Here is a 56,225-nt window from a genome sequence, read left to right as displayed (position 1 = left end):
AGGGTGTGGTGGTCACCCACCGGAACCTCGTCAACCTGTTCCGCAGCCACCGTGACCAGCTCCACCGGCCCGCGCAGGCGAGCACCGGCCGCCGGCACCTGCGCGTCGGGCACGCCTGGTCTTTCGCGTTCGACGCCTCCTGGCAGCCGCAGCTCTGGCTGCTCGACGGGCACGCCCTGCACATCGTCACCGAGGAGGTGCAGCGCGACCCGGAGCAGCTCGCCACGCTGATCCGCGCCGAGGGCATCGACTTCATCGAGCTCACCCCGTCGCACTTCGCGCAGGTGGCCGACGCCGGGCTGATCCACGACGGGCACTGCCCCCTGGCCGTGGTCGGCGTCGGCGGCGAGGCGGTGCCCCCGGCCCTGTGGGAACGCCTCGGCAGCCTGCCCGGCACGGCCGCGTTCAACCTGTACGGCCCGACCGAGGCGACCGTCGACGCGCTGGCCGCGAAGCTGTCCGACTCCGCTGCCCCGGTCATCGGCCGAGCTGTCGCGGGTGCCCGGGCGTACGTGCTCGACCGTGCGCTGCGGCACCTGCCGACCGGCATCGCGGGGGAGCTGTACCTGGCCGGCGCCGGGCTGGCCCGCGGCTACCTGGGCCGTCCCGGGCCGACCGCCGAACGTTTTGTCGCCGACCCGTACGGCCCCGCGGGCGCCCGCATGTACCGCACCGGTGACCTGGTCCGGTGGACCGAGGACGGCCGGGTTGAATACCTGGGCCGGGTCGACGAGCAGGTGAAGATCCGCGGCTTCCGCATCGAGCTGGGCGAGATCGAGTCGGTGCTGGCCGCCCAGCCGGGTGTCACCGAGGCCGTGGTGGTCGCCCGCGAGGACCGGCCGGGCGTCCGGCGCCTGGCCGGTTACGTGGTGGCCGCCGGGGACGTCGACCCGGCCGCACTGCGGGCCGCGGTCGCCGCCGAGCTGCCGGACTACATGGTGCCGGACGTCGTGCGTCTCGACCGCCTGCCCACACTGGCCAACGGCAAGATCGACCGGTCCGCTCTGCCCGCCCCGGACCTCGGCCCGGCCACCGCCGGACGGGCGCCGCGCACCGAACGCGAGCGTCTGCTGAGCGAGGTCGTGGCCGGCGTGCTCGGACTGCCGGCGGTCGACGTCGAGGCCGACTTCTTCCTGCTCGGCGGGGACAGCATCGTCGCCATGCAACTCGTCGGCCGGGCCCGCGGTGCCGGGCTGCGGCTCACCCCGCGACAGGTTTTTGCCGAGCGTACGGTGGCCCGCCTGGCCGAGGTCGCCACCGTGGCGGTCGCGGAGACGGACCGCAGCACCGACGGGGTCGGGTCCTTCCCCCTGACACCGGTCATGCACTGGCTGAGCGAGGTCGACGGACCGATCGACGGCTTCAACCAGTCCGCGGTCGTGCAGGTCCCCGCCGGGCTCGGCTGGGAACACCTGCTGACCGCGCTGCAAGCCGTCGCCGACCGCCATGACCTGCTGCGTGCCCGCCTCGACCGCACCGGCGGCTGGTCGATGTCGGTACCCGCCACCGGTACGTCCCGGGCCGCCGACTGGACCGTCCGCGTGGATGTGTCCGGCCTCGACGAGCGCGGACTGTGGGACGCGGTCGCCGAGCAGGCCCGGATTGCGCAGGCCGCCCTCGATCCCGGGGCCGGCACGATGATCCGGGCGGCCTGGCTGGACGCCGGCGCCGACCGCCCCGGGCGCCTGCTGCTGCTCGTCCACCACCTCGTCGTGGACGGCGTCTCCTGGCGCGTGCTGCTCCCCGAGCTCGGCGCAGCCTGGAAGGACGCGGTCGCCGGACGCGCACCGGTGACCGCCGGTGCCGGGACCTCGTTCCGCCGCTGGGCGACCGGGCTGGCCGCGCAGGCCCTCGACCCGGCGCGCACGGCCGAGCTGCCGATGTGGACCGACATCGTCGGCCGGGGTGACCCGCTGCCGGTGCTGCGCCCGCTGGACCCGGCCGTGGACGTCGCCGCCACCCTGCTCGACGTCACCCTGGCGCTGCCGACCGACGTGACCGAGGCGCTGCTCACCCGGGTGCCCGCGGCGCTGGGCGCGACCATCAACGACGTGCTGCTCGGCACGCTCGGTCTCGCGGTCACCCGGTGGCGTGCGGGGCAGGGCGACGCGGTCCTGGTCGCCCTGGAGGGCCACGGCCGGGAGGAACATCTGGTGCCCGGTGCCGACCTGTCCGGAACGGTCGGGTGGTTCACCAACATCTTCCCGATCTGCCTCGACACCACCGGCATCGACATCGAGGACGCCTTCGCGGGCGGACCGGCGGCGGCAGCAGCGGTGGCGCGGGTCCGCGAGCACCTCGCGGCGCTGCCGGACAACGGCATGGGCTACGGGATGCTGCGGTACCTCAACCCCGACACCGCTCCGGTGCTGGCGGCGCTGCCGCACCCGCCCATCCAGTTCAATTACATGGGCCGCTTCGACTTCCCTGAGGCAGCCGACTGGGAGTTCGCCCCCGAGGCGGAGGCGGCCGAGAACGGCGCCGACGACGCCATGCCGGAAACCTACGAGCTGGTCGTCAACGCACAGACCGAGGACCGGGCGACCGGCCCCCAGATGACCGCCACCTGGGCCTGGCCGGCCGCGGTCCTCACCGAGGAATCGGTCGGCGACCTCGCTCGCACCTGGTTCGACGTACTGCAAGCCCTGGTTCAGCACACCACGAGGAGCAACTGATGAGCACCAACCCGTTCGACAACGCCGAAGGTATGTTCCTCGTGCTGGTCAACGACGAGAACCAGCACAGCCTGTGGCCGGTCTTCGCCGAGGTACCGGCCGGCTGGCGCACGACACACGGCCCGGCCGGACGCCAGGACTGCCTGGACCACATCAACACCACCTGGACGGACATGCGCCCGCAAAGCCTGATCGATGCCTCCTGAAGCCGTGGAGTGGTCCGCGACGGATACGGAGACGGGCCGGTTCTCGCCGACGGTGATGCGCTCGGACCTCGACGAGGTGGAGAACCACTTCATCTCGATGCGGGCCAGAGGTGAGGGCTTCCTCGAGGTCTCGCTGCCGACCGCCGACTCCCCGCAGGTCGCCCTGAGCTTTCGTGGTCCGCATGCAGTGGTCGAACAGCTTCGCGCCGTCGACGAGGACCCGAAGTCCTTCCTGCTGGTCGGGGATGGCAGCGTCCCGTGGGACGGCAAGGTTGAGGTGCCGGGCACGGAAGGGGACTCGGTGTTCACCGGTCACTTCGTGATGAGTGTCGACCACGCGTGGGACGCCGTTCGCCAGTTCGTGCGTACGGGCTCGCCGGCCGGCCTCGGCGAGTGGTACGAGCTGTAGTCGCCGGTACAGTGCGCGGCTATGCGGTACGGCGCGCATCTGCCTCAGATCGACCTTGACGGCACGGGGTGGCGGCCGGGGACGTTGGCGTCCTACGCCGGTGCGGCCCTGCGGCTCGGGTATGTGGCTCTGGCGGCCAACGATCATCTGGTCTTTCAGCGGCCCTGGTTGGACGCCGTTGTCGCGCTGGCGAGCGTTGCCGAGGCGAGCGGTGATCTGCAGTTGGTCACGACTGTTGCGCTGCCGGTGGTGCGGGGACCGGCGGCGTTGGCCAAGGCGGCGGCTGCGCTGGACATCGTGTCGGGTGGGCGGCTGGTGCTCGGGGTCGGGCCGGGTTCGTCGGCGCGTGACTATGCCGCGGCGGGGGTGCCTTTCGACGAGCGGTGGCCGCGCTTCGACGAGGCGGTTCAGGCGTTGCGCGCCTACCTGACACCGGGGGCGCCGCCGTTCGAAGGGCGTTTCTACGCGGCGGACGAGGCGCTGCGCCCGCATCCTGCGCGTTCGGACGGGCTGCCGATCTGGGTGGCGAGCTGGGGGTCGGCTGCCGGCCTGCGGCGGGTCGCGCGGCTCGGCGACGGGTGGTTGGCCTCGGCGTACAACACGACGCCGGAGCGGGTGGCGGCCGTCAGCTTGCCCTGCTCGCTGGCGACGATGTGGATGTATGTGACCGAGGACGAGCGCGAGCGGGAGGCGCACCTCAGCGCGCTCGGAGTGCTGCTGAAGCGGCCGATGGAGGCGCTGGCGGGGCGGCTCCTCGTCGGATCGGCCGAGCACTGTGCGGACGTCGCGCGGGCCTACGCCGCCGCGGGCGTCGGCCAGTTGTTCGTCTGGCCACTGGCGGACGCCGAACGTCAGCTCGAGCGATTCATGAGCGACGTGGTTCCGCTCGTCGGAGATGGCTGGTGACATCGACCAGGATGGCGATCATGGCGCGTACGCCGGGTGGTTGCCCCTCGTCGTCGAGGTGGGCCACGCTGATCCGCCGGACGGGGGCGCCGGCGCGCAACCGGCGGACCTCCACCCCCGCGGTCGGGCTCACGAGTCCCAGGCCGGGGATGAGCGCGACGCCCAGCCCGGCGGCCACGAACGCCTGCACCGCCCGGTAGTCGTCGGAGGACAGCTGGATGCGGGGGTCGAACCCAGCCGCGCGGCAGGCGTGCCGGACGATCCGGAACCAGGCGCTGCCGCTGTGGCCGCCCACCCAGTCCTCGTCCGCCAGATCCGCCAGAGACAGCGCCGTACGGCGCCGGGCCAGCCGGTGCCTCGCGGGAAGGATGACCCGGTAGGGGTCGTCGAACAGGTGCACCCGGCGCAGCGGACCGGTCGTCGCGGCGGGGAGGGCCTCGTGGTCGTAGACCACGGCCAGGTCGAGTCCGCCGTCGGTGAGTCGCGGCACCAGGCCCTGCATGTGGTCGTCGACAACGGTCAGCACGATGGTGGGATGTTCGGTGCGCAGGCGACCGAGCGCGGCCGGCACGAAGGTCGTCAACGCGGTCGGGAAGCTACCGAACCGCAGCCGGCCGGCGCGGTGGCCGGCGATCTCGGCGAGTTCCTGTTCGGCTGCCTCCAGGCGGGCGTTGATAGTCCGGCCGTGCCGGACCAGGACGTGCCCGGCCTCGGTCAGCGCCATCGGGCGGGTGCCGCGGTCGACGAGCCGGAGCCCGGTTTCGCGTTCCAGGGCGGCGATGTGCTGACTCACGGCCGACTGGGTCAGGCCCAGCACACCGGCGGCTGCGGAGAACGATCCCTGCTCCGCGACCTCGCCCAGCGCCCGGATGCTGCGGACCAGACCTATTAGCTTCACTGATGGGCCTCCAGTAAACGGTATTGATGCTAATGCACCCCGCGCTTACGGTCACAAACGTTCGGCCGTCCGACCCGAGGGAGCATCCGATGACCAGCACAGAAGCACCGATCGACACCGACCAGCTGATGGCGTTCGTCTTCCGAGCCGTCGACGAGGTGGGCGCCACACTCAACTGCGCCCTGGTCGTCATGGGCGACAAGCTCGGTTACTACCGGCACCTGGCGGCACACGGCCCGGCGACGGCGGCAGAGCTCGCGGCGGGCACCGGGACCGGCGAGCCCTACGCCCGGGAATGGCTGAACGCGCAGGCGGCCGGCCGGTTCGTCACCTACGACCCGGGCACCGGCCGGTACACGCTGCCACCCGAGCACGTCGTGGCGCTGACCGACGAGAGCAGCCCCGCGTTCCTGCCCGGCTTCTTCCAGATCGCGCTCGGCGCGGTGAGCGACACCTCCCTGGTGGTCGAGGCGGCACGCCGCACCGGCGGGCTGGGCTGGCACGAACACAACACCGACGTCCACCTCGGCTGCGAGCGTTTTTTCCGGCCCGGGTACGCGGCCAACCTCGTCACCGACTGGTTGCCGGCCCTCGACGGCGTGCTGGAACGGCTGCGGACGGGCGCCCGGGTCGCCGACGTGGGCTGCGGGCACGGCGCAGCGACCATCCTGATGGCGGAAGCGTTTCCCCGGTCGACGTTCGTGGGATCGGACTACCACGAGCACTCGGTGGCTGTCGCCCGTACCCGGGCCGCCGACGTCGCCGATCGTGCGAGCTTCGAGGTCGCCGCGGCCACCGGCTTCACCGGTTCGGGCTACGACCTGGTGACCATGTTCGACTCGCTGCACGACATGGGTGACCCGGTCGGCGCGGCCCGGCACGTGCGCGCGGCCATCGCCCCCACCGGCACCTGGATGATCGTCGAACCGGCGGCGGAGGACCGGGTCGAGGGGAATCTCAATCCCGTGGGCCGGGCCTACTACGGCTTCTCCACGCTGCTGTGCACCCCGGCCTCGCTGTCCCAGCCGGTCGGCGCCGCACTCGGCACCCAGGCCGGTCCCGCGCGTATCCGTGACGTCACCGAGCAGGCCGGTTTCACCCACTTCCGGCTGGCGGCGCAGACCCCGTTCAACAACGTCTACGAGGTGCGTCCTTAGTGCTGGGCGCGCTGGTCCGACCAGGCCTGCCAGAGGACCGCGTACGGCCCGTCGCGCGTGATCAGCTCGGCGTGGGAGCCGATCTCGGCGATCCGGCCGTCCTGGAGCACGACGACCCGGTCGGCGGTCATCGCCTGGGTCAGCCGGTGAGCGACGATCACGGCGGTACGCCCCCGCAACGCGGCCGAGGCGACCCGTTCGAGCAGGCGTGCACCGGCGCTGCCGGCCTCCGCGGTCGCCTCGTCGAGGATGGCCACGGGCGGGTCGGCCAGGATGAGCCGGGCGAACGCCAGCTGCTGGGCCTGCGCGGCGGTCAGCACGTGCCCGCCCGACCCGACCTCGGTCTCCACACCGTCGGGCAGCTGCTCGACCCAGTCGAGCGCGTCCACCGCGGTCAGGGCGGCGCGGACCTCGTCGTCGGTCGCGTCCGGGCGGGCCAGTCGCAGGTCGTCGGCGAGCGTACCGGCGAAGACGTGGACCTCTTGCGTGATCAGCGCGACCTCGCCGGCCGGGACGGTCACGGTGCCGGCGGTCGGCTGGTGCACCCCGGCGATCACCTTGGCCAGGGTGGTCTTGCCGGCGCCGCTGGAGCCGACCACGGCGACACGCTCGCCCCGGGCGATGGTGAGGTCGATGCCGTGCAGCACCGGGCGGCCGGCGCGGTAGGAGAAGTCGAGGCCGCTGACGACCACCGCGTGCGCCACGTCGTCGCGGCGCTCGGCCGGCGGCTCGTCGGCCGGGTCGAGGTCGGCCACTCCGACGAGGCGGTCCAGCCCGGAGGCGGCCGCCTGGGCGTCGTCGACCAGTGCCAGCGCCACGTTGATCGGGCCGAACAGACCGTGGAAGTACAGGGCGGCCGCGGTTGCGGTGCCGAGGCTGACGCTGTCGCCGCGTACCAGGAAGAAGCCGGTGGCGAGCACGGCCGCCAGCCCGAGGAACTCCGCGACGTGCAGGCGGGCGTAGAAGCGGGTCTGCAGCGCGATGCCCCGCAGCAGCAGGTCGACCGCCTGCTGTGACCGGGAAGCGACCAGCTCGCCGTGCTCGCCGGCCAGGCGGAAGGCCCGGATGGTGGGGGCACCGTCGATCGTGGACAGCAGGTGATGCTGCTGGGCGGCGACCGCGACCCGCTGCCGGGCATAGAGAGGTACGGCTCGACGCGCGTACCACCGCACGGTGTACGCCTGCACCGGCACCGCGATCAGCGCCGCGACCAGGAAGCGCCAGTCGAGCACGGCCAGGCCCGCCAGGGTGAGCCCGATGGTGAGCAGCGCCCGGGTGAACTCCGGCAGCGCCGAACGGGTCGCCTCGGCGATCACCGCGACGTCGTTGGTGACCCGGGAGGTGAGGTCGCCGGCGCCCGCCCGTTCGACCTGTTCCAGCGGCAGGCGCAGGGCGGACTCGACGAACCGTTCCCGCAGCCGGGCCAGCATGCCCTCGCCGACCTGCGCGAGCAGCGCGACACCGAGGCCGGCCAGCCCCGCCTCGATCACGGCGGCCGCCACCAGTCCGGCGCCGGTGACGACGATCGCGGTGACACTGCCGCCGGAGGTCGCCAGGTCGACGATGCGCCCGAGCAGCGGCGGGGTCACCAGTCCGGCGGCGGTCCCGGCGACCAGCAGGGCGAGCGCACCGGCCAGCCGGGCCCGGTGCGGCCGGACCAGGACACGCAGTGCGGCCCGGGTCCGCGGCGCGGTCGCGATCGGCAGCAGGTCCGTCATGACAGCACCGTCTCCCTGTACGTGGAGTCACCGGCGACGAGGTCACCGTGCGTACCGTCGGCACGGACGGCGCCGTCGTGCAGGACGATCACCCGGTCGGTCACCGCGAGCAGGGCCGGGCTCGTCGTCACCAGGATCGTGGTCCGGCCGGCGCGCATCTCCCGCAGCCGCCCGGCGATGCGGGACTCGGTGACCGCGTCGACCGCGGTGGTCGGGTCGTGCACCACGAGCACCGGCGGGTCGGCGGCGAGGGCACGGGCGAGCGCGATCCGCTGGCGCTGACCACCGGAGAGCGAGCGGGCGCCGTCGTCCAGCACGGCGTCGAGGCCGTCCGGCAGGCCGCCGGCCACCTCGTCGGCGCCGGCGGTGATCACGGCGGCCTCGACGGTCTCGGGCCGCGCGCGCCCGGAGAGCGAGACGGCCGAACGGATCGTGCCGCCGAACAGGTCGGTGTGGTGCTCGGTGGACAGCACGGCGCTGCGCAGCCCGTCCGGTGCCAGCTCGGTCAGGGCGACACCGTCGAGCTCGATCACCCCGCCGGCCGGGTCGCAGGAGCGGCCGAGCAGGCGTACCAGGGCGGCGGCCTCGGCCGGGTCGGCCGCGACGATGCCGACCAGCTCGCCCGGGGTGATCTCCAGGTCGAGCGCGCGCAGCGGTGGATCGGCGAGCCCGTGGATGCGGATCGCCCCGCGCACCGGAACGGACGGGCTCGCGTCGCCGCCGGTCACCGCGGCGGGCATGTCCAGCACGGCGGCGACACGGCGGGCCGACGCGCGGCCCTGGGCCAGGTCGGCGCCGACCCAGCCGAACGTCGACATCGGGCCGACCAGGAACTGTGCCAGACCGACCGACGAGATCAACTGCCCCACGGTGATCTCACCGCGGACGGCCAGGATGCCACCGGCCACCGCGATCACCGCCAGGAACAACCCGCTGAGCGAGAGCACCACACCCTGGTACGCGGCCTCGGCGCGGGCAGCCCGCACGGTCGCCGCCAGCGCGCCGCGGCTGCGCTCGCGATAGCGGGTCACGGCCGCCGGACCGGCCCGCAACCCCTTGACGACACGCAGCCCGGCGACCAGATCGGCGGCGGTCCCGGAGGCCTGCGCGCCGTGCTCCTGCTCGGTTTCGCTGCGTTCCTCCAGGGGCTTGCCGAGCAGCCGGGTGAGGCCCATCAGCGGTGGTGTGCCGAGCAGGACCAGCAGGCCGAGCGGCACCGAGATGGACAGCAGCAGCACCGCCGCGAAGCTCAGGCCGACCACCGCGGCGACACCGGAGGAGACGGCGACGGCCACCGCACCGACGCGGGCGGCGTCACTGGTGGCGATCGAGACGAGCGCGCCGGGCAGCCGGTCGGTCTCGGCGCCGCCGCGGTCGTCGAGGACCCGGCGGGTCACCCGCAGGCGCAGCTCGTGGGCGGCCTGCTCGGACGCGCGTTCACCGAAGCGCTCGCCGTACCGGTAGCTGTAGCTCAGGCCGAGGTAGACGGCGCCGATCACGCCCAGCCAGAGCGCCAGGTCGCCCGCATCACCGGTGACCGCCTGGTCGATGACCACACCGATGAGGAACGGCACGGCGACCTCGCCGGCCTGATGACCGGTGATCATCAGGGTGCTGAGCACGATCCAGCGTCGTTGCCCGCCGAGCGCCTGGCCGAGCAGACCCTGCCGCTGGGTCACGCGGAGGCCCGCTCGGTCACCGCTGCGCGGACGCCGCGGCGGCGGTGCCGGTCGGCCGGGACGACCATCGGGGTGCCGGTCTCGGGGTCGTCGATGACCCGGCACGGCATCGAGAACACCCGCTCGACCAGCTCGGCGGTCATCACGTCGGCGGGGGTGCCCTGCGCGAGCACCTTGCCGTCGCGCATGACGATCAGCTCGGTCGCGTACCGGCAGGCGTGGTTGAGGTCGTGCAGCACCGCGACGATCGTGCGGCCCTCCTCGTGCAGCTCCGCGCAGAGGTCGAGCACCTCGAACTGGTGGGACAGGTCGAGGAACGTCGTCGGCTCGTCGAGCAGCAGGATCGGCGTCTGCTGGGCCAGGGCCATGGCCAGCCAGACCCGCTGCCGCTGACCGCCGGAGAGCTCGTCGACGAACCGGTCGGCCAGATCGGCGACCTCGGTCAGGCGCATCGCCTCGGCGACCGCGTCCTCGTCCTCCGGCGACCACTGCCGCAACAGGCGCTGATGGGCGAACCGGCCCCGGGCGACCAGCTCCTCGACCACGATCCCGCCGGGCACGACGGGGGACTGCGGGAGCATGCCGAGCTGCTTCGCGATGTGCTTCGACGGGTACGACGCGATGGCGTTCCCGTCGAGCAGCACCGCACCGGACTGCGGCTTGAGCACCCGAACCAGCGCGCGCAGCAGCGTCGACTTGCCGCAGGCGTTGGGCCCGACGATGACGGTGAACGACCCGTCGGTGATCCGCACGTCGAGGTGCTCGGCGACCACCCTGCGGTCGTACGCGAGGGTGAGGTCCGTGGCCTGGAGCCGGGCGTCGTCGGTCATCGGTCGATCCTCATCCTCGGGTGCGTCGTTCGTGGAACAGCAACCAGGTCAGGTAGACACCGCCGAGCGCGGCGGTGATGATGCCGACCGGGATGTCGTTGCCCGGCATCGCATGCTGCGCCGCCCAGTCGCCCGCGGTGAGCAGCGCGGCGCCCATCGCGGCGGCGGGCAGGATCCCGGCGTGCGGCGAGCGGGCCAGCCGCGCGGCCAGCGGTGGTGCCGCCAGTGCCACGAAGGCGATCGGCCCGGCCGCCGCGGTCGCCCCGGCCGACAGACCCACCGCGGCCAGCGCCAGGACCGCCCGGCTCCGTTCCACCGGTACGCCGTGCAGCACCGCGATCTCGTCGCCCAGCGCCAGCATGCTCAGGTGCCGTCCGTAGTACAGGACCAGCGGCAGCAGCACCGCGAGCGCGACACCGACCAGCACGACCTCGGTCCAGCCGCGACCGTTGACGCTGCCGATCAGCCAGACCTGTGCGGCGAGCGCCTCGTCGAGCCGGCTGCGGTAGATCAGGTAGGAGTTCGCGGCCTCCAGCAGCGCGGAGACGCCGATACCCATGAGGATGAGGCGGAAGGGCTGCACACCCCGGCGGAAGGCCAGCAGGTAGATCGCCACCGAGGTGAGCAGGCAGCCGACGATCGCGCCGGTGGCGACCTGGATCCCGCCGCCACCGAGGATCAGCATGACCACGAGCGCGCCGGTCGCGGCACCCACGGTCAGGCCGACAAAATCGGGGCTGCCGAGCGGATTGCGCGTCAGCCCCTGGAAGATCGTGCCGCTCGCTCCCAGCGCCGCACCGACCAGCAGCGTGATCAGCACCCGGGGCAGCCGCAGCTCGTAGACGATGAAGTCGGTGCCGGCGTCACCCCGCCCGGCCAGGCTGCGCAGCACGTCCGCGACCGGCACCGGGAAGTCGCCACTGGTCAGGTTGACCAACGCGACACCCAGCGCGACGAGCAGCAGCACGACGCCGACGATCAGTGCGCGCAGATGCACCCGGACCGAGAGGCCCCCGCCGCGCAGCACGACGCGCGTGCCCTGACCGCTCACAGGACACTCAGCCGGCGCCGGCGGCACAGCGCGATGAACAGCGGCGCACCCAGGAAGGCTGTGACCACACCGACCGGCAGCTCGGCCGGCGCCACCAGCACCCGGCCCAGCACGTCCGAGCCGAGCAGCAGCGCCGGGCCCAGGACCAGCGCGTAGGTGAGGATCCAGCGGTGGTCGGAGCCGACGATCATGCGGGCGGCGTACGGGACAGCCAGGCCCAGGAACCAGATCGGCCCGGAAGCGGCGGTCGCGGCGCCGCACAGCAGGGTGACGGTGAGGATGCCGAGCGCGCGGATCCGGCCCGGATGCGCCCCGAGCGAGGTCGCGGAGTCGTCACCCATGCTCAGGGCGTTCAGCTGGCGGCCGAGGACGAGGGCCAGCACGATGCCGGCCAGCAGGAACGGCATCACCTGCAGGATCGTGGCGGTCTCCCGATCGGACAGCGAACCCACGTCCCAGTGCCTGTACCGGTCGAACGCCTCACGCCGGGTGACCAGGACGGCCCACACGATCGCGCCGAGCACCGAGGTCAGCGAGACACCGGCCAGCACCTGGCGTTCCGGGGTGGGCGCCTTGCCCGAGCCGCCCAGCGCGAACACCGCGGCCGAGGTGATCGCGGCGCCGGCGAAGGCGAACCAGACGTAACCGGTGGCGGAGGTGACGCCGAGGAAGGCGATCGCGAGGACCACCGCGGTGGCGGCGCCGAGGTTCACCCCGAGCAGGCCCGGCTCGGCGAGCGGGTTGCGGGTGAGGGCCTGCATGACCGTACCGGCCAGGCCGAGCGCGGCGCCGACGCCGATCCCGAGCAGGGTGCGGGGGAGGCGCAGCTGGTGCACGATCACGGATTCGGCGGAACCGTCCTCGTGCCACAGCACCCGCCAGACCGTGCCCAGACCGATGGTGCGGCTGCCGATCGCGATGCTCAGGGCCACCGCGGCGACCAGGACGACAACGCCGATCCCGAGACCGATCCAGCGGCGCCGCGTGCGGGAAGCGGACCGGCGCGCGGCACTGTCCGGTGGGACCGTCCGCTCCGCCAGGCCTGCGCCGGTGCCCTGCGTCAACGTGCGCTCCGTCCATCCCGCTCGTGGTCTTAGGTGAGGCTAACCTACACTTCCCTCGAGGTCATCCGGTGGAGGGGCCTCACCAGCAGAGAGGATCAGCCGTGCGGCTACTTTCGATCCGGCGGACCGCCACGGTGGCGGCCGCCGGACTCATCCTTTTCCTTGCCGCCTGTGGCCCCAACAACGAGGCGGACGACACCCCCGCCGGCGGCAGCTCCTCGGCCGCGGCGGCGTCCGCGTTCCCGGTGTCCATCGAGAACAAGTTCGGCACCACGACCATCCCGGCCGAGCCGAAGCGCATCGTCACCGTCGGCCTGGTCGAACAGGACGCCCTGCTCGCCCTCGGTGTGGTCCCCACCGCGACGACCGAGTGGTTCGGTGAGAAGCCCGGCGCCGTCTGGCCCTGGGCCGAGGCCGCGCTCGGCAGTCAGCCCAAGCCGCAGGTGCTGACCAACACCGACGGCATCCAGTTCGAGAAGGTCGCCGCCCTGCGCCCCGACCTGATCCTGGCCGTCTACTCCGGTCTGACCGCCGCGGACTACGCGACCCTGTCGAAGATGGCCCCGACCGTCGCCCAGCCCAAGGACTCGGTCGACTACGGCGTCTCCTGGCAGGACCTGACCCGTACGGTCGGCACTGCCGTCGGCCGCAAGGACCAGGCCGACAAGCTCGTGACCGACACCGAGGCCCGCTTCGAGACCATCAAGAAGGACAACCCGTCCTTCGTCGGCGCGACCGCCATGATGGCCACCACGTGGGAGGGCTACTACGTCTACGGCCCGCAGGACCCGCGCGGCCGGCTGCTCACCGACCTCGGCTTCAAGCTCCCCGACGGCCTCGGCGAGGTCACCGGCAAGGAGTTCGGCGCCAACCTCAGCAAGGAACGCACCGACATGCTCGACACCGGCCTGCTCATCTGGCTGGTCGACAGCTACGAGCCCGACAAGAAGAAGGTCCAGGCCGACCCGCTGTACGCCAAGCTCAAGGTCAAGACCGAGGGCCGCGACATCTACCTCGAGAACGAGGAACTCGTGGGCGCCGCGACCTCGTTCATCTCGGTCCTGAGCCTGCCGTTCCTGCTCGACAAGCTCGTGCCCCAGATGGCCGCCGCCGTCGACGGCAACCCCGCCACGGCCGTGGTCCGCGCCACCGCCTGACCCTCCCCGGTACGGGTGACGGGCGCAGACCCGTCACCCGTCCGCGATCAGTTGAGCCGCAGGGCGGCGGTCATCCGCGAGTGGAACTCCGCCAGCGTGAGCACCGCCGCGTTGTTCTCCTCGACCGGGAAGATCGCGATGTCGGCGCGGTCGTCCTCCAGCTGCGGCAGCCACTCCTTCAGGAACACGTCCGCCGCGATCCGGATGGCGTGCTCGCCCGGAACGTCACCCTCGTTCTCCAGCCGGGCCACCGTGGCGTGCGGCCAGATCGGCAGCAGCGTCCGGCGCCGGGCATCCTCGGTGAACAGGATCTCGTCCTCGTCACCCCAGACCCACAGCTCGCCCCGCCCGGCAATGACCTCGAACGTCCGGGCCACCCGCGCCGCGTCGTCGAGCCCGCGAAGCCGTTCCGCCTCACCGCGCGAGATGTCGTCCGCTGCCACTTGACCTCCGCCGTCGTCCGCCTGCGTACGGCAGCGATGCTATCGCTAGCGGTGTGCGACGCCCGCGATCTGGGTGTTGAAGGGCAGGAACGGGCCGTGGAGGCGGTACGGCTGGAGGTCGGTCCGGGTGAAACCGGCGGCGCGGATCAGTGCGGCCAGGTCGCGTTCGCACGAGCAGCCCTCGAACGTCCACGCCCACGGCCGGCGCACGGCTCGCTGGACGGCGCGGGTCGGCGTACCGGAGGGGGCGGCGACGTGTTCGACGAAGCGGAAGGTGCCGCCGGGCCGGAGGATGCGGCGGATCTCGGTCAGGACCCCGGCGGGGTCGGCCACGGTGCACAGGACGAGGGACGAGATCACACAGTCGGCGCTGTCGCCGGGGAGGCCGGTGCTCTCGGCGAGACGCTCACGCAGGTCGAGGCGGACGTCGTGGCGTTCAGCGGCGGCCCGCAGCCGCCGGTGCATGGCGGCGTTGGGTTCGACGGCGATGAGCGTCGATCCGGGTCGCAGGTAGCGCAGGTTGGCGCCCACGCCCGAGCCGAGCTCGACCACCGCCGGGGGCAGGTCCGCGAACACCCGCCGCTTGTGCTGCCGCAGGCTCCGTTCGAGGTAGGGGCCCAGCAGACTGAAGAACGCGGCGTTGAAGGGTCCACGGACCCGGTGCGGCTCGAAGCCGGTCCTGATGTCGGTCACCCGCAGAACTCTGCCCCGATCCGGTCGCCGGGTCAGGCGGGGAACTACCCCACTTGGGCGGTCCACCACGCGGCGAGCTGGGTGCGGGAGCGGAGTCCGAGGCGTAGGCGGATACGTTCGACGTGGCCCTCGGCCGAGCGCTCGGTGATGCCCAGGCGCGCCGCGATCTCGCGGTTGGTGCAGCCCTGGCTGACCAGCTCGGCCACCTCCCGCTGGCGGGCCGTCAGCCCGCCGGTGCGGTGCCGGGGCGCACCCAGGCCGAGGAAGCGGCGGACCACGCGGACCAGCTCGTCGCGGTCACCGGCGTAGGGCAGGTGCGACCGGCCGGGCAACCGGACCAGTTCAGCGCGCGGGATGCCGGCGGCGAGGACCTCGGCCTGCGAGAGGGGAGCCGCGCGGTCCCCGGTGCGGTGCACCACCAGCGTCGGCGCCCGCACGTGGTCGAGGCGATCACGCACGTCCAGCTCGTAACTGAGCGTCAGCAGCTCCCGGGCGGTCGCGGCACTCGACGACTCCCGCTGGTAGCGGGCCAGCTCGGCCCGGGTGGAACGGTCGGCGTCGGGCGCGAAGATGTCGGTGAGCACCTCCGACCCCAGCCCCCAGTGCGAGGCGATCAGCCCCAGGACATGCTCGCGTACGCCCGGAGGCGAGAGATCGGCGCCGTGGGCCCAGCCGCCGTAGAGCACGAGGCGCCGGACGGTCGCCGGACGAGCCGCGGCCCAGGCCACGGCCACCGGTGCGCCCATCGACGTGCCCATCAGGTCGAACGGCTCGTCCAGCACCGCCGCGATCGCCGCCAGCTGCTCGAGCTCGAACTCCAGGGAGGCCGGCCGGTCCACGACCGCTGACAGGCCGCACCCTGCGCGGTCGTAGCGCACGAGCCGGCAGCCCCGCGCCAGCGCCTCGTAGAGCGCACGCTCGGCCGGCAGCTCCCAGCCGCGTTCGAGGTGGGTGAGCCAGCCCATCACGTAGACCAGCGGCCGGCCCGCACCGGCCGAGGCGTACGCCACGGTGGTGCCGTCGGCCAGCTCCACCCGGTCGAGCCGCTGCTGCACCCTGCGATTGTCCGTCAGAGGGCGACGAAGTGGAGGCCCCGCGCCTTGAGGGCGGGGATGATCGTGCGGAGGGCCTGGTAGGTCTGCGACCGGTCGCCGCCGCCGTCGTGGCAGAGCAGGATCTGTCCCGGACGGGCGGCCAGCATCCGTCGTTTGATCGCCGCGGTGCCGGGGCGTGACCAGTCCCGGGGGTCGGTGCTCCAGTCGAGGGGGAGCAGACCGGCGTGGGCGGATTCCTGCAGGACGGCCGGTGACCAGTCGCCGCCGGGAGAGCGGAAGATCTTGGGCGTGTAACCCGTGGTGTCGTGGATCTTCTCCTGTGCCCGGTGGATCTCCTTGCGGATGCGGGCCCGGGACTTGCCGGCCAGGGCCGACGGGTGGCTCCAGGTGTGGTTGGCGAGCTGGTGCCCGGCGCGGATGACCGACTTGGCCACCGGCTCGTGCCCGAGGACCTGGTTGCCGATCATGCAGAACAGCGCCGGTACGTGGTGCTTGTCCAGCAGCCGCAGGATCTTCGGTGTCCAGACCGGGTGCGGCCCGTCGTCGATGGTCAACGCGATCGCGTCACCCGGGAACGGGGGGACCGTGGTGGCCCGCCGGAAGTCCGCGAGGGTGTGGACCGGGTGGTGCTGCGCCCGCATCGGCGCGGTGGCGCTCTCGGTCGGAGGCGTCCGTGGCTGCGTGGTCATTCGGTGGCCCGCCAGCGAGCCTGCACCGATCGTCGCGGTCGACGCGGCGCCGGCCAGCAGCGTCAGGCCGGCCGCACCGGGCAGAGCCGTCAGGAGCCGCCGCCGGGTGAGGATCGGCCGGTCGGTGGGCCTGCCGGGCATCAGGAAACCTCCGCTGTTCTCGGCGGAGCCGCCCCGGCGGTCCGCCGTGACGTCAAGATCGATCGGGCTGACAACGGGCGAAGCTATCAGGAGCCGTCAAACCTCCACGCACCGTGAGAATCCGAGCGCGATCAGAGACCGAGCCCGTCCAGCAATTTGATGATCGCATTGGTCTTGGGAGCGCTTCCCTCGCCGGCGACCCGGTCGCCGGCGAGCAGAGCGATCACCTCGTCGACCTTGGCGACGACGTCGGACCGGCCGGCGTCCGCCGCGGCCTTCCTCAGCTCCGCCGCCAGACGCAACAACGTGGTGTCCATGGGTCTCAACCTAGTAGTGCTTTGTCATCTTTTGGGTGGGTGACGGTGACATATCAATGCTGATCTTGGTGTCCTGGAGGGATGGACACTGCTGAGGTTCAGCAACTGGCCGATGATCTGGACGCGTTCGTGGCGGATGTGTTCGCTTCATTGACCAGGTCGCGGTGGCAGGAGCGCGCCGAGCATTACCTGCGCGGTCTGATGTTGGACGGTCGTCGCAAGTCGATCCAGCCGATGGCGGCCCGGCTTGCCGGGCCGCACGAACAGGCGTTGAACCATTTCGTCACCAACAGTCCGTGGGATGCCGCGTTGGTGCGCCGACGGCTGGCGGTGCGGATGGACGAGGCGATCGTCCCGGCTGCGTGGGCGTTGGACGACACCGGCTGGCTCAAATACGGTACCGCGTCGGTGGGTGTGACCCGGCAATACACCGGCACGGCCGGGAAAGTGACCAACTGCCAGATCGGAGTCAGCCTGAACCTGGTCACCGACACCGCGTCGTGCCCGGTCGACTGGCGGCTGTTCGTTCCCGAGTCCTGGGACCCGGCCAGCGACAAGGCCACCTCCGAGACCCCCGAGCGCCGCCGCAAAACCGGAATGCCGGACGACGTCGTGCATCGCGAGAAGTGGCGTCTGGGCATGGACATGATCGATGAAGCCCGCGGGTGGGGGCTGACGCCGCCGTTGATCGTCGCTGATGCCGGTTACGGCGACGCCGCTGAGTTCCGCCAAGGTCTCGAGGACCGGAACCTGAGCTACGTCGTCGGCGTGAACTGCGCGCATACCGCTTTCACCATCGACGCCCAGCGCACCTCACCCCCGTATAAGGGTGCTGGCCGGCGGCCGCCGCTGATCTACCGGCAAGCCGCACCCGGCCTCAAAACCCACGTCTTGGCCGCCGGCCGCGACGCGACTCGCAGGGTCACCTGGCGCGAGGGTTCACGCCGCCGGGCCGGCAAAGCCCGGAAGATGGGCGGCAGTTTCGTGTTCCTGCGGCTGCGTCCCGCCAGCCTGGTGCATCGCCGGGCCGTCGGCTTCGACGAAGACCTGCCCGTGCGGTGGCTGATCGCCGAATGGCCACCCGGCGAGCCGGAACCGACCCGCTACTGGCTGTCGAACCTGCCCGCCACGACCCCATATCGGCACCTCGTCAGGCAGGCCAAGCTGCGCTGGCGCATCGAACACGACTACCGCGAGGTCAAAACCGGGCTCGGCCTGGACCACTACGAAGGCCGCACCTGGCAAGGCTGGCACCACCACACCACCCTGGTCTCCGCCGCTCACGCGTTTCTCACCCTGCAACGCCTGGACCCAAAAACCCGTGCGCCGGAATGACTCTCTACGCCGTACTCCGACGCCTGCAACACCTGCTGGCCCGCCTCATCGGCACCTGCCCGACCTGCCAAACCCGCTTCCCGCAACGAAAAGCCCGCGCGGGAAGAGGACCATGACAAAGCACTACTAGGTGTGATGTCCAGCGAGGTTGTTCAACCGGGTGATCGGTGGGACTTTGCCGATGGCGGTGTGGGGCCGGTGGTGGTTGGGCGGTCTCTGCGGAACATCGCAACAGGCCTGGTCAGTGGACGGCCGGGAAGAGCTTAGCGAGTTGCTGGGCCGGGGTTGTCCAGCCGAGGCATCGACGTGGTCGGTCATTGAGTTGCTTCGCGATCTGCGCCAGGTGCTCAGCGTCGTAGGCGCCGAGATCCGTGCCTTTGGGAAAGTACTGGCGTAGCAAGCCGTTGAAGTTTTCGTTGCTGCCTCGCTGCCATGGGCGGCCCGGCAAGCAGAAGTAGACGGGTACTCCCGTCGCGGTGCTGAACTCGTGATGGCGGCCCATTTCGCCGCCTTGATCCCAGGTCAATGTGCGAGCCAATCCGGCGGGTAGCTTGCGGAAGAGCTTGATGAGCGCGTCACGGACCTGACCGGCGTTATGTCCCTCGGGCAGGTAGATCAGCACGGCGTAACGGGTGCTGCGCTCGATCAAGGTCCCGATAGCGGATTTGTTGTTCTTGCCCAGGACCAGGTCGCCTTCCCAATGCCCCGCGACGCTGCGGTCGTTGGCCTCAGCGGGTCGCAAACTGATCGCGTGGCCGGCCTCGACGAAGTGAGTGGTCCGCTGATCAGCGCGCCGCCGACGGCGTCGCTTGAGCCGTCCGCTACGCAGCGGACGACGTGGCGCCGCTCGAGTCAAAGGATGATCTGGCCGGTAGAGGGCCTGGTAGATCGTCTCGTGACAGATCCTCATCGCCGGCTGGTCCGGGAAAAGGCCGGGAAGCACGTTGCTGATCTGCTCCGGGCTCCAGCGATCGGCGAGGCGCTGCTGAACGAACAGTCGCAGAGAGGAGTCGGCCGCGAGTTTCCCGGCCTTGGGCCGGGCGCGGCGGGCGCGGGCGCGTTTCTGGGCCCGGAATGGATGGTATTTGCCGGTCTCCGGGTCGCTGTTGCGCTTGATCTCACGGCTGATGGTGGAGGGTTGCCGGCCGAGCGCGGTCGCGATGCCGCGGATGCTAGCCCCGGCCCGGTACTGGTCGGCGATAGCGACGCGCTCGTCTTCGGACAAGAACCGTTCAGAGATCTGCACGGACGCCATGATCGGCGAGTAGGTGCGAGTGGATCCGTCAGGGTTCTTGACCGTACGCCCGTAACGCCAGTAGATGCCGGTGCCTCGGCCAACTCCGACGATCCGGCACGCCTCGGAATTGTTCATACCCTGGGCCATCAACCGTAGGTATTGCTCACGCTTCTCGATCTGGGGTAGTCCACCCGGAGTGCCGGGCGGACGAGGCTGCATAACCACAGCAACTCCTGGAGGTAGCAGGCGTTGCAACCACCGCTAGAGACCGCCGTTGTAGTCGTGCAGGAAGGCCGGTAGGGCAGCGCGGCGGGTCTTTTCGCTGGTGTAGAGCTTGGCGAAGGCCCAGCCCTCGGCGAGAGTTCGGTGGAATCGTTCGATTTTGCCGTTCGTCTGTGGCCGGTAGGGGCGGGTTTTCTTCATGGTGATGCCGAGCTCGGTGCAGGTGTCGCGCCAGAGATGTGATTTGTAGGCCGAGCCGTTGTCGGACAGGACCCTGCGGACGGTGACCCCGCGGACGCTGAACCAGGTGACGGCGCGGCGTAATACGCCGGTCGCGGTAGTGGCGGTTTCGTCGTTGTGGATTTCGGCGTAGGCGACGCGGGAGTGGTCGTCGATGACGGTGTGGACGTAGGCGGTCCCGACGTGCGGAACATAGTTCTTGCCGCGGGTGCCGGTGCGGCGGGCGGTGTTCTGCCGGTTGCGGTCGCCTCGGGCCTTGCCGAGGTAGCGCCAGCCGCCGCCGTCCGGGATGTTGCCGAGCTTTTTTTGACGTCGACGTGCAGCATGTCGCCGGGCGCGCAGTGTTCGTAGCGGCGGATCGTCTCGCCGGTGGTCCGGTCGAGATGGCTCAGACGGTTCGCCTGGTGGCGGGTCAGGACGGCGTGCACGGTCGAGGCGGCCAAGCCGAGTTGGTCAGCGATCGGGACCGGGCCGAGCCGGCGTTTACGGCGCAGATGCAAAATTTTTGCGGACCATCGGTGCCGGGGTCCGGTTCGGCTGGCGGTGCGGCCGTGACGTGCGGTCGGTCATGCCGGCTTCGCCTTCGACGCGGTAGCGGGTAGCCCACTTGGTCGCGGTGCGCCAGGACACGTCATAGCGTTCAGCTGCTCGTGCGGGTGACCATCCGTGGTCCACGATCAGACGCGCCAGCCGCAATCGCGCCCGTGGGGTCAGCGCGGCGTTAGCGTGGGACATGAAGGCCTCCAGCCTGGTCAGTGGGTCCTAGACAGCTCCACTGCACCGTTAGAGGCCTTCATCTGTTCACACATCCGGTCACGATCGTCAGATCGAGTGGTCACAACCCCTCGACCAACGTCCCCGAACATCACACCTAGGGGTGGACCGCCGGTTCGAGCAGCGAAAGAGTCCGCTGCCCGGCGTCGAGGGCGACACGGACGCCGACCGGCATCGGCAGATTGGCGCCGGCGTGCCCGACCTCGACGTTGCCGAGGACCGGGATGTCGCGGTCGCCGAGCACGTCGAGGACGATCTCGGCCAGGGTGGGTGACGAGCCGTCCGTGCCGAGCCCGTCGACCGCCTCGGGGATGCCCACGACCATGCCCGCGATCCGGTCGAGGATCCCGGCGTGCCGCAACACGTGCAGATAACTCCACACGTACGCGGCCTGGCCGCCGAACTCCTCCCAGAACAGCACCGCACCGTCGAAGCGTTCGAGCGGCAGGGCGTACGGCGTTGCCTGGACCAGTGCGATGCGGTTGATGACTCCACCGATCAGCGGGCCCTCGGCACGACCGGGCCGCCAGCACTCCCAGGACGGGGTGGTGGGCAGCGGGCCGATCGGCTCCGGGCTGGTCAGCAGCGCCGAGTAGAGCCGTTCGAGTTCGGCCCGGCGTGTTGCGGGCAGGTGCCGCCAGGACCCGCCGAACCCGGGTGTGGCCATGTCCGCGTGGAACCCGACCAGGCCCGTCCGGGCGTGGATCACCAGGTGCAGCAGCGAGACGTCGCTGTACCCGAGGATCGGCTTGGGGTCGGCGGTGATCGCGTCGAAGTCGATGAGGTCGAGATAACCGAGCGCCGTCTGGCCGCCGTCGTGCGCGACGATGGCGCGGACCTCGGGATCGCGCAGCAGAGCGTTGAACTCCGCGGCGATCTCCGCCGGTGTGGCGGCACTCCACCAGCGGTGCCGCCCCGTTTCGAGCAGCGGCCCCCGGCGTACGCGAAAGCCCATCCCCTCGAGGACGGCCACCGCTCGGTCGAGGTTGGACTCCCAGACGGCGTGGACCGGCCCGGAGAGCGACGCGATGACAACCAGATCTCCGGGCTTCAGGGCGCGGGGTTGCAGCAGCATTGACGCAGCGTGCCAACTCGCGCACCGGCCTGCGACCCATTTAGCTCAGTAACGGGTGTACCGGACGGAGTCGTAGCGGGCTGTCAGCGGCGTACCGGGGTAGGAGAAGGGTCCGAGCCAGCTGTCCACACCAGTGCCCGGCCAGAGGTTCATCATGATGCGCTGCGGGCGCGTCGGGAGCGGCCCGCGGGACCCGTTCTCCTGGTGCACGAGCCGCCCGTCGACGAACCAGTTGATGGTGCCCTGGTTCCACCACTCGATGGCGTAGTCGTGATAGCCGGCCGCGGCATCGAAGCCGAGGTTGATGATGGTCTCGTGCCCGCCGACGCCGTTGGTGAAGTAGTTGGTCTGCATCTGCGTGGTGTTCTTGCCGAGGATCTCGACGTCGATCTCGTCCCACGGCTGCCCGTCGCTGGGCCCGGTGTAGGTGAAGAACGAGGTCACGGTGCCGGACCGCTTGACCGCCTGCATCCGCGTCTCGAACCGCCCGTACGAGAACAGGTCGTTGGTGCGGTACTCGCCGGAGGCGTAGGGCTTGCCCGAACAGCCGCCGGGGCAGGATGCGGTGTCGAGGTTGGTGCCCATGACACCACCGTTGAACCAGACGTGGTCGGCGCGCCAGCCGACGTTGAACATGCCGCCGTTGCTCCAGCCGTCCGCCTTGTGCCACCGGCCGGTGGCGAAGCCGTCGAGATTGTCGACGAAGCTGCCACCGATGGCGGCCTGTGCGGGTGCGCTGCTGACCGGTGCCGCCACGGCGGTGACCACACCCAGGGTGGTCAGTGCCAGCGCCACGACGATGCGAGATCGGGACCAGAGCATCGAACACCTCGAATCGGTAACGTCGTCGTCATTCCCCGGCAACCTTGACCGGTTAATCGACGGATGTCAATGGAGGGCCGCATGGGAGAATCCTGGTGTGGCTGACGAACCGACACGGCGGACGATCGCCGGGCTGACCTGCGCCGAATGGAATCCCGGCGGGGAGACGACCGTCCTGGCCCTGCACGGTCTGACCAGCACGTCCGAGGTGTGGTCCCGTCTGGCCGCGGCCCTTCCGGGCGCACGTGTGGTCGCACCCGACCTGCCCGGGCGGGGCGGTTCGGCACACGTGATCGCCGGTCCGGGCCTGGCCGGTCACGCCGCGGCCGTGATCGCCCTCGCCGACGATCTGGGCCTGCGGGACGTGACGGTGGTCGGCCACTCGATGGGCGCGTTCCTGGCCCCGCTGGTCGCCCGGTCTCTGGGTGACCGGGTCCGCCGGATCGTCCTGGCCGACGGCGGCATCAGCCCCGACCCGAGCCCGCTGCTGCGAAAGCCGGTGGTCCGCACGATCTTCCGCGTGCAAGCAGCGGTCCTCGGCCGGCGCTGGCGCAGCGCCGACGCCCTGGTCGACGCGATCGAGGGCAAGGCGGTACGCGGACGACCCGAGTTGCGGCCCATGGTCGTCGAATGGGCCGCCTACCTGCTCGACGAGCACGGAAAGGCGCGACTGGACCGTCGCCGCCTGGTGGCCGACGGGGCCGACACGCTCGCGGGTGAGCCCACGCTCGGCGCCGTCCGCGACCTCTCCGCCCCGGTGCACCTGCTGGCCGCGAGCCACGGTGCCCACGACGGGTCCGCGGCCTTCCTCAGCGACGCCGCCCTGTCCCGCGCCGCGGCCCTGGTGCCCCGCCTGACCAGCGAACGCGTCGACGCCAACCACGTGACCCTGCTGGCCAACCCGAAACTGGCCGCCGCCGTGCGGTGACGCCTTTGTAGGACCGGTCAGCCGGTGACGTCCGGCTTCTGAGGCAGGCCGAGCATCGCGTAGGGGGCGCCTGCACCGAAGAGCAGCTCGTGGCCCGCATCGCCCTCGACGGCGGCCGCGGCGCTGCGGGGAAACAGATCCCTCTCGTACGCCGTGAGTGCCGCCTCGGTGTCGCCGGAATGGGCCACCAGGGCCTTGGCCAGCTCGGCGCCGTCGAGCATGGCCAGGTTGGCGCCCTCGCCGTTCGGGGCCGTGAGGTGGGCAGCGTCGCCTAGCAGCGTGACCCCGGGCACCCGCTCCCACCGGTGGTCGGACGGCAGGGTGTGGAGCGGGCGCACCACCGGCGGGGTGTCGCTGCCGGTGAGCAGGGCGGTCAGCTCGGGCGCCCAGCCGGCGAACTTCTCCGCGATCCGTGTGGTGTCCGCGGCGGCGAACCAGGACTGGGGCTCGGTGACGAACACGTAGTTGTGCAGGGTGCCGCCCCGCTCGCGGTGCGCCAGGAGGCCCTGGCCCGGTGCGAGGGCGTACATCGCGCCCGGGCCGACGGCTTTCGCGGTGGCCGGGTGGCGCGTCTCGCTGTCGAACAGCTGGGTCTCGACGGCTGACATGCCGGTGTATTCGGGGGTGGCATCGGACAGCAGCGGCCGGACCCGGGACCAGGCGCCGTCCGCACCGACCAGCAGGCTCGTGACAACCGTGGTGCCGTTGCCGAAGGTCACCTCGTGGCGGCCCGAGCCGAGCGCCGCCACGCCGGTGACCCGGTGTCCCCACCTGACGGTGGTGGGCGGCAGGGATTCGAGCAGGATCCGGCGCAGGTCGCCGCGGAGGACCTCGGGCCGTCCACCCGTGCCGTCGTCGGGCAGGTCGGCCAGGACGGTGCCGTCCCGGTCGAGGAACCGGCTCGCCTGACGCCCGGGAAGGACCAGGCTCCGGAACTCCTCGAGCAGGCCGGCGTCCCGCAGGGCCGGCTGACCGTTGTAGTCGTGGATGTCGAGCAGACCACCCTGGGCGCGGACGGCGGGGGAGGCCTCGCCCTCGTAGACCGTCGCCGGGATGCCGTGGAGGTGCAGGACGCGGGCCAGCACGAGGCCGCCCAGGCCGGCGCCGATGATCGTGACGGGAGTGGACACGGTGCTCCTTCGAGCCTCTAGGCTCTGGATCAGGACCTGACCAGGTCTGTTTACCGGGTATGCTTACCGAGTAAAGCTAACACGGCGAGGGAGCAGCTGTACATGCCCAACCGAGGAGACCGTGGGGGCTCGAAGACCCGCGCGCACATCGCCGACGTCGCAACCGGGTTGTTTCTGGACCGGGGCTTCGACAACGTCACGGTCGTCGAGGTCGCCGCCGCGGCGGGCGTGTCGAAGGTGACGGTGTTCTCGCACTTCGACCGCAAGGAAGACCTCCTGCTCGACCGCCTCCCCGACGTGGTCGAGATCGTCCGCACCGCTGTCCGCGACCGGGCGGACAACATCGGCGCCGTCGAGGCGATCCGCCGGACCCTGCTCGCTCTCGGCGAGGAACGGCACGGGCTCTCGGCCCTGGACGAGGGGATCGAGCCCTTCCTGCGACTGGTCGCGGAGTCCCCGGCGCTGATCGCACGTCTCCGGGTGTTCGAGCACGAGATCGAGGCGGCGCTGGCCGCGGAACTCGAGTCCGACAAGCGCTTCAGCGGGGACAGCGCTCTGCTCGCGGCTCTGGTGGTCGCGGCGTACCGCGTGGTTGCCGTCGCGACTGTCCGGCGCCGGCTGGCCGGAGACGACCTCGCAATGCTGGCCACCGACCACCAGCAGCGCGTGAATCAGGCGTTCGAGGGCATAGCCCTGGTATGAGCGCAGCACACATCGAGCCGTTCCGGGTACGGGCCGGCGTCGGCGAGATCGAGGATCTGCGAGCCAGATTGCGGGCGACGCGCTGGCCGGACGCGCCGGAGGACGCGGGGTGGTCGCTGGGCGTGGACCTCGGCTACCTGCGGGAGCTCGTCACCTACTGGGCCGAGGAGTTCGACTGGCCGGCGCAGGAGGCGGCACTCGCGCGTCTGCCGCGTTTCCGGTCGCGCGGTCTGGCTTTCCTGCACCAGCGGGCGGCCGGGCCGGTGCTGCCGCTGGTCCTCTGCCACGGCTGGCCGGACTCGTCGTGGCGGTACGAGAAGGTGCTGCCGCTGCTCACCGATCCCGGGGCGCACGGCGCGGATCCGGCTGACGTGTTCGACGTGGTCGTACCGGACATGCCGGGGTTCGGTCACTCGGACCGTCCGCGGGGAGCGCCGCTCGACTCCATCGCGGTCGCCGGGCTGTTCGCCGAGCTCATGACCGTGCTCGGCTACGACCGGTTCGGCGTGGCCGGAGGTGACATCGGGAGCTCGGTGAGCCGATTCCTGGCCCTGGACCATCCGGACCGGGTGGTGGCCGTGCATCGGATGGAGGCGAGCATGCCGGTCGACCTCGGTGCCGCCGACCTCACCGCGGAGGAGCGGGCCTGGCTCGACACGGCGGCCGCCTGGAAGTCCGGCGAGGGCGCCTACGCCGACCTGCACCGCACCAAGCCGCAGACCGCCGCCGTCGGTCTGACCGACTCGCCGGCCGGGCTGGCCGCCTGGGTCGTCGAGAAGCTGAGGTCGTGGAGCGACTGCGACGGTGACGTCGAGAAGAGCTTCACGCGGGACGAGATCCTCACCCTGCTCACGCGGTACTGGCTGACCGGCACGATCGGCTCGTCGATGCGCATGTACGCCGCCAACGCCGCGATCCCGGCCGACCAGCACGCGCGGAAGGTGGAGGTGCCGTCCGGGTTCGCGCGCTTCCCCGGCGACACCCTCCACCCGCCGCGCGCCTGGCTCGAACGCACGGCGAACGTCGTCCGGCTCACCGACCTCGAGCGGGGCGGGCACTTCGCACCCTACGAGGAGCCCGAGCTGTACGCGCGAGAGCTCCGCGAGTTCTTCCGCCCCTACCGCGGCACCGGCGATCAGAGGATCGGCTTGCCACCGGTCACCGGGACGACGGCGCCCGAGATGTAGCTCGCCTCGTCGGAGGCCAGCAGCACGTACACCGGGGCGACCTCCTTCGGTTCGCCGGGACGGCCGAGCGGGGTGTTCTTGCCGAACTCCGACACCTGCTCGGGCGGCATGGTCGACGGGATCAGCGGTGTCCAGATCGGACCCGGGGCGACCGCGTTGACCCGGATGCCCTGACCGCCCAGCATCTGCGCCAGCCCCGCGGTGAAGTTGGCGATCGCGCCCTTCGTCGTCGCGTACGGGAGGAGGGTGGGTTTGGGCTGGTCGTAGTTGACCGAGCTGGTGTTGATGATCGAAGCGCCGTCGCCCAGGTGCGGGAGGGCGGCTTTGACCAGCCGGAACATCGCCGTGATGTTGGTGTCGAAGGTGTGCTGCCACTCCTCGTCGGTGATCTCCTCGACGGTCTCGTGGGTCATCTGGTAGGCCGCGTTGTTGACCAGCACGTCGAGGCCGCCGAACTCGCGGACGGTCTGGTCGACGACGGCCCGGCAGTGCTCCGCACCGGTGAGGTCGCCGGGGATGAGCACGGCACGCCGGCCGGCCTTCTCGACGAGCGCGGCGGTCTCGCGGGCGTCCTCGTCCTCGCTGAGATAGGAGATCGCGACGTCGGCGCCTTCGCGGGCGAACGCCAGGGCGACGGCCCGGCCGATGCCGCTGTCGCCGCCGGTGATCAGCGCGCGTTTGCCGGTGAGGCGTCCGGACCCGCGGTAACTGTCCTCGCCGTGGTCCGGTTGCCGGCTCATCTGCGTGGTGCTGCCGGGCGGCTGCTGCTGGGGTTCCTTGTCGGTCATCACGATCCTCGTCGTCGGTGCGGTCGGTGTCTGCTCGCCGCCTTCCCTGCCGCTCCCCGGTGAAACGTGGGCGGAATATCGACCTTCGCTGTGGGTATCCGGCCGGGTACACCGAGAGAAAGGATCGACGCGATGACGACCGCCCGCGACATCATGACCCCCGACGTGACGTGTGTCGGCGAGAAGGAGACGCTGTCCGCCGCCGCGCACAGGATGGCCGACCTCGGCGTCGGCTCGTTGCCGATCTGCGGCGACGACGACCGGCTCAAGGGGATGATCACCGACCGCGACATCGTGGTGAAGGCGCTGGCCCAGGACCGCGATCCCGGTCAGATCACCGCCGGTGAGCTCGGTCAGGGCAAGCCCGTCACGATCGGCGCCGACGACGACGTGGCCGAGATCCTCCGCACCATGTCCGACCACAAGGTCCGCCGGCTCCCGGTCATCGACGGGCACCGCCTCGTCGGCATCGTCGCAGTCGCCGACGTGGCCCGCGCTCTGCCGGACCGCCCGGTCGGTGACCTGATCGACGCCATTTCCGAGGCCTAGACCCGGCGCAGGCACACCTCACAGCCGCCTTCCGGTCCGACGCGCAACCAATGGTTGCACATGGGCCGGAGGGCGGCTATGTTCATGTGCAACCAAAGGTTGCAGGAGGATGTCATGGAGTTCGGGACCATCGAACGCGAGATCTACGTCGAGGCGTCACCCGAGGTCGTCTTCGAGGTGGTGAGCAGCCCGGAGCACCTGAAGATGTGGTGGCCGGACGACGCGCACTACGACACGACGCCCGGGGCCACGGGGGAGATCGTCTTCGGGGAGCGGGACGCCGGCGGGACGGTGGTGTCCTTCACCGTCATCGACGCGCAACCGCCGCGGATGTTCTCGTTCCGGTGGACGCACCCGACGGGTGAGCAGCCGGCCGAGGGCAACTCGCTCCTGGTCACGTTCGATCTGGCCCCGTCGGGCGGCGGGACCCTGCTCAAGATGACCGAGACGGGTTTCCGGGAGATGGGCTGGGAGGCCGCGCTCCTGGAGCAGCAGTACAACGAGCACGTCACCGGCTGGGAGTTCTACCTGCCGCGGCTGCTCCCGTACGCCGCGAAGCTGACCGAGCGGTCATGAGCACCGCTCTGGTCGACGACGAGCTCTGGTCGGCCATCGGTGACCCGACACGGCGCCGGATGCTCGACCTGCTGCTCAGTGACGGCGGCGGCACCGCGACCACGCTCAGTCAGCAGGTCTCGGTGACCCGGCAGGCCGTGGCCAAGCACCTGGTGGTCCTCGATCGGGCCGGCCTGGTCCGGGCCACCCCCGCGGGCCGGGAGAAGCGGTACCACGTGGACGACGCCCAGCTCGCCCGGGCGGTGGCCCAGCTGGCCGCCGTCGGGCAGGCGTGGGACGCCCGCCTGCAGCGGATCAAGAAGATCGCCGAGGCGATCCAGCGGGATCGACAGGACTGAACGAAGGAGATCGAGATGGCGGACATTCTGCACCGGGTCGGGGTCAGGACGACGAGCCCGGAGAAGGTGTACGAAGCACTGACAACTGTCGACGGCCTGGCCGGCTGGTGGACCGACGACACGAAGGGCAGCGGCGAGGTCGGGGGAGTCCTCGAGTTCCGCTTCCCGCCCGGCGGCTTCGACATGGAGGTCGTGGAGCTGAAGCCGGCCGAGCGGGTCGTCTGGAAGGTCGTCGAGGGCCCCGAGGAGTGGATCGGCACCACGATCGACTGGAAGCTGCGTCAGGACGGCGACTACACGATCGTGCTGTTCGAGCACCAGGGCTGGAAGGAGCCCGTGGAGTTCATGAACCACTGCAGCACGAAGTGGGGCAGCTACCTGATGAGCATGAAGTCCCTCGTGGAGACCGGTGAGGGCGCACCCTCACCCCGCGACGTCCAGATCAGCGACTGGCACTGAGCCGGCACTGCCGGCCGGTGTTGAGGCAGGTCGTGATCTTCTTCATCTGCCGGTCGGAGTTGACGTTGATGAAGTCGTCGTGGTCGGAGAACGGGTTGTGGTTCTCCTCCGGGAACGAGTCGAGCGCGTACTGACCCTTCTCCTGGACACCACGGGGGATGTCGTAGGAGATGCTGATCCGCAGCTGCGGGATGGCCTTGAAACCGGCGGGGCAGGTGTCCCGGGCGTCGGCGAAGGCCAGGTGCGCACGGTGGTTGGCGCTGTCGATGTCCTTGCCGTTCCAGCAGCCGGGGAAGTCGTGGACGCGCATGACCTGGCTACCGGCGGGGCAGATCGGGTACTTGTCGGTGAGCCGGTCGGTGACGCCCGAGCAGGTCCAGGAGGCTCGGGCGTTCGCCGGGCCCCGGCTGGTCGGCTTGGCGTCACCGGTCAGCGCGCGCAGGAAACGCGGCATCGCGGTGACCTGCCCGGCAGGGTTGCCGCGGTACTCGATCAGGACGGACTTCGGGCGGACGATCGCGCCGGTGTTGCCGGGCAGTTCGAGCCGGGGGCCGCTGGGGTCCGGCAACGCCTTGGTGCAGGCGGCCAGGGCGTCCAGACCGGCCGGCCGCGGGGTGATGGCGTCGGCCAGCCGTTGCAGGGTGGCGGCCCGTTCGGTCTGCAGGGTGCTGAGGACCGTGGTGTCGCTGGGCGCCTGGACCAGCCGCTCGTTCGCCTTGGCGATCTGCTTGTCGAGGGCGGCGAGTTCGCGGTTCACGCGGCCGACCGTGCGGTCGTCCACGGCCGGGAGCTTGTCGCGCACGGAAGGACAGCTCACGGTCTGGTTGGCAACACTGCGCGTCGCCCCGTGCCCGGCGTGCATGCCGTCGTAGCTGACCTCGCAGTCGACGAGCGACACCAGGCCACGCCGGCCCAGCATCCCGCTGATCTTCCGGATGGCGTCGGCCCGCTGCGCCCGCAGCGACCCGATCACGGCCTTGTTGAGGCGCACGTCGATCCGTCCGCGACTCGCGGCGATCCGCTGGTTGGCGGCGGCCAGCGAACGGTCCAGCACGGCGAGCTGACGGTTGACGCCGGCGCGCAGCCGGGCCGGCACCGCGGGAAGCCTGTCCCGCACACTCGGGCAGGAGATGGTCGGTACGGTCGCACCGAGGTCGCCGGTGGACCGTACGCCCTTGTCGATCCGCACGACGGGCCAGAAGTACGAGGACCGGTCACCGTTGCGGCACGTAGTCCCGGAGGCGGCGAGGGCCTCGTCCGAGGTGTCAGCGGTGATCGCCTGGTTGCCGACGAAGTCGTGCACGTGCTCGGCGCCGTTCTTGATGCCGGGCTGGGCGACGGGGTTGTCGGGGCTGAACTTCCCGTTGCCGTTGGTGCCACAGTCCACCGTGAACGTCCGGCGGGGCTTGGGCGGTGCGACGTTCGGGGCGACCGAGGCGATCGGCACGTAGCCGGTGAGGCTGGTCTGGGCCGAGGCCGTCACGTTGCCGCCGCCGGAGACAAAATAGACGGTTGCCGCACCGGTTGCGGCCAGGGTCACCGCCACCGCGATCATCCTTGCCGCACCGGGTCGTCTGCTGACCTTCATCGGGGTTCTCCTTCTGCGGGGGTCCGGGCTTGCAGTCCGCAGTACGCGGGCCCCACCCCGCCCCGATCACCTTCCGGGCCTCCCGTAACACCTCGGTAAGAAGTCCCGTCACCAGGTGGTGCGCAGCAAATGGTTGATCAGCAGGGCGATGACCGCCTGCGTGATGAGCCAGCCGCGCCGGCTCGCGGGCGGGAGGAGCCCGGCGCCCGCCATCAGCCAGACGGCGAACGGCAGCCAGATGCGTTCCACCTCGGCCTTGCTGAGCCCCGACAGGTCGGCGCCGAGGATCGCGACCAGCCCGGCGGCCGGCAGCAGCACGACCGGTGCGAGCCGTGGCCGCACGCGGCGCACGATGGGAGCCGCCGCCGGGCCCGCGCAGGCCACGACCAGCGCGAGGTTCGCCCAGACCCAGTACCCGTACGGGCGGTCGGTCGCGATGCCTTGGTAGTAGCGCTCGACCACGAGGTGGTAACCGTCCAGCCACCAGAAGCCGGACACGGTGAACGCCGCCACGACCGCTACGCCGCCTGCCACCGTGAGCCCGAGTGTCAGCCACGGCAGCGGCCGGATCCGGCGGGCGAGCAGCACCACGGCCAGGGCGGGCACCACGATCAGTGTGAGGCCGTAGGAGAGGTAGAGGCCCGACACCAGGAGCACACCCGCCGCGACACCGGCCCAGATCCGATTGCGCGTCAGGGCGATCGCCAGCAGGGCCAGCGCGGTCGTGGTGACGCCCGCGAACAGTCCGTCGGCCGAGACACCGATCCAGACCGCGCCGGGGAACAGCACCAGGAACGGTACGGCCGCACGGGCCGCGTCCTCGTCGCCGAGCGTACGGATCGTCACCGGCACCGCGACCGCGATCAGCGCGCCGACAACAATGCAGAGGATCGCCGCCCACGCGCCACCACCGAGGCCGATCCGGTCGAGGCCCACAAAAACGAGGACGGCGCCGGGCGGGTGACCGGCGACGTGCGTCGTCCACGAGTCCGGCTGGAAGTCGAGGATCCGCCCGGCAAACCCGCGCAGCATCGCCGGCACGTCGGTGATCCCGCCGACCTCACTGAGGTACTCGTGGTCGGTGGTCAGCCGCGTGGTGATGCCGCGGTGCCACCCGTCGACCAGTGCGAGGGAGAAGATCCAGGCCACCGCACCGCCGTACGCGGCCAGCAGCAGCCGTCGCCAGCTCAGGGTCGCGGCGAGGCGGAAACCCTGCCACACCACCAATCCCGCGACCGCGAGGGCCATCGGCGTACCGATGCCGAAGTGGGGTCTCCAGACGCCCGTGAACGGCGCGGAGGTGGCGTGCACCGGCCGCCCGGCGAGGTACAGCAGCGCGCCGGCGACCATCGCCAGCGCGAGAAGGCCGAGTGCACAACCGGCCGCGACGAGGTCGGCGCGACGCCTCATCCGCGCAGCGCGGCGTGGGCGAACTCCGTGACCCCGGTGAGCAGGTCCACCTGGGCGCGGAAACCGAGCTCGGCCTCGGCACGCGCGGGGGAGGCGACCACGTGCCGCACGTCGCCGAGCCGGAACTCGCCGGTCACCTCGGGCTCCGGGCCGCCGACCACACCGGCCAGGGCGCGGGCCATCTCGCCGACGGTCGCGGGCCGGCCGGAGGCGACGTTGTAGGCGCGCAGGCCGGGCTCGCCGGACGCCAGCGCGGCGACGTTCGCGCGGGCGACGTCACCGACGTGGACGAAGTCGCGCCGCTGGGCACCGTCCTCGAACACCCGCGGTGCGCGGCCGGCCTCCAGCGCCGACCGGAAGATGGCGGCCACCCCGCTGTACGGCGTGTCGCGCGGCATGCCCGGTCCGTAGACGTTGTGGTAGCGCAGGGCCACGACCGAACCACCGGACTGCCGGGCCCAGGCCGCGCTGAGGTGCTCCTGGGCGAGTTTGGTGGCCGCGTACACGCTGCGCGGGTCGAGCGGGGCGTCCTCGTCGACGAGCTCGCTGGTCAGCGGCAGCCCGCAGGACGGGCAGCGGGGCTCGAACCGGCCCGCGACCAGATCCGCCACCGAGCGCGGGGCCGGACGGACCGGCCCGTCGGCGGGGCAGGAGTAGGCGCCCTCGCCGTAGACGACCATCGAGCTGGCCAGCACCAGGCGGCCGATGCCCGCACGGGCCATCTCGGCGAGCAGCACGGCGGTGCCGAGGTCGTTGCACCCGACGTACTCGGGGAGGTCGTCAAGATCGACGCCCATGCCCACCATTGCACCCTGGTGCACCACGGCGTCGACACCGCGCAGCGCCGTCGCGACCGCCTCGCGGTCACGCAGATCCGCCTGGGTCACGGGTGCACCGTGGACAGTGCTGGGCAGCGGCTCGCGGTGGGCGGCCGGGTGGCCGACGTCGAGAACGCTCACCTCATGTCCGGCGTCGAGCAGGGCGGAGGTCACATGGGAGCCGATGAAGCCGGCGCCGCCGGTCACGAGTACATGGGTCACCCGGCGACCCTAGGCACGTTCACGACCGTCCGGAGTCAAAAGGCCCGGGACGTCAGCACTCCGTAAGAACTCTGCCTGCCGTAAGGACTACGTAAGCAGCAGAACGGCTTTGCGGCCGCCGAAGGCGGTTACGTTCCCGGTCATGACCGATGTCGTCCTTCCCTGCCTCAACGAGGCTCCCGCGCTGGCCCGGCTGCTGCCGCGGATGCCCGCCGGATATCGGCCGATCGTCGCCGACAACGGCTCCACCGACGGCTCGGCCGAGGTTGCCCGGCGCCTCGGCGTCCAGGTCGTGACCGTCCCGGAGCCCGGTTACGGCGCGGCCGTGCACGCGGGGATCCTGGCGAGCGACCCGGACGACGGTGTCGTGTGCGTCATGGACGCCGACGGATCCTTCGACCCCGGCGAGCTGCCGCTGGTCGCCGATCCCGTCCGCACCGGCTCGGCCCGGCTCGTGGTCGGCCGGCGCCGGCCGTCCGGTCGTGGTGTGTGGCCGCCGCACGCCCGCCTCGGCAACGCCGTGCTGGCCCGGCGCCTGCGCCGCACGACGGGCCTGCGGGTCCACGACATCGGTCCGATGCGCGCCGCCCGCAAGGACGACCTGCTCGCCCTCGAACTCCGCGACCGCCGTTTCGGCTACCCCCTGGAGCTGCTGATCGCCGCGGCCCGCGCAGGCTGGGAGGTCACCGAGGTCGACGTGACCTACGGCCCGCGCACCGCCGGCACGAAGTCCAAGGTCACCGGCACGGTCCGGGGGACCGCCCGGGCGATCCGGGACATGAGCGTGGTGCTCGCCCGATGACCGTCCAGGTGCTCGTGATGGCCAAGACCCCCGTGCCCGGCAAGGTCAAGACCAGACTCTGCCCCCCGTGTACGCCCGAACAGGCCGCCCAGGTGGCCGCCGCCGCCCTCGAGGACACGATGAACGCCGTGGACGCCGCGTACCGGTGTCTGGTCGTGGAGGGTGACCACCCGACACCCGCCGGCTGGAACCGCATGCCGCAGCGGGGTGGGACGCTCGGTGAGCGTCTCGCCCACGCCTATGCCGACACCCGGATCGACGGGATGGCGAGCCTGCTGATCGGCATGGACACGCCCCAGGTCACCGCCGGGCTGCTCGATGCCGCCGCCGACGAACTCGGCCGGGCCGACGCCGTGCTGGGCCTCGCCGAGGACGGTGGCTGGTGGGCGCTGGGTCTGCGCGACCCGTCCCACGGGGAGGTGCTCCGCGACGTCCCGATGTCCACTCCCGACACCGGGCGGCTGACCCTGAAAGCGTTGCAGGGCCGGGGACTGCGGGTGTCGTCGCTGCCCGTGCTGCGTGACGTGGACACCTACGCCGACGCCCTCGAGGTGGCGGCGCTCTGCCCGGCCGGCAGCCGTTTTGTGGCCGTGATGGCATGACCGTCATCACGACCGCACCGGTCTTCGACTCCGCACTGCGCGACGCCGGTGCGGGGCAGTCCGCGATCGTCACCCTGCTGGACGATCGTGGTGTCGCCCACCGGATCGACGCCGCGGCCTGGTGCCGCAACCACCTTCCCGGCGACCGCGGCCTGCTCGCCCGCTGTGCGGGGCCGACCCTGGACGTCGGCTGCGGCCCCGGCCGGCTGACCTCGGCCCTGAACCGCCTCGGGCATCCCGCTCTCGGCATCGACGTGAGCCCGGCGGCCGTACGCCTGGCCCGCGCCCGGGGCGCCACCGTCCTGCTCCGCGACGTCTTCGGACCGTTGCCCGGGCACGGCCGCTGGCGTCACGTGCTCCTGGCCGACGGCAACATCGGCATCGGTGGTGACCCCGGGGCACTGCTGAGCCGCTGCCGCGACCTGCTCGCCGCCGACGGCCGGGTGCACGTCGAGTTGTCCCCACCCGGCACCCGCAGCTGGTCCGGCGAGGCGCGGATCGCCGGTGAGCCGTTCCGGTGGGCGCAACTGGCCGCCGGTGACCTGGCCGGGCCGGCCGCTGCGAGCGCCCTGCACATCGCGGCCACATGGACGGAGGCGAACCGATGGTTCGCAACACTGACCCGGGCCTGAAACGGTCGATCGTGGCCCGGGTGGTCGACTGGGTCGAGGCGCCTTTGCCGCAGCCGCCCGCGGCCCTGCGGCGGGGGCCTCTCCAGGACGGCGCCTTCGACTCGAAGCTGCGGTCACCCCGCCTGACCAGCATCCTGGGTATCGCGCTGGCCGTGGCGTTCTCGATCTGCCTGGTCACCGGGTTGATCAGTCACTTCATCCAGCACCCGCCCGCCTGGTTCTGGTGGCCGTCCCGGCCGGCCGGGCTCTACCGCGTCACCCAGGGGCTGCACGTCGCGACCGGGCTGGCGTCGGTGCCGCTGCTCGGCGCGAAGCTCTGGTCGGTCTACCCGCGGCTGTTCGGGTGGCCGCCCGCGCGCAACCTGGCCCACGCGGCCGAACGCGCGAGCATCGCCGTGCTGGTCGCCGCCTCCCTGTTCCAGGTGCTCAGCGGCATCCTCAACATCTCCCGCTGGTACGCCCCCATGCCGTTCTTCTTCACCGCGGGCCACTACTGGGCGGCGTGGCTGGCCACGGGTGCCCTGGTCACGCACATCGGCGTGAAACTTCCGATCATCAGGCAGGCGCTCGTCCGGGCCACCCCCGACCGGACCGCCCCGGGCGCACTCAGCCGTCGTGGCCTGCTCGGCACCGTCGGGGCGGCCGCCGGGGTCATCACCCTGGCCACCGTGGGGCAGACCGTCGCCCCGCTCGCCCCGGTCTCCGTCCTGGCGCCGCGCCGGCCGCGGACCGGGCCGCAGCACCTGCCGGTGAACAAGACCGCCGCCGGTGCCGGTGTCCGCGACGCCGCCTTCGACCCGGCGTACCGCCTGACGATCGCCGGACCGGGGAAACAGGTCAGCCTGAGCCTGGCCGAGCTGGGAGCTCTGCCGCAGCACACGGTGATCCTGCCGATCAGCTGCGTCGAGGGGTGGAGCTCCACTGCCACCTGGACCGGCGTGCGGCTGCGCGACCTGGTGGTGCTCGTCGGTGGCGACCCGCAGGACGCCGAGGCCTACGTCGAGTCCCTCGAGGCTCGCGGACGCTACCGCGCGGCCACGGTGCCACCGACCCACACGCGGGACCCGTTCACGCTGATCGCCCTGCGGCTCGGTGGTGAGGCGCTGCATCCCGACCACGGTTACCCGGCCCGGCTCATCGCCCCCAACCGTCCCGGCGTCCTGCAGACCAAGTGGGTCACCCGGATCACCGTCAGGAGCACGTCGTGAAAACCGCGCGGATCACCCTGATCGCCTCCGGCACCCTGGTCATGGCGTACGCCGTGAGCGGCGCCCTCACCGACAAGGACGTCAAGTTCGGTGCCCTGCTCTTCCTCGTCGGCGTGCTGGTGTTCCACGACGCGCTGTTCCTGCCGCTGACGATCGGCGCGGGTGAGCTGCTCGGTCTGCTCGTCCCGGCCGGCCTCCGCACGCCCGTCCGCGTGGCCGGCGTGATCAGTCTCGCGCTGACGGTGGTGGCGCTGCCGCTGGTCCTGGGCCGCGGCCGGGTCGCCGACAACCCGTCGATCCTGCCGCTGAACTACGGCCGCGGCCTGCTGGTGATCTTCGCGGTCATCTGGGTGGCGGCCGCCGTGGCCGTCGTGGTGCGGCGCCGCCGCGTCAGGCCGTGACCGCCGGGATGCGCATGATGAAACGGCAGCCGCGGTCGATGTTGTGCGCCTCCACCCGTCCGCCGTGCGCCTCGACCAGCCCGCGGACGATGGCCAGGCCGAGTCCGCCGCCGGCCGCCGACGACAGGTCGGTGCCGTGGGCGGGGGTCCGCGCCCGTTCGCCGCGGAACGCCACGTCGAACAGGCGCGGCAGGTCCGCCTCGGGGATGCCGCCGCAGGTGTCGGAGACCGAGAGCCACACGTCCTGGTGGTCGTGCCCGGCCGCGACGTGCACGGTGCCGTCCGGCGGTGTGTAGCGCACGGAGTTCACGAGCAGGTTGGTCACCGCCCGGGCCAGCTCGGGTTCGCTGGCCGTGACGACGGGCCAGCCGGTGCCGGCGGCGACCAGCCGGATGCGGCGGCTCGCCGCCAGCGGTGCGACGGTGGTGAGCGCGTCGGACACCAGGTCGGCGAGCGGGACCATCGTGGGCACCAGCCGCAGCGCCCCGGCGTTGATCCGCGAAAGCTCGAAGAGGTCGTCGACCAGCCGCGTCATGCGGTCGGTCTCCACGCGGATCCGCCGGTGGTACTCCGCCACGGACTCCCGGTCGTGCACCACGCCGTCCTCGAGGGCCTCGGCCATGGCGCGCAGCCCGGCGAGCGGCGTCCGGAGGTCGTGCGAGACCCACGCGACGAGTTCGCGGCGACCGGCCTCGGCCTTGCGCTCCTGCGCCTCGGCCTGCGCCGCCCACACCGCCGAGGTCGCCAGGCGACGCCCGAAGACGAGTCCCACGGCCAGGCTGACCACGGCCGAGGCGGCCACGGTGATCAGGACGACCTGCAGGTCGTGGGCCGACAGGAACATCGCCTGCGCGACCGTGACGACACCCGAGACGACCGCGATCACGGTGGCGGCGAGCAGCACCCCGATGTGCACGAGGATCGACCGGCCCCGCAGCAGGCGCAGGGCGATCGCGCCGCCGGTGGCGATGACGGCACCGGACACCAGCGCGTAGAGGCCGATCAGCAGCATGTCCTTCACGCCGGCACCCCGGCGGGCTCGTAGCTGTAGCCGACGCCCCAGACGGTGAGGATGCGCCGTGGTGCGGCGGGGTCCTGCTCGATCTTCTCGCGGAGCCGGCGCACGTGCACGGTCACGGTCGACTGGTCGCCGAACTGCCATCCCCACACCTTCTCGAGCAGCTCGGCCCGGGACCACGCCCGCGCCGGGTGCTGCAGCAGGAACGCGAGCAGATCGAACTCCCGGACGGTCAGCGCGAGCTGGTTGCCGTGCAGATGGGCGATCCGGCGCCGGACGTCCGCGCTGAGCCCGGCGTCGTGCAGCACCGCCGGGCCCGCGTCCGCCGTGGCCGGGGCGGTGCGGCGCAGCACCGAGCGGATCCGCAGCACGAGCTCCCGCGGCGAGAACGGCTTGGTGACGTAGTCGTCGGCCCCGACCTCCAGGCCCAGCACCCGGTCGGCCTCCTCACCCAGCGCGGTGAGCATCACCACGGGCAGGTGCGGCCACCGGGTGCGCAGTCGCCGGCACACCTCGATGCCGTCGATGCCGGGCATCATCAGGTCGAGGACGGCCAGGTCGGGCGGGTAGGCGGCCGCCGCGGCGAGGGCTTCGGCACCGTCGGCGGCGAGGCGTACCGAATGACCGTCCTGTTCCAGGTAGCGGCGGACGACATCGCTGACGGTCGGGTCGTCGTCGACGACCAGCAGGTATGACACAGACCGACGCTACCCACCCGGTACGAACCGGTCGCGGACCCGGGCCCTTTCGATTTTCTTACGGCTGTCACAGACCGCGGGGCTGTCCGGTCTGACTGGTGACAGAACCCGACGAAGAAAGGCCGGAAACAATGAAGATCGCGGTTATGGGCGGGACCGGGCTCATCGGCTCCCAGGTCGTGAAGATCCTGAACGCGGACGGGCACGAGGCGGTGCCGCACTCACCGTCCTCCGGCGTCGACCTGATCAGCGGCGCGGGACTCCCCGAGGCGCTGAAGGGTGCCGACGTGGTCGTCAACCTGACGAACTCGCCGACCTTCGACGACGCCTCGCCGGTGTTCTTCCGGGAAAGCATGGAGAACCTCCTGGGGGCGGCCGCGGACGCGGGTGTCGGCCACGCGGTCGTCCTGTCGATCGTGGGCGTCGACGAGGTCCCCGACCTGGTCTACTACCGCGCCAAGGTGCTGCAGGAGGAACTGCTCGCGGCCGGTCCGGTGCCGTACTCGATCGTCCGGGTGACGCAGTTCTTCGAGTTCATGAAGTCCGTGCTGACCTGGACCGCGGACGAGAAAACGGTGCGGCTGCCGGCCACGAGGGTCCAGCCGATGGCCTCCGCCGAGGTGGCGGAGGCGGTGGCCGAGGTGAGCACGGGCAGCCCGCTGCAGGGCATCCGCAGCTACGCCGGACCCGAGGTCTTCACCCTGGACGAACTGGGCAAACTTGCCCTGGCGGCGCAGGGCGACACCCGCACGGTCGTGACCGACAACACCGCCGGCATGTTCGCCGCCGCCCGGGGTGACGCCCTGATCGCCAAGGCGGACACGATCATCACCAAGCTGACGTACCGGGAGTGGCTGGCGCGCTGAGCTTCTCCGGTGCCGGGTCCCCGCCGGTGACGAACGCACGGCGGGGATCCTGCACCGAGGCGAGCGAGACGATGTCGCGCCCGGACACCGCGGCGACCAGCCAGACCGCCAGCACCCGCAGCTTCCGCTCCCAGGTCGGCACGGCCAGCACGTGGTAGCCGCGGTGCATCAGCCAGGCCGGCAGCCCCTTGATGACCACACGGCGCCACTGGAAGATGCCCCGCCCCAGGCCCAGCGTGGCGACCGTGCCCAGGCTGTGGTGCACGTATGGCTTCGTCTCGCCGCCGCGCAGGGTGGCCACGATGTTGCGGGCCAGCAGTTTGCCCTGGCGGACGGCGTGCTGGGCGTTCGGCACCGTCGCGCTGCCGGGCCGGTCCGCCGCCAGGTCCGGGACCGCCGCGTCGTCACCCGCACCCCAGGCGTCCCGTACGGGCTCGTCGTCCGTGCCGACGCGCAGGTCGGCCCGCACGACCAGCATCCCGCGGGCGTCGACCGGCAGATCGGTGTGGCTGCGCACCATCGGGTTGGCGCCGTTGCCGACGGTCCACACGATCAGCTCGGAGTCGAACTCCGCCCCGGTCGACAGGACCACGTGACCGTCACTCGCGGACAGCAGTTGCGCGTTGAGATGCACGCGCGCCCCGCGCTTCTCCAGCGTCCGCACCACCCACCGGCCGGGCCCGTCCGAGACCTCCGGCAGGATCCGGTCCCTGGCCTCCACCAGGTGGAACTCCAGCTCCTCAGGACCGATCTCCGGGTACGCCCGCAGCAGCGCGGTCGCCAGCGACAGCAGCTCACCGAAGCCCTCGACCCCGGAGAATCCACCGCCCACGAACGTCACGGTGAGCAGCCGCCGCCGCTGCGGGCCGGGCCCGAGTGTCGACGCCCGGTCGAACGCGGTCAGCAACCGGTCCCGGATCGCCACCGCCTCCTCGACGTGTTTGAGGCCGATGGCCTGCTCGGCAACACCGGGAACGGCCAGTTTGCGGGTGACCGCACCCGCCGTCACCACGATGATGTCGTAGGCGAGCGGATACTCCGGGCCCTCGACCGGCTGGACGCGTACCGTGCGGTGGGTGTGGTCGACCTCGACCACCGACCCGGCTATCAGCGTGGTCCGGTGCAGGTGGCGGCGCAGCGACACCGCGGCGTGCCGCGCCTCGACCGAGCCGGCCAGCACCTCCGGCAGGAACGGCTGATAGGTCATGTACGGCCGCGGATCGATAACCACGACCCTCGCCTCGCCCCGGCGAAGTCGTTTCTCCAGCTTCCACGCCGTGTAGAAACCGGCATAACCGCCGCCCACCACCAGAATCGTCCGCACCGGGGTCCCCTGTTCTCTCGTTGTCACAGAGAGGACCGGACAGCCCGCCGGTTTGTGACAGCGGGTCAGGTGGCGGCCACCACCGCGGCGATCTTCTCCGGGTTGACCATCCAGAGGACCTGGTCGATGCCGTCGGCCGAGGCGCTCACCGTGAGCACGCCGTAGACGGAGCCGTCGCGGCGCAGAACGGCGGAGGTCCCCCCGTTGGTGGACACCCAGGTGATCTCGAGGCCCGACCAGAAGTGACCGGAGATCGCGTGGAGGAACGCCGCCACCCGCGACGGGCCCACCACGATCTTCCGGGCGACCTGCCGGGCGCCGTTGCCGTCGGACAGGTTCTGCACCGTCGGCGTGAAGAGACGCTCCAGCTCGGCCAGGTTGCCGGACCGTGCGGCCTCGATGAACGTGACCAGCAGTTCCTTCTGCTCCGCCGCGGTCACCGGCGTGCGCCGCCCGTCCGCCATGTGCTTGCGGGCGCGGCTCACCAGCTGGCGTGCGGCCGGCTCGGTCGAGGACAGGATGTCGGCGATCTGGGCGTACGGGTAGTCGAAGGCCTCGCGGAGCACATAGGCCGCGCGTTCGCCGGGGGTGAGCTTCTCCATGAGCAGCAGCGCCGCGAACTCGAGCGCCTCACCACGCTCCGCCCCGAGGTAGGGATCCGCGCTCGTGTCGACCGGCTCGGGCAGCCACGGCCCGATGTACGTCTCGCGCCGCACCCGCGCGGACTGCAACGCGTTGATCGCCAGCCGGGTCGTGGTCGTCGCGAGGAACGCACCCGGGTTGACCACCGTGCTGCGGTCGTAGGTCTGCCACCGCAGCCAGACGTCCTGCACCAGGTCCTCGGCCTCGCTCGCGCTGCTCAGCATGCGGTAGGCGATGCCGAACAGCCGCGGTCGCAGGCTCGTGAAGACGGCCGCGGCCTCCTCGAGATCAACCCCGGATCCCGTCATCATTCGCCCCCTACCGGCCCTGGTGTGGCTTTCCCGTGCCCATCGTGGTCCGGATCCGCCTCCGAAGGCCAGCGTCGAGCCGTTCGTCACAATGACATGATCGAGCCTCGACGTCGGGGATGGAGTGCACATGAGCATCCACGTGATCGGCCGTGACCACTGCCTCAGCCCGGGCCGGGCGGTGGACCGCCCCACGGGTGCGGCCCGGTACGGCCAGATGTTCCCGGGTGCGGACCCGCTCGTCGCCGACGCCCAGCTGCTGATGCGCGCCGGTGACACCGGCGGGATCTGCGACGCGGCCGCGGGGGAGGGGGACGACGCCACCGAGGCCGCGGGCTGGCCGTTCTTCGGGCAGCTGGTCGCCCACGACATCACCGCCGACCGCTCACCCATCGGCGGCGGCGTGGAGACCGGGGCCCTGCGCAACGCCCGCGCCCCGAGACTGAACCTGGAGCTGCTGTACTCGGACGGCCCGGTCGGGTCACCGTTCCTGTTCGACGTCACCGACCCGGCGAAGTTCCTGCTCGGCCCCGACGGCGGCGACGTGCCCCGCAACCAGCAGGGTGTGGCGCTGATCGGCGACCCCCGCAACGACGTGCACCTCTTCTCGCTCAGCCTGCACGTCGCGCTGCTGCACGCCCACAACCGCTTTGTCGACCGGCTGCGGGCCGACGGGTCGAAAGACGTCTTCGAGACCGCTCGGGAGCTGCTGACCTGGCACTACCAGTGGATCGTGGTCCATGACTTCCTGCCCCGCCTCGTCGGGCCGGACCTGGTCGGCCAGGTGCTCGCCGAGGGCGGCCGGTGGTTCGCCCCGGAGCAGTCCGAGGGCTACATCCCGCTGGAGTTCGCCGACGCCGCCTTCCGGTACGGCCACGGCCAGATCCGGCACAGCTACCGGCTCGTCGCCGGCGGGCCCGAACTGCCGCTCTTCCCCGACCTGGTCGGTTTCGGCCCGCTGCCGGCCGGCCGCCGCCTGGACCTCACCCAGGTCTTCGACGTACCCGGCCACCCGCGCGCACAACGTGCCAAGCGCCTCGACGGCCGGCTCGCGGCCAGCCTGATCGGCCTCCCCGAGCAGGTCACCGGGGCTGTCGACACCGCCGCCCACCGGTCGCTGGCCGTCCGCGACCTCCTGCGCGGCGAGACCACCGGCCTGCCCAGCGGTGAAACCCTGGCCCGGCTCGTCGGCGTCGAGCCGCTGACCGCCGACGAGCTCGACCACACCTGGCCGCAGGGCACCCCGCTGTGGTTCTACATCCTCAAGGAGGCCGAGCACCGCGGCGCCGGTGACCGCCTCGGCCCGGTCGGTGGCCGCATCGTGACGGAGGTCCTGATCGGACTGCTCCGGGCCGACCCGGCGAGCTACCTGAGCCGCGATCCCGGCTGGGAGCCCCACCTGGCCTCGAACTTGGTGGAGCTGCTCATCTCACCAGCGGCCGATCTGCACCACTAGCGCGGCGACCGACGTCACGAGAAAGACCGCCGGCCCCGCCAGCTGTCGGGAGCCTACCCGCAGGTGCGCGACGAACGCCCCCACGAAGTAGAGGACAAGTCCGGCGGCAGCCAGAATCCCTGCCGGCGGAACGACGAACCCCACGAGCAACCCCAGCGAACCGGCGGCCAGCGCCAGCCCCAGCCGCGGAACCCACTCCGGCGGCAGCCGCTTCATCCGCGCCTGTTCCTTCGGATAGTCGTGCCCGATCAGATAGACGACGGCGGTGAACCCGGTGAGAACCGCGGCGACCACGGTGACAACAGCAGACATGTCAATCAGGACGAGACGGCCCGTCCGTTTGTGACAGCACCTCGCCGAGAACCCGCATCGCGTCCGCCGGCGGCTGGTCGGAGGCACAGATCGTGAGGGTCTTCCACAGGGCCCAGCCGCGTCCCCGGGCCCAGGTCGCGTCGTCGACGGACAACCGCTCCCGGAACGCCTCCCGGCCGTCACGGGTCAGTAGGGTCCAGGCGATCGCCAGGTCACAGGCCGGATCGCCGACACCACAGGTCCCGAAATCGATGACCGCCGTCAGCGCGCCGTCGGCCAGCAGCAGATTCCCCGGCGCGATGTCACCGTGGAACCACCTCTCGACACCGTCCCAGCGAGCGTCCAGCGCGGCCTTCCACACCTGCCGGGCCAGCTCGGTGTCGACCCGGCCGCCGAGCGCTGCCAGCGCCTGCTCGGCCAGACCTTCATAGGTACGCAGGGTGCCGCCCCGGAACCAGTTGTGCAGCCCGGGCCGCGGACCGCCGGCCGGATCGACACGCTGCAACGCCACCAGGAAGTCGGCCAGCTCGAGCGCGAAACCTCCGGGGTCAAGCACACGCTCGAAGGTCGCCGGCTCACCGTCCAGCCACGGGTAGACCGACCACGAGAAGGGATAGCCCTCACCCGGCTCACCCTTGGCCAGGGGCACAGGAACAGGCAGCGGCAGCTGAGGCGCCAGCTCCGGAAGCCACCGATGCTCCTTGTCGACCGCCAGCGCGTACTCGGAGGCGCTGGGCAGGCGCACCGACATGTCCGAGCCGAGGTGGAAGGTGAAATTGTCCCAGCCACCGTTGTCCACGGGCCGGACCGCCAGCCCGGCCCATTGCGGAAACTGCCCGGCCACCAGCCGCCGCACCTGCTCCACTCCAACACTCAACCGCTGCGGCGCCGGCCCCAAAGACGGAATATCACTCACCCGCGCATCCTCCCGGCCCACCGACCCGCCCGCCACGCAATTACCCGCAGCTGATGCGCTTCGACGGCCGGCCTGTCACGGGCTGGTGAGGATGACGAGTTGGCGGGTGGCGCGGGTCATGGCGACGTAGCGGTCGACCGCGCCCTCGGTGCCGGTGCCGAAGGAGTGGGGGTCGACGAGGATGACCAGGTCGAATTCGAGGCCCTTGGCCAGTTCCGGGGTCAGTGATCGGACGCGGGGTGTTTCCCGGACGGTGGGGTCACCGATGACGCAGGCGACACCCTCGGCGTGTTCGGTGAGCCAGGTGTCCAGGATCGGGCCGAGCTCCGGAAGCCCGCCGTGGACGACCGGGACGCCACTCGTACGGATGGAGGTCGGCACGTTCGCGTCGGGCAGGACGGCGCGGATGACCGGCTCGGCCTCGGCCATGATTTCGGACGGCGTGCGGTAGTTGATGCTCAGCGAGGCCAGGCTGATGCGGTCCAGGCCGACGCGGGAGAGGCGTTCTTCCCACGACTCCGTGAAGCCGTGGCGGGCCTGGGCGCGGTCGCCGACGATGGTGAAGCTGCGGGACGGGCAGCGGAGCAGGAGCATCTGCCACTCGGCGTCGGTCAGTTCCTGGGCCTCGTCGACGACGATGTGGGCGTACGGGCCGTCGTAGCCGTCAGGATCGGTGGTGGGTGGCGGGCTGTCGTCGATGAGGTCGTCCCGGATATCGACGATCTTGCCGGTGTCCTGGTCGATGCGTTTGCCCATCAGCATCGTCATCGCGCCCTCGCGGTCGTGTTCGGCGGCGAGCATGTCGTCGACGACGCGGGACATCTCCGCGCGTTCGGCGGCGACCGTGGCCTTGTGCTGGTGCTGTTTGCGGGACGTCTCGGGGTCGCCGACGCGCAGGCGGGCCGCGGCCAGCAGCGGCAGGTCCGAGACTGTCCAGGCCTGGGCGTCGGCGCGTTGCAGCGTGCGGATCTCGTCGCGGCTGAGCCAGGGTGCGCACTTGCGCAGGTACGCCGGCACCGACCACAGGTCCCCGACCATGTCGGCCGCGTCGAGCAGCGGCCACGCCCGGTTGAACGTCGTGCGCAGTTCCTTGTCCTGCGCCAGCGTCGCCCGGAGCAGGTCCTCCGGTTCGTCGCCGTCGTGCTTGTCGACGAGGATCGTGAGCAGTTCTTCCCAGATCTCGTCGCGGGCCTCGTTGTGGGGCGTACCCGGGGTGGGGGTCTCGAAGGCCGCGGCCCAGTCTTCGGCGCCGAGCCGGATCTCCGACCAGTCGACGGTCACGGTCAGCGGGGTGGTCGGTGGCTCCTCGTAGAACCGGACGGCCGCCTCGATCGCCGCCACCAGGTCCGCGGACGACTTGAGCCGCGCCACCTCCGGATCGGTCTCGGCCACCGCCGTCGCGCCCTGCGGAACGAGGTCCCGCAGGGTGCAGGTCTGCACGTCGTCCTCGCCGAGGCTGGGCAGCACGTCGGCCACGTAGGCCAGGTACGGCTCGTGCGGGCCGATGAACAGCACACCACCGCGGCGGTGCCCGAGCCGGGGATCGGAGTAGAGCAGGTACGCGGTGCGGTGCAGCGCGACGACGGTCTTGCCCGTGCCCGGACCGCCGTCGACGACGAGTGCCCCGCGGGATCCGGCGCGGATGATGGCGTCCTGGTCGGCCTGGATCGTGCCGAGGACGTCCCGCATCCGCGCCGACCGGTTGGTGCCGAGGCTGGCGATGAAGGCGGACTGGTCGTCGAGCGCGGCGTGGCTCGCGAGGCCGTCGGGGGTGAACACCTCGTCCCAGTAGTCGGTGATCCGGCCGCGGGTCCACCTGTACCGGCGGCGGCTCGTCAGGCCCATCGGGTTGGCGTGGGTGGCGCCGAAGAACGGCTCGGCGGCGGGGGAGCGCCAGTCGACCAGCAGCCGGCGGCCCGCGTCGTCGGTGAGCCCGAGCCGTCCGATGTAGACGGGCTCGGCGCCGTCCGCGTTGTCCATGCGTCCCAGGCACAGGTCGAGGCTGAAGCGGCGCAGCGTCCGCAGGCGGGCGGTCAGCCGGTGGATCTCCTGGTCGCGGGTGAGCGCCTGCTGTCCCCGGCCGCCCGGTGCCTTGCGTTCGGCGTCGAGGCGGTCGGACAGGTCGGCGTAGAGCTGCTCGAGGCTCTCGGTCATGGCGGCGAAGTGCTGCTCGTCGCCGGCGATCTGACCCGGATCGGCCTTGGCGGCCAGCCGCTCGGGGAGGGCGAAGACCTGCCTCATGCGGACATCACCTGCTCTGCGGCCACTGCCGCGCCGTCGGTTCGGATCGTCCCGGCCACGGCACCGGCCCGTACGCGGGTCGCGGTTTGCAGGGCTTGACCGAGCGCGGCCGAGAGGGACTCGAAGGTCGGTGCAGGTCGGTTGAGCGCGTCGGCGAACAATGAGTCGATGCTCGCGGCGTCGAGGTCCCACAGCACCCGGTTGTCGGTCACGTCCGGCGGGAACGGCCGTCCGGGGTAGGCCAGCGGTTTGCGGTCCGGCGACGGCAGGGTCACCTGCTGGAAGGTCACGGACACCGCGCGGATGCCCAGCTTCTCGGCGACCGACAACGCCCCGGCCGCGGCCGGCATCATCCCCGTCACGACCATCGCGTCGCAGCCTTTCGCAGCCGCGGTGATCGTCTCGAACTGGCTGGCAATGACCGCGGCCGCTCGCTCGGGCAGCGTCGACGGCGGCGGCGCCGCCGTGGTCAGCGCGCTCGCCGACTGATAGACCGGCACCATCGGTACGCCCGCCGCGCCCAGCCTCTCCGCGAAGTCGGGCGGCGCGCACACCGTCACCTGCGCACCGCGGAGCTGCAATTCCACCGCCAGCGCCACGATCGGTTCGACGTCCCCCCGTGATCCGTACGTCGACAACAACACTCGCACCCGGCCACTCCCAAATCCGACAATTCTGGCTTCGACGAGCGAGTATGCGGGACGACCCGGGTCTTGCCACAAGCCCCGGGGTGCGCTATACCTTAAAAGGGCGAGGAATGTGTCGCCGCTGGTCCGCCGTCGAGCGGGCCATTTTTTTGTGCTTTTCCGGCCGGTCGTACCGAAGATCGTCGATCCTTTGAGCGCCCTGATCCGTATCACCGCAGGGGCCGGGGCAGGATCCGGCGAGCGGAGGTGCCACGGTGGTCGGTCAGAAGTCGCCGCGTGATCGACCACGCCCCGGACGGGACTGGTTCGAGCCCTCGCCGCGCGCGGCCGTGGCCGAGCCGACGCAGATGCTGCCGCTGGTCGCCCCGCCGCCCACCGCGGTCGCCCGAGCGGTGATCGTCTATCAGGAACGCCCGCGCCGCCCGTGGCTGCTGTGGGTCTTCACCATGGCACTCGTCGCCCTCACCGTCGGCGTGGTGCTCGGGCAGACCGCCGCCTTCGAGCCCGTCTACCGCTCGGCGGCCGGCGCCCAGGCCGCCCCCGTACCCGCGGAGGTGCTGCCGTCGCCGAGCCAGGCCGCCGAGCCGTGGCCGGACGCCGCGCACCGGGTGACCGCACCGCTCGGCGCCGTGCGCGAACGACAGCTCGAGGTGGTCGGCGCGTCGACGGTCCTGCGCATCCGCAGCGTGGATCTCGGCGACGTCCTCTTCGACATCGCGACGATCGACCGCGGTGCGGTGCCCAGCGTGACCGAGTCGGACAAGGGCTCCCGGCTCGAGCTGATCCGGACCGACGAGCCGGGCACGGTCGGTGCGGAGATCCAGCTCAACGCCAAGGTGGCGTGGGTGCTCAAGCTGCCCGCGGGCTCCTCGGAGCAGTTCGTCGACCTGCGGGAGGGCCGGGTGGCGGGCGTCGGGATCACCGGCGGGACGGCCCAGCTCGTCCTGCAGCTCCCCGAGCCGAAGGGCACGGTGCCGGTCAGGATCACCGGTCCGGTCGGGGACCTGGCCGTGCGGACCCGATCGGGAACGCCCGTGCGGGTCCGCCTGCGCGGTGGCGCGACGACCGCCGTGCTCGAGGGCAAGGCTCCCCGCAAGATCAAGGCCGGCGGCGCGCTCACCACCGCCGGCTGGTCCACCGCCGAGAACCGTTACGACGTGGTGGTCACCGGGGCCGTCGTGTCCGTCAGCTCGGCGGTCTTCTGAGCCGGGTGCACCACGACCTTCATCCCGGTACGCGCGGCCGCCGTCGCCAGCGCCGTGGTCACCTCGCCCAAGCCGAACACGTCGGAGACCAGCGGCGTCAGGTCGACGAGCCCGCGTGCCACCAGGTCGATCGCGCGGGGGTAGACCTCACCCATCCGCCGGACCATGACCAGGGTCAGACCCTTGCGCCGGCCCAGCGCGGCGCTGAACGTGGTGCGGTCGCCGTCGGGGATGCCGACCAGGACGACCCGGGCCCCGGGCTTGGCCAGCCGCAACGCCGTCTCCACCGCCGCGTCCGAGCCGGAGACCTCGAAGACCACGTCCGCGACGTTCTCGGCGCCGGCTGCCTCCGCGCCGAACTTCTCGGCGAGCGCCATCCGGTGCGGCAACGGCTCGGCGGCGACCACCCGCGTGGCGCCGTGCCGCCGGGCCAGCTGCACCAGCAGCAGACCGATCGGACCGCAGCCGACCACCGCCACCGTCGAGGCCATCCGCAGGTGGGAGAGATCCAGCGCGTGCAGGGCGACACCGAGCGGTTCGAGCAGGGCGCCGTCGTCGTCGGAAATGCTGTCCGGCAGCGGGTGCAGGCGCTCGGCGGGCCAGGTCAGGAACTGCCTCAGCCCACCGTCGCAGGCCCCGTGACCGGCGAAGACCACGTCCGGGCAAAGGTTGCCGTAGCCGTCGCGGCAGGGTTCGCAGACCCCGCACGGGATGGCCGGGTCGATCGCGACGCGTACGCCGTCGTCGGGCCCGCCCCGGATGACACCCGCCATCTCGTGGCCGAGCACGAGCGGCCGGTCCACCACGGCGTCGCCGATCCCGCCCTCGGTGAACCAGTGCAGGTCGGACCCGCAGATGCCGACCGACCTCACCTCGACGAGCCGGTCCGTACCGCTCGCCGGCACCGGCACGTCCTCGTCCTGCAATCGCACGTCCCCCGCGCCGTGGAGACGGGCCACCCGCATGCTCACCTCGGTCATCATCGGACGCTAACACCGTTCCGCCGGATCGCGAGTTGCCGATGGACCAGTCATGATCAGCACCATGACTGCCGCTGATCTGCGGGCGCTGCTCGCTGCCGACCACGTCACCCATGCGCCGGGTGTCCACGACCCCGCCAGTGCCGCGCTCGCCGTCCGGGCCGGACACCGCGCGGTGCACCTGTCCGGGCAGGCGATCGCGGCGACCATGCTCGGGCGGCCGGGCCTCGGCCTCACCCCGTCGACGCAGATCGCCGACCGGGCGGCCCTGCTCGGCGCCGCCCTGGAGGGTGTGCCCCTGCTGGCCGACCTGGACGTCGCCTTCGACGCGCCCGGTGACGTCGTGTGGACCGCTCTCGCCTATCAGCGCGCCGGCATCTCCGGCCTGTTCCTCGGCGACGGCGAGGACATCGGCCTGTCGGCCTCCCGCGTCACCAGTCTGGTGAGACAGGCTCCCGGCGTCGCCGTGATCGCGCAGGCTCGCGGCAATCGGACCATCGAGCGGTGCCGGGCGTACGCGGCTGCCGGCGCCGACGCGGTCCTGCCCACGGGGATCGCCGAACGGGACCTCGGCCGGCTGCGGGACGCGCTTCCGGGCGTACCCCTGGTGGTGAACCGATCGGAGGCCGGGGCGGGCGACGGGCGCCTGACCGACGCCGAGCTGGCCGGCCTGGGGGTGCGTCTCGTGCTGCATCCGCTGGCGGCGCTGCTGGCTGCGCTGCGGGCGGCGTCGCTCGCCTATCGCGCGATCTTGGAGGAGGGCAGCGCCGAACGGGTCGACCGCCTGCCGCTCGCGACCTTCGCCACGCTCACCGAGACTTTGCCGGTCGCCGTCACCGACCGGATCGACACCTGAGCCCCGCGTCCGTCAAAGACCTGGAAATGTTCTTTACGAAGCGTTAACCTCAGTCAACGCATTGGCGTTCATCTATCTCCGAGGTATCCCCGACCTGAAGGAGTTGATCAATGTGCTGACAACGTTGTCACGACGGGCTGCGGCCTCACTGGTGCTCGCCCTCCTGACCACCGCCGCCGCCGCATCCGGCGGTCCGGCGCACGCCGCCGCGGACAGCAGCCCCCAGCTGACCGTGGCCGGTTTGTCCACTCTCGACCAGTCCCGCATCGCCCAGCAGCGACCGCTGGTGGCCGCGGCCACGAAGATCCGCTGGGAGCTCGAACGGAACGCCTATCCCGGGTACGCGGGCATCGTGCTCGAGGACACCCGGGTGGCGCTCTGGTGGAAGGGCGCCGTACCGCCCGCGATGAAACGGGTGGTCGCCGACGCTTCGCAGGACGCCCCGGTGCAGGTCCGGGCGGCGGCGTACTCGATGGCCGAACTGCGGGCCGCCGCCGTGCGACTCCGGGCCGGGCAGCCGGTCGACAGCATCAAGTTCAAGGCGGACGGCAGCGGCCTGGTCGCCGGTGCCAGCCGGGCCCTGCCGAAGGCGGCGACGGACGTCGGCGTCCCGGTCACGATCGTTCAGGAGAAGGCACTGCAGCCGGTCAGCCGCGACGACGACTGGGCGCCGTGGAAGGGTGGCGCCACGATTGTGAACGCCTCCATCGGCGCGGCGTGCACCGCTGGTTTCGGCGTCCGCAACGGCAGTGCGAGCTACATCCTGACCGCCGCGCACTGCGGGCAGACGGGTAACCGGATCCAGGACGCGCGTGGTGAGTTCATCGGCAACGTCGGCCCCCGTCACCAGGACCACGACATCGCACTCATCCCGACCGGCAGCGTCGACGGCTACGTCTACGTCGGCACCCCGACCGACAGCGTCGCCGCCTCGGTCGAGGGCTGGGGCTGGACGTTCGTCGGCGAGTACCTGTGCCAGTCGGGCGTGAGCAGCTCGCGGGAGCTCGGCCGTCCGGTCTGCAACCTGAAGGTGCTCTTCTACTACGCCGACCGCGAGGACCTCGTCGAGGCGGAGCAGACCGAGGGCCAGACCGCGGCCCGTCCGGGCGACAGCGGGGGACCGATCTACTCGGTGGCCGCGAGCGGCAAGCTGGTCGCCAAGGGCACCACGACCCGGGTCGCCGGCGCGCGGATCGGTTTCCAGGACTACGGCACGGCCTGGCGCGACTTCGGCATCACGCCCGCCACACGGTGACACGCGAGGCCGCCCGGACGTCAGGCCCGGGCGGCCCCGCGCGGGTCGTCACGCCGGTGCGGTCCACTTCTGGTTCGCCGCGCCGGTGCAGGCCCAGGACTGCAACTGGGCGCCGTCGGCGGTGCTGTTGTTCCTGACGTCCAGGCACTTGCCGCTCGCGACGTTGATCAGGTCACGGCCGCTGGTGTAGGTCCACCGCTGATTGGGCCCGCCGAAACAGTCCCAGAGCTGGACCGTGGCGCCGTCCGCGGTGCTGCTGTCCTTGAGGTCCAGGCACTTGCCCAGCGCGCGCACGGTTCCGTCGGTGCCGAGGGTCCAGGTCTGGTTCGGCCCCGAGGAGCACGACCACATCTGCGGCAGGTTGCCGTTGGTGGTGGACCCGTTCGTCACGTCGAGGCACTTGCCACCCAGGCCCGAGATCGCCCCGGTACGCCCGGCCGGCGGGTTCCCGCTCGTACCCCCGGGCCAGGTGAACGTGGCCATGGACCCGGCCGGCAGCGTGTACCCGAAGGACGAGCCGTTCGCGGCCACGCGGAAGCTCTGCGTACCGCCGGTGTTGATGGCAACGAGGGCGACGGAACCGTCCGGGTTGCGGAAGGCGACGTTCTCGATGCCGCCCTGCCCGAAGCCGGTGGAGTCGACACGGACGGCGCCGGGCTGCACGAACTTGCTCAGGTGCCCGAGCACGTAGTACTCCGCGTTGTACGTGACCGAGCCACCGTCGACCGTGACCACGCCGGTGCAGTTGGTGCAGGAGCCGATGACCGGGCCCTGCTGGGCGTTCAGGGCCATGTTCCAGGTCGTGACGGTCCGCGCCCAGTTGCGGGTGGTGCCGATGGCCAGGTTGCGGCCCTGCCACCACAGGGTGTCGGCGAAGGTGTTGGCGGACTCGGTCCCCGAGCACTCCGTGAAGAAGATGTCCTTCGACGGCTGGGCATTACGCACCACGGACTGCCCGCCCGGGTTGCCGCCGTAGCAGTGCCACGCCGAGCCGGCCACATTGCTCCCGGCGCCGTTGTTGACGGTCTGCGGATACGAGGTGTCGTCCCAGTTGTGGTCGTACCCGAGGATCTTGGTGGTGAGACCGGCCGCGCGCAGCTTGGGTGCGAGGGTGTTGATGATGGAGACCTGCTGCCCGGCGGACATCAGCATGCCCGGATAACCGGGCGGTGAGAAGTTCGGCTCGTTCTGCACGCTCAGATAGGGGATCGGGACGCCGGCCGCCTGGTACGCCTGCACGAACTTCACCAGGTAATCGCTGTAGACGCCGATGTTGCTGTCGCTGAGCGAACCACCGATCAGCTGATTGTTCGTCTTCATCCAGGCCGGTGCACTCCACGGTGTGGCCATGACCGACAACTTCGGATTGAGCGACCGGGCCTGTGTCACCAGCGGCAGAATGTAGGCGTTGTCGTGCGCGATCGAGAATCGCGACAGGGTGGGGTCGGCACTGCCGTCGTCGTAGGTGTAGAAGTTGCGCGAATAGTCGCTGGCGCCGATCGGCTGGCGCAGCCAGCTCAGCCCGATGCCGCCCGAGCCGAAAAGCGAGTTCATGATGCTCGACCGCTGCGGCGAATTGAAGATGTTCCACGCGGCGGAGTCGGTCAGGGACGCACCGAAGCCGACCATCGACTGGTAGGTGGTGGCGGGGTTCACCGTGATGGTCGATCCGCTGCCGCCGCCGTCGAACACGACGTTTGCCTGCTGGCGCAACAGATTGTTCCGGTCCGGCGTGGTCAGCCAGACACTCGCGGTCGTGGCCGCCACCGAGGTGGAGGCGGTCGCGACGACCGCTGCGCCGATGCCGACCAGGGTGGTCGCGGTGGCGAGGACAGCTAGTGCCGATCGTTTGGGGACGGCGTATTTCACGGGTTCTCCTCGGGGAAGAAGAAGGGGGAGCGGGGACGGGGGACCGCTGAAACAAATGAAACAAGTAACACCGTTGATACAGTTATGAAAACGCATGGATAACTGCGCGGTCAAGGTGTGGTGCGCATTCCGAATTGAAACAAGCGATGTAACAAATGGCGGCCGGTCCGGATGCTCAGGTTTGACCGCTTCGGGGCCGGGTACGCGGTCGAGGTTCCCGAAACAACAGAAAGGTGACGCATGGACCCGCGTAAGCCCGTCGAAGTGGTCAAGGATGTCGTCGAGGCCGCAGCGGCCAAGGTGACCGATGCTCTGAGCCCGGACGTGCCCGGCGCGCCCGGCAGCGGCACGCCCTCGCTCGCCGAACCGACCACGCCGCACGACCCGCTCCCGCCCAAGAAGGAACAGGGGACACCCGAGACGCGGACCCCCACGGGCGCCGAGACCGGTGTGCCACCCACGGCGAAGGGGCAGCAGGGCGCGTACCTCACCACCGCCCAAGGGGCCAGGCTGCGCGACACCGACCACTCGCTCAAGGCTGGTGCCCGCGGCCCGGTGCTGCTGCAGGACCACCACTTCCGCGAGAAGATCATGCACTTCGATCACGAGCGGATCCCGGAGCGTGTCGTGCACGCCCGCGGCGCCGGCGCGCACGGGGTCTTCACCTCGTACGGCACGGCGGAAGGACTCACCCGGGCGGGCTTCCTGAAGAAGAACGTGGAGACGCCGGTCTTCGTCCGCTTCTCCACGGTGCTCGGTTCGCGCGGCTCGGCCGACACCGTCCGTGACACCCGCGGCTTCGCGACGAAGTTCTACACCGAAGAGGGCACCTTCGACCTGGTCGGCAACAACATCCCCGTGTTCTTCATCCAGGATGCGATCAAGTTCCCGGACGTCATCCACGCGGGCAAGCCGCACCCGGACCGGGAGATCCCGCAGGCGCAGAGCGCACACGACACGTTCTGGGACTTCGTCTCGCTGCACACCGAGGCGCAGCACCACACCATCTGGAACATGTCGGACCGCGGCATCCCGCGCTCGTACCGGACCATGGAAGGCTTCGGGGTCCACACCTTCCGGCTGGTCAACGACGCCGGCGAGACGGTCCTGGTCAAGTTCCACTGGAAGCCGAAGCTCGGTGTCCACTCCCTGACCTGGGAAGAGGCGCAGCTGCTCTCCGGTCTCGACCCGGACTTCCACCGGCGTGACCTGTACGACGCGATCGAGTCCGGCGCCTTCCCGGAGTGGGAGCTGGGCCTGCAGGTCTTCCCCGACACCCCGGAGGAGACCTTCGCCGGGGTCGACCTGCTCGACCCCACCAAGATCGTTCCGGAGGAGCTGGCCGAGGTGCAGCCGGTCGGGCGCCTCGTGCTCAACCGGACGCCGACCAACTTCTTCGCCGAGGTCGAGCAGGTCGCCTTCCACCTCGGGCACCTGCCGCCGGGCATCGACGTGACCAACGACCCGCTGCTGCAGGGCCGGCTCTTCTCCTACCTCGACACCCAGCTCACCCGTCTGGCCGGGCCGAACTTCCACCAGATCCCGGTGAACCGGCCGCACGCCCCGGTCAACGACATGCTGCGTGACGGTTTCCACCAGCAGGCCGTGCACGCGGGTGTGGCGCCGTACCGGCCGAACTCCCTCGACGGAGGCAACCCGTTCCCCGCCGGTGACGCCGAGAACGCCTTTGTCGACGTTCCGGTCCGGGTGGCCGAGGCCCCCAAGATCAGGCAGAACCCGGCCTCCTTCGACGATCACTACAGCCAGGTACGCCTGTTCTGGCAGAGCATGACGCCGGTCGAGAAGGACCACATCATCCGGGCGTACACGTTCGAGCTCGGCAAGGTCTACGAGCAGGCGATCAAGGAACGGCAGCTGCAGTGCCTGGCGAACGTCGACCCGATCCTGTGCGCACAGGTCGCGACCGGTCTCGGCCTGCCCGTCCCGGAGCCGACGCAGCCGCTCGCCGAGGTCGCCGCCAGCCCGGCCCTGTCCCAGGTCGGCCACGTGTGGCCGCCCGACGGCCGGATGATCGGCATCGTGGTCGGTGACGACGACGCGGACGGCGTGACCGCGCTGAGGGAAGCGGTGTTCGCCGCCGGCATGGTGCCCCTGATCATCGCGCCGCACGGCGGGACGATCGGCACGGTCACCGTGCAGCGCACCTTCGCCACCGCCCGATCCGTCGAGTTCGACGCGCTGCTGGTGGCCGCCGCGCCGCCGCCCGCGCCGGACGCTCTGCCGTCGCGCGACGACAAGGCCGGAGCGGGAACCGACCGCAGCGTCGACCCGCGGGTGCTCATGATGATCGACGAGGCGTGGCGCCACGCCAAGGCGATCGGCGCCTGGGGAGACGGCGCCGCCGTGCTCCAGCGGGCGGGCGTCGCCGGCACCCCCGGCGTGGTCGCGGGCGAGTCCGGAGCGGACACGTTCGCCGCCGTCCAGGAGCTCCTCGGCTCCCACCGGGTCTGGCAGCGGTTCCCGGCCTCGGTGGCGTGA

General features: G+C 71.3%; 54 protein-coding genes and 1 pseudogene (1 of these 55 cut by a window edge). 25 read left to right on the top strand and 30 right to left on the bottom strand.

Annotated features, from left to right (window positions below; translation table 11 throughout):
* The 4 genes in view from AFR_RS23820 to AFR_RS23805 are tightly spaced (at most 21 nt apart) and all read left to right on the top strand, a layout consistent with a single transcriptional unit that may run on beyond the window.
* A protein-coding gene (locus AFR_RS23820) for a non-ribosomal peptide synthetase (RefSeq protein ID WP_023363592.1) crosses the window boundary here: on the top strand, positions 1-2,675 show its 3' end. It extends 8,071 nt beyond the left edge of the window; the window shows 2,675 of its 10,746 coding nt (coding positions 8,072-10,746); its start codon lies beyond the left edge, outside the window; the stop codon is at positions 2,673-2,675.
* A complete protein-coding gene (locus tag AFR_RS23815) occupies positions 2,675-2,881 on the top strand; it encodes an MbtH family protein (protein ID WP_023363591.1) in 207 nt (68 codons plus the stop codon). The genes AFR_RS23820 and AFR_RS23815 overlap by 1 nt, the downstream gene beginning before the upstream one ends.
* Positions 2,871-3,290: a hypothetical protein gene (locus AFR_RS23810; protein ID WP_041841078.1), complete on the top strand. Its 420-nt coding sequence runs from the start codon at positions 2,871-2,873 to the stop codon at positions 3,288-3,290. Before AFR_RS23815 ends, AFR_RS23810 begins: the two co-directional genes overlap by 11 nt.
* Before the next feature lie 21 nt (positions 3,291-3,311).
* On the top strand, positions 3,312-4,196 hold the full coding sequence (locus AFR_RS23805; protein WP_023363589.1) for an LLM class flavin-dependent oxidoreductase: 885 nt from the start codon (positions 3,312-3,314) through the stop codon (positions 4,194-4,196).
* Here AFR_RS23805 and AFR_RS23800 read toward each other — a convergent pair.
* On the bottom strand, positions 4,156-5,094 hold the full coding sequence (locus AFR_RS23800; protein WP_023363588.1) for a LysR family transcriptional regulator: 939 nt from the start codon (positions 5,092-5,094) through the stop codon (positions 4,156-4,158). The two genes, AFR_RS23805 and AFR_RS23800, sit on opposite strands and share 41 nt — an antisense overlap.
* Before the next feature lie 89 nt (positions 5,095-5,183).
* Between AFR_RS23800 and AFR_RS23795 the strand changes: the two genes are divergently transcribed.
* Positions 5,184-6,251 carry a DNA glycosylase AlkZ-like family protein gene (locus AFR_RS23795; protein ID WP_023363587.1) on the top strand — a complete coding sequence of 356 codons (1,068 nt, stop codon included), beginning with the start codon at positions 5,184-5,186 and terminating at the stop codon, positions 6,249-6,251.
* Here the strand turns inward: AFR_RS23795 and AFR_RS23790 are convergent.
* The 5 genes from AFR_RS23790 to AFR_RS23770 are packed head-to-tail and all read right to left on the bottom strand — an operon-like array spanning position 6,248 to position 12,593.
* Positions 6,248-7,969, bottom strand: coding sequence for an ABC transporter ATP-binding protein (locus tag AFR_RS23790; protein WP_023363586.1), 1,722 nt, complete (start codon positions 7,967-7,969; stop codon positions 6,248-6,250). The two genes, AFR_RS23795 and AFR_RS23790, sit on opposite strands and share 4 nt — an antisense overlap.
* Positions 7,966-9,648, bottom strand: coding sequence for an ABC transporter ATP-binding protein (locus tag AFR_RS23785; RefSeq protein ID WP_023363585.1), 1,683 nt, complete (start codon positions 9,646-9,648; stop codon positions 7,966-7,968). The genes AFR_RS23790 and AFR_RS23785 overlap by 4 nt, the downstream gene beginning before the upstream one ends.
* A complete protein-coding gene (locus AFR_RS23780; protein ID WP_023363584.1) occupies positions 9,645-10,478 on the bottom strand; it encodes an ABC transporter ATP-binding protein in 834 nt (277 codons plus the stop codon). The genes AFR_RS23785 and AFR_RS23780 overlap by 4 nt, the downstream gene beginning before the upstream one ends.
* 10 nt (positions 10,479-10,488) lie before the next feature.
* Positions 10,489-11,529, bottom strand: a complete 1,041-nt coding sequence (locus tag AFR_RS23775; protein ID WP_023363583.1) for a FecCD family ABC transporter permease — start codon at positions 11,527-11,529, stop codon at positions 10,489-10,491.
* Positions 11,526-12,593, bottom strand: coding sequence for a FecCD family ABC transporter permease (locus tag AFR_RS23770; protein ID WP_023363582.1), 1,068 nt, complete (start codon positions 12,591-12,593; stop codon positions 11,526-11,528). Before AFR_RS23770 ends, AFR_RS23775 begins: the two co-directional genes overlap by 4 nt.
* 101 nt (positions 12,594-12,694) lie before the next feature.
* Between AFR_RS23770 and AFR_RS23765 the strand changes: the two genes are divergently transcribed.
* Positions 12,695-13,750, top strand: a complete 1,056-nt coding sequence (locus AFR_RS23765; protein WP_023363581.1) for an iron-siderophore ABC transporter substrate-binding protein — start codon at positions 12,695-12,697, stop codon at positions 13,748-13,750.
* A 47-nt stretch (positions 13,751-13,797) separates the two neighbouring features.
* Here the strand turns inward: AFR_RS23765 and AFR_RS43850 are convergent, their stop codons facing one another.
* The 5 genes from AFR_RS43850 to AFR_RS23740 all read right to left on the bottom strand — a co-directional run bounded on the left by AFR_RS43850 (position 13,798) and on the right by AFR_RS23740 (position 17,088).
* Positions 13,798-14,193, bottom strand: a complete 396-nt coding sequence (locus AFR_RS43850; protein WP_023363580.1) for a DUF2750 domain-containing protein — start codon at positions 14,191-14,193, stop codon at positions 13,798-13,800.
* Between the two features lie 45 nt (positions 14,194-14,238).
* Positions 14,239-14,886: a class I SAM-dependent methyltransferase gene (locus AFR_RS23755; protein ID WP_023363579.1), complete on the bottom strand. Its 648-nt coding sequence runs from the start codon at positions 14,884-14,886 to the stop codon at positions 14,239-14,241.
* Between the two features lie 44 nt (positions 14,887-14,930).
* Positions 14,931-15,941, bottom strand: a complete 1,011-nt coding sequence (locus tag AFR_RS23750) for an alpha/beta fold hydrolase (protein ID WP_023363578.1) — start codon at positions 15,939-15,941, stop codon at positions 14,931-14,933.
* 14 nt (positions 15,942-15,955) lie between these two features.
* The gene (locus tag AFR_RS23745; protein WP_023363577.1) at positions 15,956-16,771 is read right to left on the bottom strand and encodes a polysaccharide deacetylase family protein; all 816 of its coding nucleotides are present in this window, start codon (positions 16,769-16,771) and stop codon (positions 15,956-15,958) included.
* Between the two features lie 131 nt (positions 16,772-16,902).
* A complete protein-coding gene (locus AFR_RS23740; RefSeq protein ID WP_023363576.1) occupies positions 16,903-17,088 on the bottom strand; it encodes a hypothetical protein in 186 nt (61 codons plus the stop codon).
* Between the two features lie 81 nt (positions 17,089-17,169).
* On the opposite strand from AFR_RS23740, the gene AFR_RS23735 reads away from it, so the two are divergent.
* A complete protein-coding gene (locus tag AFR_RS23735) occupies positions 17,170-18,423 on the top strand; it encodes an IS701 family transposase (RefSeq protein ID WP_023358104.1) in 1,254 nt (417 codons plus the stop codon).
* 241 nt (positions 18,424-18,664) lie between these two features.
* Here the strand turns inward: AFR_RS23735 and AFR_RS23730 are convergent, their stop codons facing one another.
* The 4 genes and pseudogenes from AFR_RS23730 to bglS form a co-directional block, all read right to left on the bottom strand.
* Positions 18,665-19,795, bottom strand: coding sequence for an IS30 family transposase (locus AFR_RS23730; protein WP_238547125.1), 1,131 nt, complete (start codon positions 19,793-19,795; stop codon positions 18,665-18,667).
* A gap of 138 nt (positions 19,796-19,933) precedes the next feature.
* A pseudogene (locus AFR_RS47970) lies at positions 19,934-20,857 on the bottom strand (IS481 family transposase); the annotation flags it as partial.
* A gap of 136 nt (positions 20,858-20,993) precedes the next feature.
* Complete coding sequence (locus AFR_RS23720) at positions 20,994-21,971, bottom strand: S66 peptidase family protein (RefSeq protein WP_023363574.1); 978 nt, start codon at positions 21,969-21,971, stop codon at positions 20,994-20,996.
* A 45-nt stretch (positions 21,972-22,016) separates the two neighbouring features.
* Positions 22,017-22,793 (bottom strand): beta-glucanase, encoded by a 777-nt coding sequence (gene bglS / locus AFR_RS23715; protein WP_023363573.1) that lies wholly within the window; start codon positions 22,791-22,793, stop codon positions 22,017-22,019.
* 97 nt (positions 22,794-22,890) lie between these two features.
* Between bglS and AFR_RS43845 the strand changes: the two genes are divergently transcribed.
* Complete coding sequence (locus tag AFR_RS43845; RefSeq protein ID WP_023363572.1) at positions 22,891-23,721, top strand: alpha/beta fold hydrolase; 831 nt, start codon at positions 22,891-22,893, stop codon at positions 23,719-23,721.
* A gap of 17 nt (positions 23,722-23,738) precedes the next feature.
* Here the strand turns inward: AFR_RS43845 and AFR_RS23705 are convergent, their stop codons facing one another.
* On the bottom strand, positions 23,739-24,851 hold the full coding sequence (locus tag AFR_RS23705; RefSeq protein WP_023363571.1) for an FAD-dependent oxidoreductase: 1,113 nt from the start codon (positions 24,849-24,851) through the stop codon (positions 23,739-23,741).
* Between the two features lie 102 nt (positions 24,852-24,953).
* On the opposite strand from AFR_RS23705, the gene AFR_RS23700 reads away from it, so the two are divergent.
* Both AFR_RS23700 and AFR_RS23695 read left to right on the top strand, forming a co-directional pair.
* Positions 24,954-25,553: a TetR/AcrR family transcriptional regulator gene (locus AFR_RS23700; protein WP_023363570.1), complete on the top strand. Its 600-nt coding sequence runs from the start codon at positions 24,954-24,956 to the stop codon at positions 25,551-25,553.
* Positions 25,550-26,740 (top strand): epoxide hydrolase family protein, encoded by a 1,191-nt coding sequence (locus tag AFR_RS23695; RefSeq protein WP_023363569.1) that lies wholly within the window; start codon positions 25,550-25,552, stop codon positions 26,738-26,740. Before AFR_RS23700 ends, AFR_RS23695 begins: the two co-directional genes overlap by 4 nt.
* On the opposite strand, the gene AFR_RS23690 is transcribed toward AFR_RS23695, so the two are convergent.
* Complete coding sequence (locus AFR_RS23690; RefSeq protein WP_023363568.1) at positions 26,689-27,528, bottom strand: SDR family oxidoreductase; 840 nt, start codon at positions 27,526-27,528, stop codon at positions 26,689-26,691. The two genes, AFR_RS23695 and AFR_RS23690, sit on opposite strands and share 52 nt — an antisense overlap.
* A gap of 132 nt (positions 27,529-27,660) precedes the next feature.
* Between AFR_RS23690 and AFR_RS23685 the strand changes: the two genes are divergently transcribed.
* From AFR_RS23685 to AFR_RS23670, 4 genes are all read left to right on the top strand, one after another.
* Complete coding sequence (locus AFR_RS23685) at positions 27,661-28,077, top strand: CBS domain-containing protein (RefSeq protein WP_023363567.1); 417 nt, start codon at positions 27,661-27,663, stop codon at positions 28,075-28,077.
* 114 nt (positions 28,078-28,191) lie between these two features.
* Positions 28,192-28,653: an SRPBCC family protein gene (locus AFR_RS23680; RefSeq protein ID WP_023363566.1), complete on the top strand. Its 462-nt coding sequence runs from the start codon at positions 28,192-28,194 to the stop codon at positions 28,651-28,653.
* Positions 28,650-28,991, top strand: coding sequence for an ArsR/SmtB family transcription factor (locus AFR_RS23675; RefSeq protein ID WP_023363565.1), 342 nt, complete (start codon positions 28,650-28,652; stop codon positions 28,989-28,991). Before AFR_RS23680 ends, AFR_RS23675 begins: the two co-directional genes overlap by 4 nt.
* Positions 28,992-29,006: 15 nt before the next feature.
* Entirely contained in the window at positions 29,007-29,450 is a 444-nt protein-coding gene (locus AFR_RS23670) for an SRPBCC family protein (protein WP_023363564.1), read from the top strand.
* On the opposite strand, the gene AFR_RS23665 is transcribed toward AFR_RS23670, so the two are convergent.
* The 3 genes from AFR_RS23665 to AFR_RS23655 all read right to left on the bottom strand — a co-directional run bounded on the left by AFR_RS23665 (position 29,434) and on the right by AFR_RS23655 (position 33,488).
* A complete protein-coding gene (locus AFR_RS23665; protein WP_023363563.1) occupies positions 29,434-31,038 on the bottom strand; it encodes a DUF1996 domain-containing protein in 1,605 nt (534 codons plus the stop codon). The genes AFR_RS23670 and AFR_RS23665 overlap by 17 nt on opposite strands.
* 108 nt (positions 31,039-31,146) lie before the next feature.
* Positions 31,147-32,448 (bottom strand): hypothetical protein, encoded by a 1,302-nt coding sequence (locus tag AFR_RS23660; RefSeq protein ID WP_023363562.1) that lies wholly within the window; start codon positions 32,446-32,448, stop codon positions 31,147-31,149.
* Entirely contained in the window at positions 32,445-33,488 is a 1,044-nt protein-coding gene (locus AFR_RS23655) for an NAD-dependent epimerase/dehydratase family protein (RefSeq protein WP_041841076.1), read from the bottom strand. The genes AFR_RS23660 and AFR_RS23655 overlap by 4 nt, the downstream gene beginning before the upstream one ends.
* Positions 33,489-33,630: 142 nt before the next feature.
* Here AFR_RS23655 and AFR_RS23650 point away from each other — a divergent pair, with 142 nt between their 5' ends.
* The 5 genes from AFR_RS23650 to AFR_RS23630 are packed head-to-tail and all read left to right on the top strand — an operon-like array spanning position 33,631 to position 37,133.
* Positions 33,631-34,290 (top strand): glycosyltransferase family 2 protein, encoded by a 660-nt coding sequence (locus tag AFR_RS23650; RefSeq protein ID WP_041841075.1) that lies wholly within the window; start codon positions 33,631-33,633, stop codon positions 34,288-34,290.
* Positions 34,287-34,892 carry a TIGR04282 family arsenosugar biosynthesis glycosyltransferase gene (locus AFR_RS23645; RefSeq protein ID WP_023363559.1) on the top strand — a complete coding sequence of 202 codons (606 nt, stop codon included), beginning with the start codon at positions 34,287-34,289 and terminating at the stop codon, positions 34,890-34,892. The genes AFR_RS23650 and AFR_RS23645 overlap by 4 nt, the downstream gene beginning before the upstream one ends.
* Entirely contained in the window at positions 34,889-35,524 is a 636-nt protein-coding gene (locus AFR_RS23640) for a class I SAM-dependent methyltransferase (RefSeq protein ID WP_023363558.1), read from the top strand. The genes AFR_RS23645 and AFR_RS23640 overlap by 4 nt, the downstream gene beginning before the upstream one ends.
* Positions 35,497-36,732 (top strand): molybdopterin-dependent oxidoreductase, encoded by a 1,236-nt coding sequence (locus tag AFR_RS23635; protein WP_023363557.1) that lies wholly within the window; start codon positions 35,497-35,499, stop codon positions 36,730-36,732. Before AFR_RS23640 ends, AFR_RS23635 begins: the two co-directional genes overlap by 28 nt.
* Entirely contained in the window at positions 36,729-37,133 is a 405-nt protein-coding gene (locus AFR_RS23630; RefSeq protein WP_023363556.1) for a hypothetical protein, read from the top strand. Before AFR_RS23635 ends, AFR_RS23630 begins: the two co-directional genes overlap by 4 nt.
* Here AFR_RS23630 and AFR_RS23625 read toward each other — a convergent pair.
* Both AFR_RS23625 and AFR_RS23620 read right to left on the bottom strand, forming a co-directional pair.
* Complete coding sequence (locus AFR_RS23625; protein ID WP_023363554.1) at positions 37,123-38,154, bottom strand: sensor histidine kinase; 1,032 nt, start codon at positions 38,152-38,154, stop codon at positions 37,123-37,125. The two genes, AFR_RS23630 and AFR_RS23625, sit on opposite strands and share 11 nt — an antisense overlap.
* Positions 38,151-38,849, bottom strand: coding sequence for a response regulator transcription factor (locus AFR_RS23620; protein WP_023363552.1), 699 nt, complete (start codon positions 38,847-38,849; stop codon positions 38,151-38,153). The genes AFR_RS23625 and AFR_RS23620 overlap by 4 nt, the downstream gene beginning before the upstream one ends.
* A 131-nt stretch (positions 38,850-38,980) precedes the next feature.
* Between AFR_RS23620 and AFR_RS23615 the strand changes: the two genes are divergently transcribed.
* On the top strand, positions 38,981-39,715 hold the full coding sequence (locus AFR_RS23615; protein WP_023363550.1) for an SDR family oxidoreductase: 735 nt from the start codon (positions 38,981-38,983) through the stop codon (positions 39,713-39,715).
* Here the strand turns inward: AFR_RS23615 and AFR_RS23610 are convergent.
* Positions 39,678-41,039 carry an NAD(P)/FAD-dependent oxidoreductase gene (locus AFR_RS23610; protein WP_023363546.1) on the bottom strand — a complete coding sequence of 454 codons (1,362 nt, stop codon included), beginning with the start codon at positions 41,037-41,039 and terminating at the stop codon, positions 39,678-39,680. The two genes, AFR_RS23615 and AFR_RS23610, sit on opposite strands and share 38 nt — an antisense overlap.
* A gap of 65 nt (positions 41,040-41,104) precedes the next feature.
* A complete protein-coding gene (locus tag AFR_RS23605; protein ID WP_041842609.1) occupies positions 41,105-41,989 on the bottom strand; it encodes a sigma-70 family RNA polymerase sigma factor in 885 nt (294 codons plus the stop codon).
* 130 nt (positions 41,990-42,119) lie between these two features.
* Between AFR_RS23605 and AFR_RS23600 the strand changes: the two genes are divergently transcribed.
* Positions 42,120-43,445 carry a peroxidase family protein gene (locus tag AFR_RS23600; RefSeq protein ID WP_023363540.1) on the top strand — a complete coding sequence of 442 codons (1,326 nt, stop codon included), beginning with the start codon at positions 42,120-42,122 and terminating at the stop codon, positions 43,443-43,445.
* Here the strand turns inward: AFR_RS23600 and AFR_RS23595 are convergent.
* The 4 genes from AFR_RS23595 to AFR_RS23580 all read right to left on the bottom strand — a co-directional run bounded on the left by AFR_RS23595 (position 43,419) and on the right by AFR_RS23580 (position 47,564).
* Positions 43,419-43,757 carry a DoxX family protein gene (locus AFR_RS23595; RefSeq protein WP_023363539.1) on the bottom strand — a complete coding sequence of 113 codons (339 nt, stop codon included), beginning with the start codon at positions 43,755-43,757 and terminating at the stop codon, positions 43,419-43,421. The genes AFR_RS23600 and AFR_RS23595 overlap by 27 nt on opposite strands.
* A gap of 1 nt (position 43,758) precedes the next feature.
* The gene (locus AFR_RS23590; protein WP_023363537.1) at positions 43,759-44,622 is read right to left on the bottom strand and encodes an aminoglycoside phosphotransferase family protein; all 864 of its coding nucleotides are present in this window, start codon (positions 44,620-44,622) and stop codon (positions 43,759-43,761) included.
* Between the two features lie 126 nt (positions 44,623-44,748).
* Positions 44,749-46,914 (bottom strand): RNA polymerase recycling motor ATPase HelR, encoded by a 2,166-nt coding sequence (gene helR / locus AFR_RS23585; protein WP_023363535.1) that lies wholly within the window; start codon positions 46,912-46,914, stop codon positions 44,749-44,751.
* Positions 46,911-47,564: a glycosyltransferase gene (locus AFR_RS23580; RefSeq protein WP_084298118.1), complete on the bottom strand. Its 654-nt coding sequence runs from the start codon at positions 47,562-47,564 to the stop codon at positions 46,911-46,913. Before AFR_RS23580 ends, helR begins: the two co-directional genes overlap by 4 nt.
* Before the next feature lie 251 nt (positions 47,565-47,815).
* Between AFR_RS23580 and AFR_RS43840 the strand changes: the two genes are divergently transcribed.
* Complete coding sequence (locus tag AFR_RS43840; protein WP_148308035.1) at positions 47,816-48,766, top strand: hypothetical protein; 951 nt, start codon at positions 47,816-47,818, stop codon at positions 48,764-48,766.
* Here AFR_RS43840 and AFR_RS23570 read toward each other — a convergent pair.
* Positions 48,712-49,746 carry a zinc-dependent alcohol dehydrogenase gene (locus AFR_RS23570; RefSeq protein WP_238547124.1) on the bottom strand — a complete coding sequence of 345 codons (1,035 nt, stop codon included), beginning with the start codon at positions 49,744-49,746 and terminating at the stop codon, positions 48,712-48,714. The two genes, AFR_RS43840 and AFR_RS23570, sit on opposite strands and share 55 nt — an antisense overlap.
* A gap of 64 nt (positions 49,747-49,810) precedes the next feature.
* Here AFR_RS23570 and AFR_RS23565 point away from each other — a divergent pair, with 64 nt between their 5' ends.
* Positions 49,811-50,602, top strand: a complete 792-nt coding sequence (locus AFR_RS23565) for an isocitrate lyase/phosphoenolpyruvate mutase family protein (protein ID WP_084298421.1) — start codon at positions 49,811-49,813, stop codon at positions 50,600-50,602.
* Positions 50,603-50,714: 112 nt separating this feature from the next.
* Positions 50,715-51,857: a trypsin-like serine protease gene (locus AFR_RS23560; RefSeq protein WP_148308034.1), complete on the top strand. Its 1,143-nt coding sequence runs from the start codon at positions 50,715-50,717 to the stop codon at positions 51,855-51,857.
* Positions 51,858-51,905: 48 nt separating this feature from the next.
* On the opposite strand, the gene AFR_RS23555 is transcribed toward AFR_RS23560, so the two are convergent.
* Entirely contained in the window at positions 51,906-53,726 is a 1,821-nt protein-coding gene (locus AFR_RS23555; RefSeq protein ID WP_023363521.1) for a ricin-type beta-trefoil lectin domain protein, read from the bottom strand.
* 240 nt (positions 53,727-53,966) lie between these two features.
* On the opposite strand from AFR_RS23555, the gene AFR_RS23550 reads away from it, so the two are divergent.
* Positions 53,967-56,225, top strand: a complete 2,259-nt coding sequence (locus tag AFR_RS23550) for a catalase (protein WP_023363519.1) — start codon at positions 53,967-53,969, stop codon at positions 56,223-56,225.

Source organism: Amorphoplanes friuliensis DSM 7358, assembly GCF_000494755.1.
Lineage (GTDB): Bacteria > Actinomycetota > Actinomycetes > Mycobacteriales > Micromonosporaceae > Actinoplanes > Actinoplanes friuliensis.
The sequence above is the reverse complement of the archived record's forward strand: the minus strand, read 5'-3'. Positions and strand labels throughout refer to the sequence as shown.

Bases quoted from the DNA above. Each gene is read 5' to 3' on its own strand.
- AFR_RS23815 (WP_023363591.1), top strand. From the start codon at position 2,675: ATGAGCACCAACCCGTTCGACAACGCCGAAGGTATGTTCCTCGTGCTG.
- AFR_RS23810 (WP_041841078.1), top strand. From the start codon at position 2,871: ATGCCTCCTGAAGCCGTGGAGTGGTCCGCGACGGATACGGAGACGGGC.
- AFR_RS23805 (WP_023363589.1), top strand. From the start codon at position 3,312: ATGCGGTACGGCGCGCATCTGCCTCAGATCGACCTTGACGGCACGGGG.
- AFR_RS23795 (WP_023363587.1), top strand. From the start codon at position 5,184: ATGACCAGCACAGAAGCACCGATCGACACCGACCAGCTGATGGCGTTC.
- AFR_RS23790 (WP_023363586.1), bottom strand. From the start codon at position 7,969: ATGACGGACCTGCTGCCGATCGCGACCGCGCCGCGGACCCGGGCCGCA.
- AFR_RS23780 (WP_023363584.1), bottom strand. From the start codon at position 10,478: ATGACCGACGACGCCCGGCTCCAGGCCACGGACCTCACCCTCGCGTAC.
- AFR_RS23745 (WP_023363577.1), bottom strand. From the start codon at position 16,771: ATGCCCGGCAGGCCCACCGACCGGCCGATCCTCACCCGGCGGCGGCTC.
- AFR_RS23740 (WP_023363576.1), bottom strand. From the start codon at position 17,088: ATGGACACCACGTTGTTGCGTCTGGCGGCGGAGCTGAGGAAGGCCGCG.
- AFR_RS23735 (WP_023358104.1), top strand. From the start codon at position 17,170: ATGGACACTGCTGAGGTTCAGCAACTGGCCGATGATCTGGACGCGTTC.
- AFR_RS23730 (WP_238547125.1), bottom strand. From the start codon at position 19,795: ATGAACAATTCCGAGGCGTGCCGGATCGTCGGAGTTGGCCGAGGCACC.
- AFR_RS23720 (WP_023363574.1), bottom strand. From the start codon at position 21,971: ATGCTGCTGCAACCCCGCGCCCTGAAGCCCGGAGATCTGGTTGTCATC.
- bglS (WP_023363573.1), bottom strand. From the start codon at position 22,793: ATGCTCTGGTCCCGATCTCGCATCGTCGTGGCGCTGGCACTGACCACC.
- AFR_RS23700 (WP_023363570.1), top strand. From the start codon at position 24,954: ATGCCCAACCGAGGAGACCGTGGGGGCTCGAAGACCCGCGCGCACATC.
- AFR_RS23695 (WP_023363569.1), top strand. From the start codon at position 25,550: ATGAGCGCAGCACACATCGAGCCGTTCCGGGTACGGGCCGGCGTCGGC.
- AFR_RS23690 (WP_023363568.1), bottom strand. From the start codon at position 27,528: ATGACCGACAAGGAACCCCAGCAGCAGCCGCCCGGCAGCACCACGCAG.
- AFR_RS23685 (WP_023363567.1), top strand. From the start codon at position 27,661: ATGACGACCGCCCGCGACATCATGACCCCCGACGTGACGTGTGTCGGC.
- AFR_RS23680 (WP_023363566.1), top strand. From the start codon at position 28,192: ATGGAGTTCGGGACCATCGAACGCGAGATCTACGTCGAGGCGTCACCC.
- AFR_RS23675 (WP_023363565.1), top strand. From the start codon at position 28,650: ATGAGCACCGCTCTGGTCGACGACGAGCTCTGGTCGGCCATCGGTGAC.
- AFR_RS23670 (WP_023363564.1), top strand. From the start codon at position 29,007: ATGGCGGACATTCTGCACCGGGTCGGGGTCAGGACGACGAGCCCGGAG.
- AFR_RS23665 (WP_023363563.1), bottom strand. From the start codon at position 31,038: ATGAAGGTCAGCAGACGACCCGGTGCGGCAAGGATGATCGCGGTGGCG.
- AFR_RS23660 (WP_023363562.1), bottom strand. From the start codon at position 32,448: ATGAGGCGTCGCGCCGACCTCGTCGCGGCCGGTTGTGCACTCGGCCTT.
- AFR_RS23650 (WP_041841075.1), top strand. From the start codon at position 33,631: ATGACCGATGTCGTCCTTCCCTGCCTCAACGAGGCTCCCGCGCTGGCC.
- AFR_RS23645 (WP_023363559.1), top strand. From the start codon at position 34,287: ATGACCGTCCAGGTGCTCGTGATGGCCAAGACCCCCGTGCCCGGCAAG.
- AFR_RS23640 (WP_023363558.1), top strand. From the start codon at position 34,889: ATGACCGTCATCACGACCGCACCGGTCTTCGACTCCGCACTGCGCGAC.
- AFR_RS23635 (WP_023363557.1), top strand. From the start codon at position 35,497: ATGGTTCGCAACACTGACCCGGGCCTGAAACGGTCGATCGTGGCCCGG.
- AFR_RS23615 (WP_023363550.1), top strand. From the start codon at position 38,981: ATGAAGATCGCGGTTATGGGCGGGACCGGGCTCATCGGCTCCCAGGTC.
- AFR_RS23605 (WP_041842609.1), bottom strand. From the start codon at position 41,989: ATGACGGGATCCGGGGTTGATCTCGAGGAGGCCGCGGCCGTCTTCACG.
- AFR_RS23600 (WP_023363540.1), top strand. From the start codon at position 42,120: ATGAGCATCCACGTGATCGGCCGTGACCACTGCCTCAGCCCGGGCCGG.
- AFR_RS23595 (WP_023363539.1), bottom strand. From the start codon at position 43,757: ATGTCTGCTGTTGTCACCGTGGTCGCCGCGGTTCTCACCGGGTTCACC.
- helR (WP_023363535.1), bottom strand. From the start codon at position 46,914: ATGAGGCAGGTCTTCGCCCTCCCCGAGCGGCTGGCCGCCAAGGCCGAT.
- AFR_RS23570 (WP_238547124.1), bottom strand. From the start codon at position 49,746: ATGACCGAGGTGAGCATGCGGGTGGCCCGTCTCCACGGCGCGGGGGAC.
- AFR_RS23565 (WP_084298421.1), top strand. From the start codon at position 49,811: ATGACTGCCGCTGATCTGCGGGCGCTGCTCGCTGCCGACCACGTCACC.
- AFR_RS23550 (WP_023363519.1), top strand. From the start codon at position 53,967: ATGGACCCGCGTAAGCCCGTCGAAGTGGTCAAGGATGTCGTCGAGGCC.